The sequence below is a fragment of the Mycobacterium sp. NGS64 genome (assembly GCF_059812245.1).
The window spans coordinates 390456-447314 of the sequence record NZ_JCALCI010000001.1 but is presented as its reverse complement, the minus strand read 5'-3'; the positions used below and the strand labels follow the sequence as shown (position 1 = coordinate 447314).

The following is a 56859-nucleotide window of genomic DNA, read 5'->3' as shown; positions in this document are numbered from 1 at the left end:
GTGAGGATCGCCAGATCGACGCCGAAGGTGAGCCCGTTGATCAGGCAGAAGCCGAGAAACGTGGGCGCAACGAGCGATCCGAGCCCGAACGGAAGCCGATTGACGACCGCCTCGCACCACTGGTGGAATCGGTCCACCCAGCGCGACTGAGCGACCCGCGACCCGGTTTGCACACCGGTACCGTGGCATGTCCAGGTATCCGGCACGTGATCATTTGGCCAACGCCGGGCAGAGCGTTGAGATGACCTCTCAACGCTCTGCCGCGAGAGCTAGTGCTGGCCAAGCGCTTCCGCCGCGCGCCGGCGCGGCCGGTGCTTTATCGGGACCAGCATGGGGACCTCGCGACGGTACTGGCGATAGTCGCTGCCCAGCGCCGCGACGAGGCCGCGCTCTTCGACGTGCACGGCGATCAGGATGTATCCCGTCATCGCGATCGAGAAGAGCAGATGCCCGGCCGTCATCGTGGGGGCCGCCCAGAACGAGATGAGGAAGCCCAGCATGAGCGGGTGGCGCACCAGCCGATAGAACAAATGAGTGCGGAAATGCAGCTCGGTGTAAGGCTTTTGGCGCCACGCCAAATACACCTGCCGCAGCCCGAACAGGTCGAAGTGGTTGATCATGAACGTCGCGCCCAGCGCGATCACCCAACCCAGCCAGAACAATCCCCACAGCAGCACGCGCGCCGCCGGCTGCCGCACGTCCCAAACGACCGCCGGCATCGTCCGCCACTGCCAATAGAGCAGCAGCAGCACGGCGCTCGACAGCACCACGTAGGTGCTGCGCTCTATCGACGGCGGCACGAACCGGGTCCACCACGCCTTGAACGCCGGGCGCGCCATGACGCTGTGCTGGATTCCGAACGCCCCGACCAGCAACACGTTGACCACGATGGCCTCAACGATGGGCGACGGCAGCCCGTGATCGACGGTGCGCGGCACCCACAGATTGGCCACGAACGCAACGAGATACAGAAAGGCGACGAGGAACAGCAGGTACGCCGCCGCGCCGTAAGCAAGAGTCAAGTAACGCTTCATGGCCCAAGTGTCGACCGCGCAGGCACTTTGGCATATAGCCCATTTGCCTCAACTTCGCGCGACGGGCGCTAGTCAATTCTGACTAGTGTTGGCCTTTCGGCGCCGCGACGATTGTGCGGCCAGCCGCACACTGGCTGCCGAGCGTGCGGTCAGCCGCACACTCGGCGCCAGGGCTAGCGGCGCTTGACCGACTTCGGCGGCTTGGCGCCGCGCCCCTGCTGGCGCGCGGCCGCACGACGCTCGCGGCGGCTGCCGCCGCCGGGCACACCGGCCGGCGCCTTCTGGGCGCCACCGCCGTTGCGCTGCACCTGCGCCGAGCCGTCCTCGGACGGGCCGGAATACGTGAGCGCGGGCGCCTCGTCGTCAATGCCCTTGGCGCGCAACACGCTTGGGGCCTCCTCGCGGGGCGCGGCGGGCGCTTCGCCCTGGTCATCGGGCTGCCCGCCGGCGCCCGTCCCCAGTTCCGCCAGGCCCTCGGGCGTCGGCTGCGGGGCGACCTGCGGGGCCGGCACCGCTTCGACGGTGACATTGAACAGGAAGCCGACCGACTCCTCCTTCATGCCGTCGAGCATGGCCATGAACATGTCGTAGCCCTCGCGCTGGTACTCCACCAGCGGATCGCGCTGCGCCATCGCCCGCAGCCCGATCCCCTCCTTGAGGTAGTCCATCTCGTAGAGGTGCTCGCGCCACTTGCGGTCGATGACGTTGAGCAACACGTTGCGTTCCAGCTGACGCATCGCGCCCTCGCCGGCGATCTCCTCGAGCTCGGCTTCCCTTGCGGCGTAAGCCCTTTCGGCGTCCTTGATCAGCGCGTCGAGTAGCTCGTCGCGGGTGAGGTCGTCGCGGTCGGAGTCGGCGTCGGGGTGGGTCAGCGTCTCGTGCGCAATGCCGACCGGGTACAGCGTCTTCAGCGCCGTCCACAGCGCGTCCAGGTCCCAGTCCTCGGCGTAGCCTTCGGCGGTCGCGCCGTCGACGTAGGCGGTGATGACGTCGCGGACCATGTCCAGCGCCTGGTCCTTGAGGTTCTCGCCCTCGAGGATGCGGCGGCGCTCGGCGTAGACCACCTTGCGCTGCTGGTTCATCACCTCGTCGTACTTGAGGACGTTCTTGCGGACCTCGAAGTTCTGCTGCTCGACCTGGGTCTGGGCGCTCTTGATAGCGCGGGTCACCATCTTGTTCTCGATCGGCACGTCGTCGGGCAGGTTCAGCCGGTTGAGCATCGCCTCCAGCGCGGCGCCGTTGAAGCGGCGCATCAGCTCGTCGCTCAGCGACAGGTAGAAGCGCGACTCCCCCGGGTCGCCCTGCCGCCCTGACCGGCCGCGCAGCTGGTTGTCGATGCGCCGCGACTCGTGGCGCTCGGTGCCCAGCACGTACAGGCCGCCGGCTTCGATCACCTCCTCGGCCTCCGCGCTGGCCTCCTCCTTGACGATCGGCAGCTCCTCGTGCCAGGCAGCCTCGTACTCGTCGGGCGTCTCGACGGGGTCGAGGCCGCGGGCCCGCAGCCGCTGGTCGGTGAGGAAGTCGACGTTGCCGCCCAGCACGATGTCGGTGCCGCGGCCGGCCATGTTGGTGGCGACGGTGATGCCGCCGCGGCGGCCCGCCACGGCGATGATGCCCGCCTCCTGCTCGTGGTACTTGGCGTTGAGCACGTTGTGCGGGATGCGGCGCTTCTGGAACTGCCGCGACAGGTACTCCGAGCGCTCGACGCTGGTGGTGCCGATCAGGACCGGCTGACCCTTCTCGTAGCGCTCCTCGACGTCGTCGACCACCGCGATGTACTTGGCTTCCTCGGTCTTGTAGATGAGGTCGGAGCAGTCGGTGCGGATCATCGGCTTGTTGGTCGGGATGGAGACCACGCCCAGCTTGTAGATCTCGTGCAGCTCGGCCGCCTCGGTCTGGGCGGTACCGGTCATGCCGGCGAGCTTGTCGTAGAGGCGGAAGTAGTTCTGCAGCGTGATGGTGGCCAGCGTCTGGTTCTCGGCCTTGATCTCGACGTGCTCCTTGGCCTCGATGGCCTGGTGCATGCCCTCGTTGTAGCGGCGGCCGATCAGCACGCGGCCGGTGAACTCGTCGACGATGAGCACCTCGCCGTCGCGCACGATGTAGTCCTTGTCGCGGTTGAACAGCTCCTTGGCCTTCAGCGCGTTGTTGAGGTAGCTGACCAGCGGCGAGTTGGCCGCCTCGTAGAGGTTGTCGATGCCGAGCTGGTCCTCGACGAACTCGACGCCCTTCTCGTGCACGCCGACGGTCCGTTTGCGCAGGTCTACCTCGTAGTGGACGTCCTTTTGCATCAGCGGCGCGATGCGGGCGAACTCGGTGTACCAGTTGGAGGCGCCGTCGGCCGGGCCGGAGATGATCAGCGGGGTGCGGGCCTCGTCGATGAGGATGGAGTCCACCTCGTCGACGATGGCGAAGTTGTGCCCGCGCTGCACCAGGTCGTCGAGCGAATGCGCCATGTTGTCGCGCAGGTAGTCGAAGCCGAACTCGTTGTTGGTGCCGTAGGTGATGTCGGCGTTGTAGGCCACCCGCCGCTCGTCGGGCGTCATCTGCGCCAGGATCACGCCGACGTCCAGGCCGAGGAAGCGGTGCACGCGTCCCATCCACTCGCTGTCGCGTTTGGCCAGGTAGTCGTTGACCGTGACGACGTGCACGCCCTTGCCGGCCAGCGCGTTGAGGTAGGCGGGCAACACGCAGGTCAGGGTCTTGCCTTCGCCGGTCTTCATCTCGGCGACGTTGCCCAGGTGCAGCGCGGCCGCGCCCATCACCTGCACGTCGAAGGGGCGCTGGTCCAGTACCCGCCATGCCGCCTCGCGGGCCACGGCGAACGCCTCGGGCAGCAGGTCGTCCAGCGTTTCGGGGTTTTTCTCGTCGTTGAGGCGCTGCCGGAACTCGTCGGTCTTGGCCCTTAGCTCGGCGTCGGTGAGCTTCTCGACGTCGTCGGACAACGTGTTGACATAGTCGGCCACCCGCTTGAGGCGCTTGACCATGCGACCTTCACCAAGGCGCAGCAACTTCGACAGCACAGCTATATCCCCTGTGGGTTGGAGTCTTCCTCTTTTTGCGAGGCGGCATCCATCCTAGGTGAAGAGGCAGTTAAGGCCCTCAAACGTCGCTGAACGTCAGGCCAGCCGGATCAGCCCGTAGTCGTAGGCGTGCCGGCGGTACACGACGGACGGCCGTTCGGTCTCCTTGTCGTAGAACAAGAAGAAGTTGTGCCCGACCAGCTCCATCTCGTAGAGCGCCTCGTCGACCGTCATGGGCGTGGCCTGGTGTTCTTTGGTGCGGACCACCCGGCCCGGCTCGTGGTCTTGCCGCTCGCCGTGCTCGACCCCCGCGCCGTCGTGTTGGTGCGGCTCGACGGGTTCGGAGTTGAAGGCCTTCGCGGGAAGCGGCGCCACCGCGGTGGCGGCGGCCAGCGACACCGGCGTCTTGTCGCCGTAGTGCACCTTGCGGCGGTCCTTGGCGCGGCGCAGCCGGTTCTCCAGCTTGTCGACCGCGGACTCGAAGGCGGCATAGAAGCTGTCGGCGCAGGCCTCCGCGCGGCTGACCGGGCCGCGCCCGCGCGCGGTGATTTCGACGCGCTGACAGGACTTGCGCTGACGGCGGTTGGGCGCGTGTTTGAGCTCGACGTCGAAGAGATAGATGGACCGATCGAATCGTTCGAGGCGGGCGAGTTTTTGCGAGACGTAGAAGCGGTAATGTTCGGGGATTTCGACGTTGCGGCCCTTGAACACGACTTCGGCGTTGAGGGTCGGCTCGGCCGGCTCGCTGCTTTCTGCCGGCGGTTGGTCGAGAGTCTGACCGGAATCCACGGTAAGCCTTGTCATACGTGTCAACTCGTTTCCTTTTCCACGTCGCACGCGGTGCGTGCCGGCTTCCTACATGACGCGCCGACGGGGGGTTGGGGGCGGTTTCCTCAGGTCACCGCCGCAGGCTGCCCGCCGATGCAAGGTGTCGGATTCTCACCCCCTCCACGTGTGGCGTATCAACCCGGAAATCGACGTCTGCGTTGCGCCGGGTCAAAGATGTTCCTGAAGGTTGTTCTCGACGTTAGCTCGTGTTCGCCTTGGGATGCCACCAATTCCGGGCAGCTGTTGCGAGTTCTTCACATGCGCTTGGCGGGCACACAGCTTTAGGCGGCCGCGATCGCCAGCACCGCGGCCACGCGGATCCCGGCGGCGCGCAGCGTCCGCACCGACTCGCGGGCCGTCGCCCCGGTGGTGACGACGTCGTCGACGACGATGACCTCGGGCGTGTCGGGGCGCGCCGGCCGCCCGCGCAGCACCACCCGGCCGGCGATGTTGCGCTCGCGGGCCGACGTGCCGAGGCCGACGGAGTCGCGGGCCAGGGCCTTCATCCGCAGCGCCGGCGCGACGGCGATGTCGGGGTGCCCGGCCACCGCGGCCCGCGCCAGCCGGGTGACGGGGTCGCCGCCGCGCGCCCGCGCCGCCGAACGCCTCGTCGGCGCGGGCACGATCGTCAGCGGCGTCTCGACCATCCCCCAGGTCAACAGCCGGTGGATCCCGACGGCCAGCGCCCGGGCCAACGGGCTGACCAGGTCGCCGCGCCCGTTCTCCTTCAGCGCGAGGATCGCCGCGCGGCGGGCGCCGGCGTACCGACCCAGCGCGAACACCGGCGCCTCGGGTTCGATGCGGGGGTTGACGACGTGCGGCTCGTCGGCCCTGACGTCAAGTTCCGCCGCGCAGGCCTCGCACCAGCGGGTCGACGGCGCCCCGCAGCCGCCGCATTCCAGCGGCAGGATCAGATCGAACACGGAGTCAGTGTGGCGCGCACGGCCGACAACTACTACTGGCGGGCGCTCACGACGGCGCGATTGGTGCGGCTTCGACGAAACGCCGACGCGTCGGCTTCAACACGAAGACGGCCAGCGCCGCGGTTCCCAGATCGAGCGCAATCGCACACCCGAACACCGGAATCCAGCTCCCGGCGTGCTGATGCAGCAGGGCCGCAAGCGGACCACCGAAGACCGAACCGATCCCGAACGAGATGTAGAGCCAGCCATAGTTCGCTGTCGCATAACGGGCCCCGAACGTATCGGTCAAGGTGGATGGGAACAGCGAGAAGATCTCACCCCACCCGAAGAACACCAAACCCGATAGGAGGACGAACAGCGTGGCGTCGTGTCGCGTGAGCAACCAGAGCGTCATGGCAACAGCCTCAAGCGCGAAGGCGAACGCCATGGTGTTTTCCCGGCCCAGTCGGTCCGATACCCAACCGAAAAACGGCCGCGTCAGCCCGTTCGTGAAGCGGTCGATGGTCAAGGCCAACGGCAGCGCGGCGAGCCCCAACACCAGCACCTTGCTCACACCGAAGTCGGTCGCGAACGTCGCCATCTGTGACGTGACCATCAGGCCCGAAGTGGCCATCATCGTCATCATGAAGAACATCAGCCAGAAGAGCGGCCGCTTGAGCATCTGGGCGGGCCGGTAGTCGCGCCGAGCGGCGGACGGCCGGTCGCTCGGTACGTTCAGCCCGAGATCCGAAGGGGGCACCCGCAACCCCTGCGCGGCAACGAAACCGACGGCGGCGAACACGATGCCGAAGAGCCACAACGTCGACTCGACGCCACGCGCGGCCAGCGACGAGGCTATCGGAAAAGTCGTCAAAATCGCGCCCATCCCGTAGCCGGCCGCCACCACGCCGGCCGCGAATCCGCGTCGATCGGGAAACCACCGGACCATCAGCCCCACGACGCCGACATACACAATCCCCGTGCCGAGACCGCCGACGCCGCCATAGGTGAGATACAGCATCGACACGGTGTGCGCGTAAGAAGCCAGCACCCAGCTCGCGCCCGCCAGCAGCGTGCCGATCGAGATCAACCGGCGGGGCCCGAAACGGTCGACCAGCGCACCCTGGAACGGCGAGAAAAACGCCTGTAACAGCACCAGAATCGAGAACGTAACCTGCAATTCGGGCAAGGCAATCCCGAGCTTGGCGCCAAGTGGCTTAGTCATCAGCGTCCACACGTACTGGGGACTCGATATCGCCATCATGCACACCAGCCCGAGGCCGAGCTGAAGCCAGCGGGTCTGCGCGACGGTCGGCGCACTGGGTGCAGCCGTGCCGCCCATGGTGTCCGCGTGAACAATCAACGTGTTCCTCCGTTTCGATTGCGTCCCGGCTCGCCCGCCATTGAGCCACTCGCGCACCTACATTGCCCACACCAATCCGCACGGCGAAAAAACCGAAAAGCGGCTTCCTGCCGGAGATTTCAATTGAATCGAGTTATGCGACGCCAATGTGCGTCCCTGACAGTAATTTTCGCTTGTTACCCAGGTGTTACTGCCAGTAGCGGGCTTATCAACATCCACTCACAGAAAGCAACAGCCTGGGGTGCGGAATATGAACAGTATTGTCAGAGAACGACATACATTGATAAATCCTACATATGCCACGATAAGCCGTGTGTATCAGCCCTGCAGCTTAGCGGGTAACCAATTAACCTTTTCGTCGCTGCGGAGCCGCGCGAACAATCTCGGGTGTGAGCTGGCGTGGGGCTAGTCAGCACTGACACGTCGAGGCGCGCTTACGATCCGATCAGTACGGCGCTGGACGTCAGCGTCTTCCGAAACGATATGTGGCACAAGGCATGAGCCACGGCCGACGTCGCTAGCCCGGCAGCACGGGCAGCGCGCCGGGCACCGACAGCCCGGATATCTCCGACCAGCTCTGCTGGCTTTCGGGGGCCGACGCCGAATACTGCAGCACCCCTTCGGGGGCCGCGACGTAGACGGCCGACGGGTTGGCCGCGACCGTCGTGACCGGCATCTGCAGGCCGCGGGCCGGCGCATCGGAGTTCACCCCGTCGAGGTTGACGTAGGACACCGGGTGGCTGGCGTCGGTGCGGGTCACCACGATGTCATCGCCGGTCCGCCAGGACAGCGAGACCACCGAGTTGCCGAGGCCGAAACCCAGGCGCCGCGGGTAGGTCAGCGCGTACTGCCCGGCCTGGGTCTGCTCCACACCGGCGAGGATCACCTGGCCGTTGATCACCATCGCGGCGCGCGTGCTGTCGCGGGACAGCTGCAGGTCGGTGATCGGCCCGGGGAAGGTGGAGGCCACCACCGCGGAATCCACCGGGATGCGCGCGGGCTGCCCCGACGCCGGTTCCTGAATCGCCCGCAGCACGTTGTTGTTGTCGACCACCACCCACACGGCGTCGTCCAGCGACCAGCTGGGCCGCGTCAGGCTGTGCCCGTCGGCGGCCTGGACCGCCTCGCCGCCGAGGTCGCCGATCCACAGCGATGCCGCCTGGTCCGGGGCGCCGCGGCGCAGTGTCACCACCGACGCCACCTGCCGGCCGCTGCGCGACAGCGCGGCGCCGGTCTGGTCCCCCACCCGCCCGAACGCCCCGGGCACGGTGTTGGCGTGTTGCCCGTCCAGCCCGACCAGCGACCCGTTGACCAGGGCGTGCAACCCGGCGCCCGCGCCGTCGGCCACGCCCGGGTCGGTGGCGGCGACGTCGGAGGTGGTCCACCCGTCGGCGAACCGGTCGTCCAGCGGCGCGCCGTCGGCGTTGATTACGTACGGGCCCCGGATATCGGCCCGGGCCAGCGTCCAGATGATCTGTGCCGCAAGCAATTGCCGGCTGTGCGGGTCGGTGGTGGACAACTTCTCCAGGTCGATGCGGGCGCCGCCGTAGCCCTTGCCGATGCCGTTCTTGCCGCCGTCGGCCCGGGTCACCGGGCCGCGCAGCCGCAGCGGCGGGGCCAGCAGGTTGCGCACGGTGTGGGCCATCTCGGGCCGCGGCCCGGCCAGCATCTTGGACACCAGCTCGGTGGCCAACTGGTCGTGGTCGGACACCGCGACGTAGCGGGGATCGGGTACCACGGTCTTGCCGGTCGGGTCGGCGAAGTACAGCGTGTTGCGTTTGTAGGTGGACTGGAACTGCTGCCAGTCCAGGAAGACACCGTTGGGCAGCCGGTCGATGCGCCAGCCCCCCGACGTCTTGACCAGCTCGATCGGCCCCGGGTCGGGCAGCACGCCCTCGGCGGTTTCGAACACGCCCACGTCGGACAGCGAGCCCAGGATGTCGGCGCGCATGGTCGCCGAAACCCGTTCGGCGCCACGGGTTTCCACGAACACCACGTGGTCGATCAGCAGGGCGCTACCGGCGTCGTCCCACGCGTTGGACGCCGACTGGGTGAGAAATTGCCGGGCCGCCAGGTGCCGGTTCGCGGGATCGGCTGTGGCCTTGAGGAATTCGCGCAGCAACACGTCGGGGTCCATGCCCGGGGTCGGCTTGGGCAGGTTGGACGGCGCCGGCCGCTCGACCGTGCCGATGGCCTGCGGGGCCGACGAGCTGGGCACCCCGGCACAGCCGGCGAGGACGAACGCGAGCGACAAGAGCGCGAGCAGCCGTCGCATCAGACGCTCCGCTCGGCGTGCTCGCGTGGGCGCTGCGGGTCGGGGCGCGGCGGCGCGGGCGGCTCGGGGATCGGCTTCAGGGGCAGCGGGCTGGTGGTGACCTTGTGACCGCGAATCAGGGGCAGCGTCAGCCGGAAGCACGCCCCCTGCCCGGGCTCGCCCCACGCCTCCAGCCGGCCCTGGTGCAGCCGCGCGTCCTCGACGCTGATCGCCAGGCCCAGCCCGGTGCCGCCGGACCGACGCACCCGCGACGGGTCCGAGCGCCAGAACCGGCTGAACACCAGCTTCTCCTCGCCGGGCCGCAAACCCACCCCGTAGTCGCGGACGGTGACGGCGACGGTGTCCTCGTCGACGCCCATCCGGATCTGCACCGGCTTGCGCTCGGCGTGGTCGATGGCGTTGGCGATCAGGTTGCGCAGGATCCGCTCCACCCGGCGCGGGTCGACCTCGGCGATCACCTCCTCGTCGGGCAGGTCGACGAGGAGCTCGATGCCGGCGTCCTCGGCCAGGTGTCCGACGTTGCCCAGCGCGCTTTGCACGGTGGTGCGCAGGTCCACCGCCTCGACGGACAGCTCGGCCACGCCGGCGTCGTGCCGGGAGATCTCAAGCAGGTCGTTGAGCAGCGTCTCGAACCGGTCCAGCTCGTTGACCATCAGCTCGGTGGACCGGGCCAGGGTGGGGTCGAGGTCGGCGCTGTGGTCGTAGATCAGGTCGGCGGCCATCCGCACGGTGGTCAGCGGGGTGCGAAGTTCGTGGCTGACGTCGGAGGTGAACCGGCGCTGCAGGTTGCCGAACTCCTCGAGCTGGGTGATCTGGCGGGACAGACTCTCGGCCATGTCGTTGAACGACACGGCCAGCCGCGCCATGTCGTCCTCGCCACGCACCGGCATCCGTTCGGACAGGTGTCCCTCGGCGAACCGCTCGGCGATCCGCGACGCCGACCGGACCGGCACCACCACCTGGCGGGACACCAGCAGCGCGATCCCGGCGAGCAGCACCAGCAGCACCGCGCCGCCGGTGATCATCGTGCCGCGCACCAGCTGGATGGTTGCCTGCTCGTTCTTCAGCGGAAAGATCAGGTACAGCTCGAGGTTGGCCACCTGCGACGACGTCGGTGTGCCGATGACCAGCGCCGGCCCGGAGAACCCGTCGGTGTGCACGGTGGCGTACTGATACGCCGCCTGCCCGGCCTTGACGAAGCCGCGCAATGCGTTGGGCACCTGGTCGACGGGTCCGGCCGTGGTGGCGGCGCGCGGACCGTCGCCGGGCACCATCAGCACCGCGTCGAACGCGCCGGCCAGTCCGGCGCCCGAGGCGGGGTCGGTCTTGGACGTCAGCGTGTTGCGGGCCAGCTGCAGGCTCGAGTCCAGCGAGCGGGTCTCCTCGCCGTTGACGATGCCGGCGACGGTGGTGCGCGCCCGCTCGATCTGCTCCATGGCGGCCCGGACCTTCACGTCCAGCACCCGGTTGGTCACCTGGCTGGTCAACACGAAGCCGAGCGCAAGGATGACGGCGAGCGACAGGCCCAGGGTCAGCGCGACGACCCGCAATTGCAGCGATCGGCGCCAGGCAGCGCCCACGGCCCGACTCACCGCACCCATGCCCCGCGTCATAGGGCCGGAGCGCCCCCAGCGACTTCTAGTGCGTTGCCGCGACCCCCAGATCAACGACCCTCCAAGATCACGGAGGTCCGGCCTTGTATCCCACTCCTCGAACGGTCAACACCACGGTCGGGTTCTCCGGGTCTTTCTCGACCTTGGCCCGCAGACGCTGGACGTGCACGTTCACCAGGCGGGTGTCCGCCGGGTGCCGATAGCCCCACACCTGTTCGAGCAGCACATCACGAGTAAACACCTGGCGCGGTTTGCGTGCCAGCGCGACCAACAGGTCGAACTCCAGCGGTGTGAGGGAGATCTGCTCGCCGTTGCGGGTGACCTTGTGCGCCGGCACGTCGATGTCGACGTCGGCGATGGAAAGCATCTCGGCGGGCTCGTCGTCGTTGCGCCGCAGCCGCGCGCGCACCCGGGCGACCAGCTCCTTGGGCTTGAACGGCTTCATGATGTAGTCGTCGGCACCCGACTCCAGGCCGAGCACCACGTCCACGGTGTCGGTCTTGGCGGTCAGCATCACGATGGGCACGCCGGAGTCGGCGCGCAACACCCGGCACACGTCGATGCCGTTCATGCCCGGCAGCATCAGGTCCAGCAGCACCAGATCCGGGCGCAACTCGCGCACCGCGGTCAGCGCCTGAGTGCCGTCGCCGATGACCGCGGTGTCGAAGCCCTCCCCACGCAACACGATGGTGAGCATCTCGGCCAGCGAAGCGTCGTCGTCGACGACCAAAATCCTTTGCCTCATGGAGTCCATGGTGTCACCAGATCGGGACAAATTCGGCGCACCACACGGGCGTTTCTTATTCGATACGGCCAAATCGTGACAATTTTGTGCTAGCCGGCGGTCAAAGAGGCCGCCAACCGCCCCGGATCGACGTCGGCGTCGACGACCAGCCACCGCCCGCCCCAGCCCGCCGCGGCGAGCTCGGCGTAGACCGCGCCGGTGCGCTGCTGCAGCCCGTCGTCGCGTTCATAACTGTCCCGCGCGCGGCCCGGCTCGTGCTCGGCGCGGTGCCGGGCCCGCCGCGCGGCGAGTTCGGCGGGCACCGCGAGCAGCACCTGCCAGTCGGTCGCGGGCAGCCCCAACCGCTCGTATTCGAGCCGGTGCACCCACGCCGCCGCCTCCCCGGCCGCGTCCTGGTGCAGGCGCGCCGCGCTGTAGGCCGCGTTGGAGGCGACGTAGCGATCCAGGATCACCACGTCATGGTCGCGGCCCAGCGCCGCGATCTGCCCGATCGCCCCGGCGCGGTCGAGCGCGAACAGCGTGGCCATCGCGTACACCGACGACGCCAGGTCGCCGTGCCCGCCGTGCAACGCTTCGGCCGCGATGTCGGCGGTCACCGACTGCCCGTAACGCGGGAACGCCAGCGTGGCAACCGACTTCCCGGCGGCTTCGAAGGCCTTACGCAGGCCGTCGGATAGCGTCCGCTTGCCGGAACCGTCGACCCCTTCGATCGCGATCAGCACGGCGCGAGCCTATCGGGCTCGCCCGAGATCAGTAGCGGTAGTGGTCGGCCTTGTAGGGGCCGTCGACGTCGACGCCGATGTACTCGGCCTGCTCCTTGGTCAGCTTGGTCAGCTGGCCGCCGAGCGCCTCGACGTGGATGCGCGCCACCTTCTCGTCGAGGTGCTTGGGCAGCCGGTACACCTCGTTGTCGTACTCGTCGTTCTTGGTCCACAGCTCGATCTGCGCGATCACCTGGTTCGAGAAGCTGTTGCTCATCACGAACGACGGGTGCCCGGTGGCGTTGCCCAGGTTCAGCAGCCGGCCCTCGGAGAGCAGGATGATCGACTTGCCGCTGTCCGGGAACGTCCACACGTCGACCTGCGGGCGGATGTTCACCTTGGTGGCGCCGGACTTCTCCAGCTGGGCGACCTGGATCTCGTTGTCGAAGTGCCCGATGTTGCCCAGCACGGCGTGGTCCTTCATCGCCTTCATGTGCTCGAGCGTGATGATGTCCTTGTTGCCGGTGGCGGTGATGACGATGTCGGCCTCGCCGATCGCGTCCTCGACCGTCTTGACGTCGTAGCCCTCCATCAGCGCCTGCAGCGCGTTGATCGGGTCGATCTCGGTGACGACGACGCGTGCGCCCTGGCCCTTGACCGACTCCGCGCAGCCCTTGCCGACGTCGCCGTAGCCGCAGATCAGCACCTTCTTGCCGCCGATCAGCACGTCGGTGCCGCGGTTGATGCCGTCGATCAGGGAGTGCCGGCAGCCGTACTTGTTGTCGAACTTGGACTTGGTGACCGAGTCGTTGACGTTGATCGCCGGGAACGCCAGGTCACCGGCCGCGGCGAACTGGTACAGCCGCAGCACGCCGGTAGTGGTCTCCTCGGTGACTCCCTTGACCGACTCGGAGATCTTCGTCCACTTGTCCTTGTCGGTCTCGAAGCGGTTGCGCAGCAGCTCCAGGAAGACCTTCCACTCGGTGGGGTCGTCGTCCTCGGCGGGCGGCACCACGCCGGCCTTCTCGTACTGCGCGCCGCGCAGCACCAGCATGGTGGCGTCGCCGCCGTCGTCGAGGATCATGTTGGCGGGCTCGTCGGGCCAGGTCAGCATCTGCTCGGCCGCCCACCAGTACTCCTCCAGCGTCTCACCCTTCCAGGCGAACACCGGGACGCCCTTGGGCTCCTCCGGGGTGCCGTACGGGCCGACGACCACCGCGGCGGCGGCGTGGTCCTGGGTGGAGAAGATGTTGCACGACGCCCACCGCACCTGCGCGCCGAGCGAGACGAGGGTCTCGATGAGCACGGCTGTCTGCACGGTCATGTGCAGCGAGCCCGAGATCCGCGCCCCCTTGAGCGGTTGCACGTCGGCGTACTCCCGACGCAGCGACATCAGGCCCGGCATCTCCTGCTCGGAGAGCTCGATGTCACGGCGGCCGTAGTCGGCCAACGACAGGTCGGCGACCTTGAAATCGATGCCGTTGCGGACGTCGGCGGTCAGGGAGCTTTCGGTCGTCGTCATAGCGTGGTCTTCCTTCTTCGACGTTTGGGGGGCTCGCTCGAGCCAAGCGGTACTTAGCTTAGGTATGTTCTTCCGCCACTGTAGCCGCGACCCCATGGCGCTCGGCGAACGGCGTCATCAGGCGGGCCAGGTCCGCCGCCACGTCGTGATCGGCCTCCGGCGGCATGGACACATAGCTCAGCGCCAGCCGCACGATGGCGCGGGCCAGCACCCCGGCGTCCTCGTCGCTGGTCGCCACCCAGCTCTGGGTCAGCGCCGTGGTCAGCCGCGCCGAAGCCCGGTTGATGATGGGCCCGCTGTCGGTGGTGATGATCTGCAGCAGGTCGGGCTTGGCGACGCCGGTCAGCAACGAGATCACCAGCGGGTCGGCGGCCGACTCCGCGAAGAAGGAGCGAAAACCCTGCAGGAACGCCTCGTGGATGTGGCCGACGTTGGCGTCGATCGCGGACCCGACCGCGTCGACCAGCCGATCCGCCAGGCGCAGGGCGTACCCCTGCGCCAGCCCCTGGCGCGAGCCGAACTCGTTGTAAATGGTCTGCCGGCTGATGCCCGCGGCGCGGGCCACGTCGGACAGCGTGATCGCCGACCAGTCCCGGGCCAGCAGCAGGTCGCGCATCGCGTCGAGCACCGAGTCGCGCAACAGGACGCGTGACGCCTCGGCATAGGGCATCCGCTTCACAGGCGCGACAGTAGTAGTCGAGGCGTTCACGGTCTCGCCACTTCCACCATTTCGAAGTCGGACTTCGCGGCGCCGCAATCCGGGCAGCTCCAGTCTTCGGGGATGTCGTCCCAGCGGGTGCCGGGCGCGATGCCGTCCTCCGGCCAGCCCAGCGCCTCGTCGTACTCGAAGCCGCACTGGATGCAGCGGAACAGCTTGTAGTCGCTCATGCCGTAGCTCCTTTCCAATTGTCCGTCTCCTCCTCATCGCTTCGTCCCCCGCAAGCGGGAGGTGCCCCCACTGCATCGTCGCCGGACGTGCTCTCGAAGTCCGCCTTCTCGCGCACCGCGCAATCGGGGCAGCACCAGTCGTCGGGGATGTCGCTGAAGGGCGTGCCTGCGGGAAAGCCTTCCCGCGGAGCGCCTTTGGCCTCGTCATAACGGTAGCCGCAACCCGGGCAGCGGTAGGCGATCATGCCGCCACCTCGTAGGAGGAGAGCAGCTTTTCGCGCAGCCGCGGCTGGACGTTGACCCGGGTGATGTCACCGTCGTAGTGCGCCAGCACGCGGTGGTCCATCACCCGGCGCCACAGCGGCGGGAAGTAGGTCAGCGAGATCATCGACGCGTACCCGCTCGGCAGGTTGGGCGAGCCCTCCAGGCTGCGCAGCGTCTGGTAGCGGCGGGTCGGGTTGGCGTGGTGATCGCTGTGCCGCTGCAGGTGATACAGGAACAGGTTGGTCACCACGTGATCGGAGTTCCAGCTGTGCACCGGGGCGCACCGCTCGTAGCGACCGTTGGGGCCCTTCTGCCGCAGCAGCCCGTAGTGCTCGAGGTAGTTGACCGCCTCGAGCAGGCTGAACCCGAAGACCGCCTGGACGACCACGAACGGGATCAGGCCCGGGCCGAAGATCGCGATCAGCGCGCCCCACAGCACCACCGACATCAGCCATGCGTTGAGCACGTCGTTGGACAGGTAGGTCCGGGGGTCCCACGGGCTCTTGCCGAGCCGGCGCAGCCGCTGCGCCTCCAGCCCCAGCGCCGAGCGCAGGCTGCCGAAAACGCTGCGCGGCAAGAACTCCCAGAAGGTCTCGCCGAAGCGCGCCGACGCCGGGTCCTCCGGGGTCGAGACGCGCACGTGGTGGCCGCGGTTGTGCTCGATGTAGAAGTGGCCGTAGCAGGACTGCGCCAGGGTGACCTTGGACAGCCAGCGCTCCAGGGAGTCCTTCTTGTGCCCCATCTCGTGGGCCGTGTTGATCCCCACCCCGCCGAGGACCCCGACCGACAGCGCCACGCCCAGCTTGCCGGCCCAGCCCAATCCCCCGTCAAAGCCGAGCCAGCCCAGGTTCGACGCGGTGAACAGGTAGGCGCCCAGGACCACGCTGAGGTACTGGAACGGGATGTAGACGTAGGTGCAGTAGCGGTAGTACTTGTCGTTCTCCAGCCGTTCCATCACCTCGTCGGGCGGGTTCTGCCCGTCGGGCCCGAACCGCAGGTCGAGGATCGGCAGCAGCACGTAGAGCAGGATCGGCCCGATCCACAGCGGCACCTGCGCGGCGGCGTGCCAGCCGAGCCGGTTGAGCGCCCAGATAATCGGCAGCATCACGAACAGCGCCGTCGGGGCGATCAGCCCCATCAGCCACAGGTGGCGCTTCTTGTCCCGCCAGACCGGCGCTTCCTCGGGCCGCAATGCGGTCATATGCCAAACCTCCTTGACGTCACGGACCTTCGCCGGGCCTGTAAATCTGCAGACAAAGTGCGGGTAAAGACCTGCGGAATTACAGGCTCGGCGAACCGGGTCGCATCTCGATTTGGACAATACGACAGTTTGCGTCTTGTGTCTAGACACAAGACGCTGTTTTGTAAACCGGTGGGATCAGCCGGCCGGGCCCGCCTCCGCCGGGGCCACCGAGGCGAGCTCCCCGGATTGCCGCCGCCCCTGAACGGAGTGCCGGTACCCGTAGCCGGCGTAGATCGCGGTGCCCACGACCAGCCAGACGCCGAACCGCACCCAGGTCAGGGCGCTGAGGTTCAGCATCAGCCACGCGCAGGCGACGATCGACGCGATGGGCAGCAGCGGCACCCACGGCGCCCGGAAGCCCCGCTCCAGGTCCGGACGGGTGCGCCGCAGGACCATGACGCCCGCCGACACCAGGACGAACGCGAACAGCGTGCCGACGTTGACCATCTCCTCGAGCTTGGCGATCGGGAACACCGAGGCCGTCGCCGCGATCACGACGGCGACCAGCACGGTGATCCGGACCGGGGTCCCGCGCGCGCCGGTCTTGGCCAGCGACCGCGGCAGCAGCCCGTCGCGCGCCATCGCGAACAGCACCCGGCACTGCCCGAGCACCAGCACCATCACCACCGTGGTCAACCCGGCCAGCGCCCCGACGGCGATGACCTTGCTGGCCCAGTCGATCCCGTTGGCCGCGAAGGCCGTCGCAAGGTTGGCCGGCTTGTGGCCGGGCGCGGTCTTGAGCTGGGTGTAGGAGACCATGCCGGACAGCACCACCGACACCGCGACATACAGGACGGTCACGATCGCCAGCGAGGCCAGGATGCCCCTGGGCACGTCGCGCTGGGGCTTCTTGGTTTCCTCGGCCATGGTGGCCACGATGTCGAACCCGATGAACGCGAAGAACACGATCGAGGCCCCCGCCAGCACGCCGTAGAGGCCGTAGTGGCTGCTGTGCGCCCCGGTCAGCAGCGACAGCACGGACTGGTTGATGCCCGACGACTCGTGCCCGGCTTCCGGCTTCGGGATGAACGGCGAGTAGTTGGAACCCTTGATGTAGAAGACCCCGACCAGCACGACGAAAATCACCACCGACACCTTGATGCCGGTGATCACGGCGGAGAATCGGGACGACAGTTTGGTGCCCAGGCCGACCAGGGTGGCGACCACCGCGACGATCAGCAGCGCGCCCCAGTCGAGGTTGACCGATCCGAGTTGAACTGTGCCGCCGGCGAATCCGAATACGTTCCCCAGGTAGCTCGACCAGCCCTTGGACACCACGGCGGCCCCGATCGCCAACTCCAGCACCAGGTTCCAGCCGATGATCCAGGCCAGGAACTCACCGAAGGTGGCATAGGAGAAGGTGTAGGCGCTGCCCGCCACCGGCAGGGTCGAGGCGAATTCGGCGTAGCACAGGGCCGCCAGCGCGCAGGTGACCGCGGCGATCACGAACGAGATCCAGATGGCCGGTCCGGTGATGTCGCCGGTGGTCGACGCGGTGACCGTGAAGATGCCGGCGCCGATCACCACCGCGACGCCGAACACGACCAGGTCCCACCAGGTCAACTCCTTGCGCAGCCGGGTGTCCGGCTCGTCGGTGTCGGCGATCGATTGCTCGACCGATTTCGTGCGCCATCGATTTGCCATTCGTCCGCCTTCTGGGCTTGCTGGGGCCCTTGGACCGCACAGTACTGGGTAGTCTGCTCCGCATAGCGGAGAGCGGGGGAAACATGCGAGACCATGCCGTGGTCATCGGGGGAAGCATCGCCGGGCTGTGCGCCGCGCGGGTGCTGTCGGACTTCTACGCGCGGGTCAGCGTGTACGAGCGCGACGAGTTGCCGAGTGCGCCGGCGAACCGCGCGACGGTCCCCCAGGACCGGCACCTGCACATGCTGATGGCGCGGGGCGCGGCGGAGTTCGAGGACCTGTTCCCCGGCCTGCTCGACGACATGGTCGACGCGGGCGTGCCCATCCTGGAGAACCGGCCGGATTGCATTCACCTGGGCGCCGCGGGCCACGTCCTGGGGACGGGGCACACGCTGCGCGACGAGTTCACCGCCTACGTGCCCAGCCGCCCGCACCTGGAGTGGCAGGTGCGCCGGCGCGTGGCGGACATCGAGAACGTCGAGATCATCCGCCGCTCGGTCGCCGAGCCCCGGTTCGACCGCGCGCACCAGCGCGTGACCGGCGTGCTGCTCGACCCGCAGGGGGATGCGGAGCCGGAGTTCGTGCCGGCCGATCTCGTCGTCGACGCCGCCGGCCGGGGCACCCGCCTGCCGGTGTGGTTGGAGCAGTGGGGATTCCAGCGCCCGGTCGAGGCCACCATCGACATCGGCATCAACTACGCGACCCAGCAGTTCCGCATGCCGGAGGGCCTGATCGCCGAGAAGGTGGTGGTGGCCGGGGCGTCCCACGACGAGTCGCTGGGGCTGGGCATGCTGCACTACGAGGACCGGGTCTGGGTGCTGACCACGTTCGGGGTGGCGGGCGCCAAGCCGCCCGCGACGTTCCCGGAGATGCTGGCGCTGGCCGGCAAGCTGCTGCCCGCACACTTCAATTCCGCTCTGGCGCAGGCCGAACCCGTCGGCGAGCCGGCGTATCACGCGTTTCCGGCGAGCCGGTGGCGCCGCTACCACAGGCTGGACCGCTTCCCGGACGGCATCGTCCCGCTCGGTGACGCCGTCGCGAGCTTCAACCCGACCTTCGGGCAGGGCATGACGATGACGGTGCTGCAGGCCGGTCATCTGCGCCGGGCGCTGCAATCGAATGACCTTGCCCGCGAACTGAATCGGGCCACCGCCCGGACGACCTACCCGGTATGGATGATGAACGCGATCGGCGACATCACCTTCCACCACGCCCGGCCCAAGGGGCGGGTGCCGTGGTGGTGGCGGCCGTCCGGCGCGCTGTTCGACCAGTTCCTCGGGGCGGCCGAGACGGATCCCGTTCTGGCCGAATGGTTTTTGCGCCGGTTCTCGCTGCTGGACAGCCTGTACATGGTCCCGCCGCCGCGGATCGTGGGCCGCGCCATGGCGCACAACATGCGACTGTGGCTGCGCGAGCGCCGGGAAGCCCGGCAGCGCCCGCTCACAGCCCTACGGTCGCCCTGAACAGTTTGGAGGGCTCCCGCGCGACGAGGCGGATCGGTCCGTCGTCGGCCGCCACCCAGGCCGCCATTCCGCGCTCCAGCGTGAGCGATCCGGACTTGGCGTGCACCGTCGTGCAGCCATCGGTGCTCAACAGGATCTGCGGACCCTCGTGGGCACAGCCCGCGTCGACCTCGTGGCCGAGGTACTCGCCGTCGAGGGCCAGCAGCGCGACGGCGAACTCGTCGGTCGGCGTCTGGTAAATCTCGCCGAACCCCTCGCGGCGGATGGGCGGGCGCAGCTGCGCCTCGGTGGTGGGCGTGAAGTCCAGCACCCGCAACAGCTCGGGCACGTCGACGTGCTTGGGGGTGAGCCCGCCGCGTAACACGTTGTCGGAGTTGGCCATCACCTCGACGGCGAAGCCGCGCAGATAGGTGTGCAGGTTGCCGGCCGACACGAAGATGGCCTCTCCGGGGGCCAGGGTGATGCGGTTGAGCAACAGCGCCGCCAGCACGCCGGCGTCACCGGGATAGCGTTCGCCCAGCTCCAGCACCGTCTTGGCCTCGGCCGCGAATTGCGTTGCCCCGGAACTGACGTACTGGATCGCGCCGTCCAGCACGGCGGGCACCAGCACGTCGATGTCGGGCTGCGGAGCGGTGATCCAGGTGGTGAACAGCGCGCGCAGGCCGTCGGCGTCGGACTGGTCGTTCAGCAGGTCGATGTAGGGGTCGAGGTCGGAGACGTTCAGCGCGCGCAGCAGCTCGACGGTCCGCGACGCCTGGCGAAACCCCGCCAACGCCTCGAACGACTGCAGCGCCACCAACAACTCCGGTTTGTGGGAGGTGTCGCGGTAGTTGCGGACCGGCGAGTTGACCGGGATGCCCAGGCGCTCCTCGCGCAGGTACCCCTCGACCGCCTGCTCGGCGCTCGGGTGGGCCTGCAGCGACAGCGGCTCGTCGGCGGCGAGCACCTTCACCAAGAACGGCAACACATCGCCGAACCGGGCGCGCGACCCCGGGCCGAGCTGTCCCTCGGGGTCGGCGACGACGGCCTCGAGCAACGACACCTCGCCCTTGTCGGTCTCCAGCCAGGCCGGGTCGCCGGGATGGGCCCCGAACCACAGCTCGGCCTCCGGATGCGCCGCCGGAACGGTCCGCCCGGTGAATTCCGCCAGGGCGGTGCGCGATCCCCAGGCGTACGTCCTCAAGGCCCCGCGAAGCAGTTCCACTTGTCTATTTATCCCCGCACCAGTCGCATGTAAACCGCGGCCATCTCCAGCCGAACGGCCAATATTGCCAGTTGCTGCTCGGCGCTGACGGCGCCCCCCAACGCCGGCGCAACCGTGGAGCCGGCCGAGCCGCCGGGCCCGTCCGGCACGTCCTCGGCGGCCAGCAAGTAGACGTTTTCCAGGCCGGCGGTCCGCGCGGCCACCACGGTCTGCTCGTCGCGCAGCGTCAGGGCCAGCACGCGAAGCCGGTCCGGCCGGGGCCCGTCGATCTCCTCGTCGTGGAAGAGGTCCTCGACCGAGGACGCGACGCCCCCGGAGCCATCAGTCGCCGTCCGCAGCGCCACCACCGCGTCGGCCAGCCCGGTGGCGGCGACGACCTCGTGGGCGAGCCGCAGCAGCACCGAACTGCCGTGCCGGGCCAGCGCCAGCGTTGCGGCGCAGTCGCCGGCCAGCACCGCCCGGCGACCGACCAGCCGCTCGGCGATGTGCTTGGCCGGGTTGGTGAACAGCTCGCGGCCGGCGCTGTTGCGCAGCGCCTCGGCGTCCAACGCGTCGGCCAGCGGCCCCAGCTCGACACCGGGTCGCGGGTCGACGGCTTGCAGCACGGCCAGGCCGGCGGCCAGGTACCGGCACAGGCCGAACTCGGCGGGTACCCGGACCCGCGGCTCGAGCACCGCGACCCGCCCCGCCGTCGAGTCGCGCAGCGGACCCTCGTAGGGCGCCGCGACGACGACGCGCGAGCCCCGGCGCACCCCGGTCGCGGCGGCGCTCACCAGCGCGGGATCGCCGGGGTCGTCGCCGGCGACGATCAGCACGTCCAGCGGGCCGACCCACGGCGGCGCCTCGCCGACGACCGTGATCGGCTGGGAGGCCGCCCCGCCCAGCGTCGCGGCCAGCAGCGCCCCGGCGGTCTCGGCGGTCCCGCGGCCGGCCACCCAGATCACGCTGCGCGCGCGGTCGTCGGTCCGCAGCGCGTCCAGCGCACCCTCGTCGGCCGCGGCGCCGATCGCGCGCACCTGCGCGCCGGCCGACGACGCCGCCCGCAGCAGGCCCTGCCGGTCGGCTTCCAGCAGGCCGTCGGTGTCTTCCAGGTCGATCGCCCGGGTGGTGCTCACGGGGCGGCCTCTTGGGCCGCGATCTGGGTGCTGATTGCGGCGACCAGCGCGTCGACGTCGTCGACGGTGCGGCCCTCCACGTTGAGCCGCAACAGCGGCTCGGTGTTGGAGCTGCGCAGGTTGAACCAGCTGCCGTCGCCCAAATCGACCGTCACCCCGTCCAGATGATCGATGGACTGAATCCGGGTGCCGAACGACTTCAGCACCGCGTCCACACAATACGACGCGTCGGCGACCTTGAAGTTGATCTCGCCGGAAGATTCGTAGCGCTGGTAGTCGGCGGTCAGCTCCGAGAGCGGCCGGTCCTGTTCGCCGAGGGCGGCCAGCACGTAGAGCGCCGCCAGCATCCCGGAGTCGGCGCCCCAGAAGTCGCGGAAGTAGTAGTGCGCGGAGTGCTCACCGCCGAAGATCGCGCCGGTGTCGGCCATCAGCGCCTTGATGTAGGAGTGGCCGACGCGCGAGCGCAGCGGTGTGCCGCCGCGTTCGGTGACCAGTTCGGGCACCGCGCGCGAGGTGATCACGTTGTGGATGATCGTGGCGCCGATCTCGCGGCCCAGCTCGCGCGCGGCCACCAGGCTGGTCACCGTCGACGGCGCAACCATGTGGCCGCGTTCGTCGACCACGAAGCACCGGTCGGCGTCGCCGTCGAAGGCGAGCCCGATATCGGCCCCGCTGTCGCGCACGAACTTCTGCAGGTCCACCAGGTTGGCGGGGTCCAGCGGGTTGGCCTCGTGATTGGGGAACGAGCCGTCGAGTTCGAAGTACAACGGCAACACGGTGATCGAGTCGATCGCGCCGAGCACCGCCGGGGCGGTGTGCCCGGCCATGCCGTTGCCGGCGTCCACGGCCACCCGCAGCGGGCGCAGCCCGGAGGTGTTCACCAGCGAACGCAGGAACGTCCCGTAGTCGGCGAGCACGTCCTGATCGGTGGCGGTGCCGGCTCGCCCGTCGTACGCCGGGACGCCGGCGATCAGTTCGTCGCTGATGACGGCCAGCCCGGTGTCGGCGCCCACCGGTTTGGCGCCGGCCCGGCACAGCTTGACGCCGTTGTAGGCCGCCGGGTTGTGGCTCGCGGTGAACATCGCGCCCGGGCAGTCGAGCAGCCCCGAGGCGAAATAGAGCTGGTCGGTGGACGCCAGGCCGATCCGCACCACGTCCAGTCCCTGGCTTTGCACCCCGTCCGCGAACGCGGCGGCCAGCGCCGGCGAACTGTCCCGCATGTCGTGGCCGATCGCCACCCGCGAAGCACCCTCGCCGCCCATCAGCCTGGCGAACGCCGCACCCAGGTCGGTGACGAGCGACTCGTCGAGCTCCTCGCCGACCAGCCCGCGCACGTCGTACGCCTTGACGACACGGTGAACGGTCGCGGCGGACCGGGACATGCGAGACTCCTGACGCTCCTGACTGTGGACTCTTGGCGCCAGCCTATCGGCCCGAGGAAAAGCTGTGGCGCGTTAGACCTGGGTGGACCGGCCTAGTCCCGGCTTAGTCCGAGGGGTCGGGCAACACCCGCAGATGCCCGCGGCGCCGACCGGAACGATGCTCGGGAGGCGCGAGCAGCCCGCTGCTCGGCGCGGTGGCATGGGCCCCGGCGTGCTGGATGTGGGGATCGGCAAACCCGTTGACCGGCGTGGCCCCGTAGGGCACGGCCGCGTCGCCCGGGCGGCCCTCACGCACCGCGTCGGCCAGGGCGACCAGGTCGTCCTCGTCGGGATGGACGGGCTCGGCAAGCAGCGGTCCGGCATGGCGCACCAGCTCCCAACCGCGGGGCGCGGTGATCCGGCCGGCATGGCCGACGCACAGGTCCCAGGAGTGCGGTTCCCGCGCGGTGGCCAACGGGCCCACCACTGCCGTCGAGTCCGAGTAGACGAACGTCAAGGTCGCCACGGCATAGTGCGGACACCCGGGCCGGCAACAGCGACGGGGAACGTTCACGACCGAAAGGCTATCGTGCGCAAACGCCACGGAAGCGCCGGACACGCGCATCCGCCGGACCCGCGATTCCCAACCGTTACCATCGGCCCGATGAGTGATTCCCGCGGCTCCCCGCAAAGCGATCGGTCGCGGCGTCGTTCGGCTTCCTACCGTGCGACGCGCCGGGGCCGGGACATGCGCGGCCCGTTGCTGCCGCCGACGGTGCCGGGGTGGCGCAGCCGGGCCGAGCGGTTCGACATGGCGGTGCTGGAGGCCTACGAACCGATCGAGCGGCGCTGGCAAGACCGGGTGTCGGAGCTCGACGTGGCGGTCGACGAAATCCCGCGCATCGCGGCCAAGGACCCGGACAGCGTGCAGTGGCCGCCCGAGGTGATCGCCGACGGGCCGATCGCGCTCGCCCGCCTGATCCCGGCCGGCGTCGACGTCCGCGGCAACTCCACGCGGGCACGAATTGTCTTGTTCCGCAAGCCGATTGAGAGACGTGCCAAGGACACGGAAGAACTTGGCGAGTTGCTGCACGAAATCCTGGTGGCCCAGGTCGCCATCTACTTGGACGTCGAGCCCTCGGTCATCGACCCCACGATCGACGACGAATGAGGTTGCGCGGGCGTCAGATGATGCCGCGCTTGAGGCGGCGGCGCTCGCGCTCCGAGAGGCCGCCCCAGATGCCGAAGCGCTCGTCATGGGCCAGGGCGTACTCGAGGCACTCGTGGCGCACCTCGCAGCCGAGGCAGATCTTCTTGGCCTCGCGGGTCGAGCCGCCCTTCTCCGGGAAGAAGGCCTCGGGATCGGTCTGCGCGCACAGCGCGCGGTCCTGCCACTGATCCGGCGTCGGCAGCGGCTCGGGCTCGGGCTCGAAAGCGACTGGGGCATCGGGAACCACAGTCAGATGCGGGCGGACGGATGCCGCCGGCAACGAGCCGATGGTGTTGTGCGGTGTGCTTGTCATGACTCCCCGAAGGTGCTCATAAGACATGCTTCGTCCGCCTCCTCAGGTTTGATTTGAGAGAGTGAGTGAGTTCCCACTGTTCTGATGTACAGACAATTCGAACATGTGATCGAATCTCGGTCTGCGACACCGGAATCGGCTGGCCAACCGGGAAATGACACTGATGTGATTAGACACTTGTTAACCTGCCCGGTCAAGCGTAATGGCGAATTTCCATATCATCTCGTGACCAAATTCCGGCGTTTCCGTTGTCTTGCGCGTTTCGGCGTGTCGATCACAGTCCCGACACGGGCAGTACTGTCGAGCCCTGTGAAGGTCAAGTGAAGGTCACCGTTCTGGTCGGTGGGGTTGGCGGCGCCCGGTTCCTGCTGGGTGTTCAACAGCTGCTCGGGCTGGGTCAGTTTTCGCAACAGGGCCAAGACGCCGACGAACACGAACTGACCGCTGTCGTCAACATCGGCGACGATGCGTGGATCCACGGGGTGCGCGTCTGTCCGGATTTGGACACCTGCATGTACACCTTAGGTGGAGGTGTCGACCCAGAGCGAGGGTGGGGTCATCGCGACGAAACCTGGCACGCCAAAGAGGAATTGGCGCGCTACGGCGTGCAGCCGGACTGGTTCGGACTCGGCGACCGCGACCTGGGCACCCATCTGGTGCGCACCCAGATGCTGAACGCGGGCTACCCGCTGTCGCAGATCACCACCGCGCTGTGCGACCGCTGGCAACCGGGCGCGCGGTTGCTGCCGGCGAGCGACGACCGCTGCGAGACGCACGTCGTCATCACCGATCCCGCCGACGACAGCCGCCGCGCCATTCACTTCCAGGAGTGGTGGGTGCGCTATCGGGCCCAGGTGCCCACGCACAGCTTCGCGTTCGTCGGCGCCGAAAAGGCCAGCGCCACAGCGGAAGCGGTGGCGGCCATCGGCGAAGCCGACGTGATCCTGCTGGCGCCGTCCAACCCTGTCGTCAGCGTCGGAGCCATCCTGGCGGTCCCCGGCATTCGCGGGGCGCTGCGCGCGGCCAAGGCCCCGGTCGTCGGCTACTCCCCGATCATCGGCGGAAAGCCGTTGCGCGGCATGGCCGATGCGTGTCTCTCGGTGATCGGGGTCGAATCCACCGCGGAGGCCGTCGGCCGGCATTTCGGGGCGCGGCGGGCCACCGGGATCCTGGATTGCTGGCTGATCCACGAGGGCGACGAGGCCGACATCGAGGGGGTGGCGGTGCGAGCGGTGCCGCTCATCATGCGCGACCCCAAGGCGACGGCCGAGATGGTCGCCGCGGGGCTGGAGCTCGCGGGCGTGACGGCGTGACCGAGCCCGTGACCGAGCACGGCACCGGCTCGGCGATCGAGATCATTCCCGTCACCGGGCTCCCCGAGTTCCGGCCCGGCGACGACCTCGCCGCCGCCGTCGCCGCGGCCGCCCCCTGGCTGCGCGACGGCGACGTCGTGGTGGTGACCAGCAAGGTGGTGTCCAAGTGCGAGGGCCGGCTGGTGCCGGCCCCGCGGGACGCCGCGGAACGCGACCGGCTGCGCCGCAAGCTGGTCGACGACGAGGCGGTGCGCGTGCTGGCGCGCAAGGGCCAGACGCTCATCACCGAAAACCGGCTCGGCCTCGTCCAGGCGGCCGCCGGGGTGGACGGCTCCAACGTCGACCACGACGAGCTGGCGCTGCTGCCGGTCGACCCCGACGCCAGCGCCGCGGCGTTGCGCGCCGCCCTGCGCGAGCGGCTCAGCGTCGGCGTCGCCGTGGTCATCACCGACACGATGGGCCGCGCCTGGCGCAACGGTCAGACCGACGCGGCCATCGGCGCGGCGGGTCTTCGTGTGCTGCACAGCTATTCGGGGGCCGTCGACCGGCACGGCAACGAGCTGCTCGTCACCGAGATCGCCATCGCCGACGAGGTCGCGGCCGCCGCCGATCTGGTCAAGGGCAAGCTCACCGCGATGCCGGTGGCCGTGGTGCGCGGCCTGCCGGTGACCGACGATGGCTCCACCGCGCGGCAGCTGCTGCGGCCCGGCGAGGAGGACCTGTTCTGGCTCGGCACCGCCGAAGCCCTCGACCTGGGCCGCCGCCAGGCCCAGCTGCTGCGCCGGTCGGTGCGCCGGTTCAGCGCCGAGCCGGTGCCACCCGAGCTGATCGAGGCCGCCGTCGCCGAGGCGCTCACCGCGCCGGCCCCGCACCACACCCGGCCCGTCCGGTTCGTGTGGCTGCGCACCCCGGGCACCCGGACCCTGCTGCTGGACCGCATGAAGGACAAGTGGCGCGCGGACCTGGCCGGCGACGGCCGGCCCGCCGACTCGGTCGAGCGGCGGGTGGCGCGCGGCCAGATCCTCTACGACGCGCCGGAGGTCGTCATCCCGTTTCTGGTCCCCGAGGGCGCCCACGCCTACCCCGACGCCGCCCGCACCGCCGCCGAGCGCACCATGTTCACGGTCGCGGTCGGGGCGGCCGTGCAGGCGCTGCTGGTCGCGCTGGCGGTGCGGGGGGTCGGCAGCTGCTGGATCGGGTCGACGATCTTCGCCGCCGACCTGGTCCGCGCCGAGCTGGAGCTCCCGGCCGACTGGGAGCCGTTGGGCGCCATCGCGATCGGCTACGCCTCCGAGGCCGCCGGGGTACCGCCCGGGCCGCGCGCCGCGCCGGACCCCGGGGATTTGCTGCTCCGCAAGTAATACTGGGCCCATGCATTTCGCGGGCAAGCCGGCGGCGTCGGCCGACAAGGTCCGCGGCGGCTACTACACCCCCGCCCCCGTCGCGCGGTTCCTGGCCCGCTGGGTCCGCGAGGCCGGCCCGCGGATCGTCGAACCGTCCTGCGGCGACGGCGCGATCCTGCGCGAGCTGGCCGCGCTGGGCGCCCGGGTGCGCGGGGTGGAGCTCATCGCCGACGAGGCGGCCAAGGCGCGGCGGTTCGCGCCCGTCGACGCCGAGAGCCTATTCACCTGGCTGGCCGGTGTTGAGGCGAGCGCGTGGGACGGCGTCGCCGGCAACCCGCCCTACATCCGCTTCGGCAACTGGGCGTCCGACGAGCGCGACCCGGCACTGGAGCTGATGCGCCGGGAGGGGCTGCGGCCCAGCCGGCTGATCAACGCGTGGGTCCCGTTCGTCGTCGCCGCCACGGTCCTGGTGCGCGACGGGGGACGGGTGGGCCTGGTGCTGCCCGCCGAGCTGCTGCAGGTCGGCTACGCCGCGCAGCTGCGTGAGTTTCTGCTCGGCCGGTTTTCCGAGATCACGTTGGTGACGTTCGAGCGGTTGGTGTTCGACGGCGTCCTGCAGGAGGTCGTCTTGTTCTGCGGCGTTGCCGGGCCGGGCCCGGCGCGCATGCGCACGGTCCACCTCGCCGACGCCGCCGCGCTGGCGCACGCCGATCTCGACACCGACTGGGCGCCCGCGCTGCTGCACGAAAACGAGAAGTGGACCAAGTACTTCCTGGACCCCGCCGCGATCGAGCTGCTGCGAGCGCTCAAGGCGTCGTCGGCCATGACCCGGCTCGGGTCGCTCGCCGACGTGGACGTCGGGATCGTGACGGGCCGCAACAGCTTCTTCACCTTCACCGACGAGCGGGCCCGCGAACTGGCGCTGACGCCGCACTGCGTCCCGCTCGTCTCGCGTAGCGCGCAGTTGACCGGGCTGGTATACGACACCGATTGCCGCGCAAGCGATCTCGCCGCCGGACACCGGACCTGGCTGCTCGACGCGCCGCCCGAGCCGGCCGATGCCGCCCTGCTCGCGCACGTGCGGGCCGGCGAGGCCGCGGGCGTGCACCGCGGCTACAAGTGCTCGATCCGCACGCCCTGGTGGACCACCCCGTCGCTGTGGATGCCCGACCTTTTCCTGCTGCGCCAGATTCACCGGGCGCCACGGCTGACCGTCAACGCCGCGGCCGCGACGAGCACCGACACCGTGCACCGGGTCCGGCTCGCGCCCGGCGTCGACGCGACCACGCTGGCCGCGGCGTTTCACAACAGCGTGACGTTCGCGTTCGCCGAGATCGTGGGCCGCAGCTACGGTGGGGGCATCTTGGAGCTGGAACCGAGGGAAGCCGAGCAGCTGCCCATGCCCCCACCCGCGTATGCCGGAGCCGACCTCGCCTGCGACGTCGACCTGTTGTTGAAGGCGGGCGAGGTCGACAAGGCGCTCGACGTCGTCGACCGGCACGTGCTGATCGACGGGCTGGGCCTGTCCCCCGACATCGTGACACAGTGCCGCGCGGCCTGGGCCTCGCTGCGGGATCGACGAACCGGACGGGGATCGCGTTGAGCCTTCGCGAGTCGGCGATCTCGATCCTCGGCGACTGGCGCGCCCCCGATGCGGCGCAGGACTCGCTGCGGCACGCCGTGCTGGCCTTCGTGCACGCCCGCCCCGACGCCTGCCGCCGGGAGTGCGCGGCGGGCCACGTCACCGCGTCGGCGCTGGTGCTCGACCACACCGGCGCGCGGGTGCTGTTGACGTTGCATCCCCGCCTGGGCCGCTGGGTGCAACTCGGCGGGCACTGCGACGACGAGGACGCCGACGTCGTCGCCGCCGCGTTGCGCGAGGCGACCGAGGAATCGGGCGTCGACGGCCTGCGCATCGAGCCCGAACTGGCCGCCGTGCACGTGCACCCGGTCACCTGCTCGCTCGGCGTGCCCACCCGCCACCTCGATCTGCAATTCGTCGCCCACGCGCCGGCGGGCGCGCAGATCGCGATCAGCGACGAGTCCGACGACCTGCGGTGGTGGCCGGCCGACGCGCTGCCGGACGGGACGGATCACGCGCTGGCGTATTTGGTCTCGCGAGCGTCACGCTAGCGCGGCCGCCGGCGTCGAGCGCCACGCTGGCGTGACGCTCGGCGCAAGAGGGGCGCGCCCTCACACGTCCGACGAGTAGCGGATCCCGCCGTCGGGAATGGAGATCCCCGGCCACACCCGCGCGCCGCGCAGCAACTCGCAGCGCGCGCCGATGTCGGCGCCGTCGCCGATCACCCCGTCGCGGATCAGCGCACGCGGGCCGACGCGCACCCCGAAGCCCAGGATCGAGCGCTCGATCACGCTGCCCGCCTCCACCTTGACCCCGTCGAAGATCACCGCGCCGTCCAGCCGGACGCCGGCGCCGATCTCGGCGCCGCGCCCGACGACCGTGCCGCCGATCAGCACCGCGCCCGGGGACACCGCCGCGCCGTCGTGCACCAGCTGCTCGCCGCGGTGGCCGCGCAGGGCCGGCGACGGCGCGATCCCGCGGACCAGGTCGGCCGAGCCGCGCACGAAGTCCTCCGGGGTGCCCATGTCCCGCCAGTAGGTGGCGTCGACGTAGCCGCAGACCTTGACTCCCGCGTCGGACAGCAGGGCCGGGAACACCTCGCGTTCGACCGAGACCTCGCGGCCGCGCGGGATCCGATCGATGATGGCGCGCTTGAAGACGTATGTGCCGGCATTGATCTGGTCGGTCGGCGGGTCCTGCGTCTTTTCCAGGAAGGCGACGACGCGGTTGTGCTCGTCGGTGGTCACGCAGCCGAACGCCCGCGGATCGCCCACCCGCACCAGGTGCAGCGTGACGTCGGCCTCGTTGGTCTGGTGGAAGTCCAGCAGCTGGCCCAGGTCGGCGCCGGACAGCACGTCGCCGTTGAACACCATCACGGTGTCGTTGCGCAGGTGGTCGGCGACGTTGCCGATGCCGCCGCCCGTTCCCAGCGGCTGCTCCTCGGTGACGTACTCGAGCTGCAGGCCCAGCTTGGAGCCGTCGCCGAACTCCGCCTCGAAGACCTGGGCCCGATACGACGTGCTCAGGATGACGTGCTCGATGCCGGCCGCGGCGATCCGCGACAGCAGGTGGGTCAGAAACGGCAGCCCGGCGGTGGGCAGCATGGGCTTGGGCGCCGACAGCGTCAGCGGCCGCAGCCGGGTGCCCTTGCCGCCGACCAGCACCACCGCATCGACCTGAGATGTTCCCATTTCAGCGCCGCCCTTCCGCCACGTTCCGTCTACTCAGGCGCCGCGCGCTGCGCACCATCAGCCGCGACCGCACCACCAGCGAGACCCGCAGCGTCCAGCGCAGCGGCGCCCGCCACCATCCAGGATGACGGTCGGCGAGGAACATGTAGGTGCTTTTGTGATGTGCGGCCAGGTGCAGCCCCGGGTCGTGGCCGGTGGAGTGGCCCTTGTCGTGCAGCACTTCGGCCGTCGGCACGTAGACGTTCAGCCAGCCGGCCTTGCCCAGCCGGTCACCGAGGTCGACGTCCTCCATGTACATGAAGTAGCGCTCGTCGAACCCACCGACCTGGTCGAAGGCCGACCGTCGCACCAGCAGGCAGGATCCCGAGAGCCAGCCCACCGCCCGCTCGCTGGGCTCCAGCCGTTCCTGGCGATAGGCCGCCGTCCACGGGTTGCGCTTCCAAAACGGGCCGACGACCGCGTGCATGCTCCCGCGGATCAGGCTCGGCAGGTGCCGCGCCGATGGATACACCGAGCCGTCGGGGTCGCGGATGAGCGGCCCCAGCGCGCCGGCGTGCGGCCAGCGGGTGGCGGCGTCCAGCAGGGCGTCGATGCTGCCCGGGCCCCACTGCACGTCGGGGTTGGCCACGATCAACCAGTCCCCGTTCTCGTCGTCGTCCAGCCGCGCGACCGCGCGATTCACCGCGGTCCCGTATCCGAGGTTGGCGCCGGTGTCGATGAGCCGGACGTTCGGGTAGCGCTCGACGGCCTCCTGCGGGGCCCCGTCGGTGGAGCCGTTGTCGGCCAGCAGCACGCTGACCGGGCGCTCGGTGGCGATCGACAGGGAGGCCAAAAACCTCTCGAGGTGGGGGCCCGGTGAGTAGGTCACCGTCACGAGAGGCAGGACGTCAGTCACGCGTCGAGGGTAACGGTCGATCGCCGGCGGACGCGGCCAGCGCCGCGACAAGCGCAGGGCGCCAGGGCCTTAACGGTGTCAGGCCCGCCGCCGCGGACTCGCGGCTGCCCAGCGCGGAATAGCTCGGGCGCGGCGCCGGGCGGGGGAAGTCGTCGGTCTTGACGGGTCGCACCCGGTCCGGGTCAGCGCCGCATTCACTGAACACCGCGCGGGCCTGCTCGAAGCGCGACACCGCGCCCTCGTTGGCGGCGTGCAGGATGGGCCCGGGCACCCGCTCGTCCGCGACCTGCAGCAGCGCGACGGCCAGGTCGGCGACGTACGTCGGCGACCCGACCTGGTCGTCGACGACGTCCACCGGGCCGTCCCCGGCGGCCAGGCGGCGCATGACGGCGACGAAGTCCTTGCCGGTTCCGCCGGTGTAGAGCCAGGCGGTCCTCACCACGACCGCCTCCGGCAGCGCCGCCAGGACCTCCTCCTCACCGGCCAGCTTGGAGAGGGCGTACACGCCGCGCGCGTCGGTCTTGTCGCTGGGCTCATACGGGTGCGGGCCGTCCTCGGGGGGAGGGCCGGTGAACATGTAGTCGGTGGAGACGTGGATCAGCCGGGCTCCGACCTTCGCGCAGGCGCGCGCCAGGTGCCCCGGGCCGGTCGCGTTGACGGCGTAGGCCGCGGCCTCGTCGCTCTCCGCGCCGTCGACGTTCGTGTACGCGGCGCAGTTGACCACCACGTCGCCGGCCCGGATGATCCGTTCCGCCGCGGTGGGGTCGGTGATGTCCCATTGCGACGAGGTGAACGCCAGCACGTCGCGACCCCTGTCGGTGGCCAGCGCCGTCAGAGAAGTGCCCAATTGCCCGCCCCCGCCGCTGATCACAAGCCTTTCCGACATGTGTCGAGTCTGGCATGGCCCAGGCACGCCGCTTTCAGCTACCCGCGAAACGGCTGTGTCACAAGTAATCTGTTGTGATGCCTGTGCAACGTGTGGTTCGTGTGGTTGCCACTGTGCTGGCCGTCGCGGTCGTTTTCGGCACCGGAATCGCCTGGAGCAACGTCCGGTCCTTCGAGGACGGCATCTTCCACATGTCCGCCCCGTCGCTGGGCAAAGGCGGCGACGACGGCGCGATCGACATCCTGCTCGTCGGCCTGGACAGCCGCACGGACGCGCACGGCAACCCGCTGTCGGCCGAGGAGCTCGCGACGCTGCGGGCCGGCGACGAAGAGGCCACCAACACCGACACGATCATCCTGGTCCGGATACCGAACAACGGAAAGTCGGCGACCGCGATCTCGATCCCGCGCGACTCCTACGTCGCGGCCCCGGGCCTGGGCAAGACGAAGATCAACGGCGTCTACGGCCAGACCCGGGAGGCGAAGCGGGCCAGCCTGGTCAAGGCCGGCGCGTCGGCCGCCGAGGCCGAGGCGGCTGGCACCGAGGCCGGCCGCGAGGCCCTCATCAAGACGGTCGCCGACCTGACCGGGGTCACCGTCGACCACTACGCCGAGATCGGGTTGCTGGGCTTCGCGCTGATCACCGACGCGCTCGGCGGCGTCGAGGTCTGCCTCAAAGAGCCTGTTTACGAACCGCTTTCGGGCGCCGACTTCCCGGCCGGCCGGCAGAAGCTCGACGGCCCGCAGGCGCTCAGCTTCGTCCGCCAGCGCCACGACCTGCCGCGCGGCGACCTGGACCGGGTGGTGCGCCAGCAAGCAGTGATGGCCTCGTTGGCCCACCGGGTCATCTCAGGCAAGACGCTGTCCAGTCCTTCCACGCTGGGCCGGTTAGAGGCGGCCGTCCAGCGCTCGATGGTGATCTCCTCGGGATGGGACGTGATGGATTTCCTGCAGCAGCTGCAGAAGCTGGCCGGCGGCAAGGTTGCGTTCGCGACCATCCCGGTGCTCGACGGCGCCGGCTGGAGCGACGACGGCATGCAGAGCGTGGTGCGGGTGGACCCGCACCAGGTCGCCGACTGGGTGGGCAGCCTGCTGCAAGACCAGGCGCAGGGCAAGACCGAGGAACTGGCCTACACGCCGGCCAAGACCACCGTCGACGTGGTCAACGACACCGACATCAACGGCCTGGCCGCGGCGGTGTCGGATGTGTTGAGCACCAAGGGATTTGGTGCCGGCACCGTCGGCAACAACGACGCCGGCCACGTGAAGGGCAGCCAGGTGCGCGCCGCCAAGACCGACGACCTGGGCGCGCAGCAGGTCGGCAAGGAACTGGGCGGCTTGCCCGTCGTCGCCGACCCGGCGCTGCCGGCCGGCTCCGTCAAGGTGGTGCTCGCCAACGACTACACCGGTCCGGGCTCCGGCCTCTCCGGCGGCCCGAGCACCCAGGTGCTGCCCGCGCGGGCGTCCAACGCGGGCGCCACCGGCCCCAACACGCCGCCGCCGTCGCCGATCCTGACCGCCGGCTCCGACAAGCCCGAGTGCATCAACTGAGCACGCTCTCCGGCGCGATCCTGGATCCGATGCTGCGGGCCGACCCGGTCGGCCCGCGCATCACCTACTACGACGATGCGACCGGCGAGCGCATCGAGTTGTCCGGTGTGACGCTGGCCAACTGGGCGGCCAAGACCGGCAACCTGTTGCGCGACGAGCTGGGCGCCGGACCGGCCAGCCGGGTCGCGATCCTGCTGCCGGCGCACTGGCAGACGGCGGCGGTGCTGTTCGGGGTGTGGTGGATCGGCGCCGAGGCGGTGCTCGCATCGGGCGCCGCCGCCGATCTGGCGCTGTGCACCGCCGAGCGGCTGGACGAGGCGGACGCTTCGGTGGCCGGCGGTGAGGTCGCGGTGCTGTCGCTGGACCCGTTCGGCCGCCCTGCACCGGACCTGCCGATCGGGGTCACCGACTACGCGACCGCCGTCCGGGTGCACGGCGACCAGATCGTCCCCGAGCGCCACCCCGGCCCGGCGTTGGCCGGCCGATCGGTCGAAGAGGTCCTGGCCGATTGCGAAAGATCAGCCGCCGCAAGGGGATTGACGTCTGGTGACCGAATCCTGTCCACCGCCGCCTGGCCCGGTCCCGACGAACTGGTCGACGGGCTGCTGTCGATCCTGGCGGTCGGCGCGTCGCTGGTGCAGGTCGCCAACCCCGACCCCGCGGCGCAGCCGCGCCGGATCGAGACGGAAAAGGTCACCCGGGTCCTGTAGGCCGCCGATTCATATTGATATCGCAATATCCGCATCCGAGTGTTAACGTCGCCTCAAGCATTGACCGGCGCTGTGACGACAGGAAGGGTGAGGCAATGGCGGTCTACGGGCTCTTGGCAAAGGCGGCGGGGACGGTGGTCACCGGGCTGGTCGGCGTGACGGCCTACGAGGTGGTGCGCAAGGCCATGGCGAAGGCGCCGCTGCACGAGACCGCCGTGTCGGCGGCGGAGCTGGGCCTGCGCGGCACCCGCAAGGCCGAGGAGGCCGCCGAGTCGGCGCGCCTGAAGATCGCCGACGTCATGGCCGAGGCCCGCGAGCGCATCGGCGAGGAGGCGCCCACGCCGTCGGTCACCGACGCCCACGAGCACGATCACTGACCGGCCGACATGAGCCTGGCACTGGTCGTTGACGAGGCGCAGGCCAACGACCCTGCCCTGCAGGTGATTTCGGATGCGGCCGGGCGCATGCGGGTCGCGGTCGGGTGGGTGCGCGCCGACTCGCGGCGCGCCGTGGCGGTCGAGGAGGCCGTCGCCAAGGTTCCGGGGGTGCGCGCGGTGCACGCCTACCCGCGCACCGGCTCGGTGGTGGTCTGGTATTCGCCGCGGCGCGCCGACCGCGCCGCGATGCTGGACGCGATCGCCGGTGCAGCCCGCGTCGCCGCCGAGCTGATCCCGGCACGCGCGCCGCACTCGTCGGAGATCCGCAACACCGATGTGCTGCGCATGGTCATCGGCGGCGCGGCGCTGGGGTTGCTCGGCGTGCGCCGCTACGTGTTCGCGCGGCCACCGCTGCTGGGCCCGAGCGGGCGGCTGTTGGCCACCGGCGTCACCGTCTTCACCGGCTACCCCTTCCTGCGCGGCGCGCTGCGCTCGCTGCGCTCCGGCCGGGCCGGCACCGACGCGCTGGTCTCGGCGGCCACCGTGGCGAGCCTGGTGCTGCGGGAGAACGTGGTGGCCCTCACCGTGCTGTGGCTGCTCAACATCGGCGAGTACCTACAGGACCTCACGCTGCGCCGGACCCGCCGTGCCATCTCCGAGTTGCTGCGCGGCAACCAGGACACGGCGTGGATCCGCTTGCCGGACGGCGAGATTCAGGTGCCGATCGATTCCGTCGAAATCGGCGACGAGGTGGTGGTGCACGACCACGTCGCGATACCGGTGGACGGCGAGGTCATCGACGGCGAGGCGATCGTCGATCAGTCGGCGATCACCGGGGAGAACCTGCCCGTCAGCGTCATCGTCGGCGCCCGCGTGCACGCCGGCTCGGTCGTGGTGCGCGGGCGGCTGGTGGTGCGCGCCCACGCCGTCGGCAACCAGACCACCATCGGGCGCATCATCGCGCGGGTCGAAGAGGCGCAGCACGACCGGGCGCCGATCCAGACGGTCGGCGAAAACTTCTCCCGCCGTTTCGTTCCCACGTCGTTCATCGTCTCCGCCATCACCCTGGCCGTCACCGGGGACGTCCGCCGGGCGATGACCATGCTGCTGATCGCGTGCCCGTGCGCAGTGGGCCTGGCCACCCCGACCGCGATCAGCGCGGCGATCGGCAACGGGGCGCGCCGGGGCATCCTGATCAAGGGCGGCTCCCATCTGGAACAGGCGGGCCAGGTCGACGCGATCGTGTTCGACAAGACCGGCACGTTGACGGTAGGCCGCCCGGTGGTCACCAACATCGTTGCGATGCACAAAGATTGGGAACCCGAACAGGTGCTGGCCTATGCGGCCAGCTCGGAGATCCATTCGCGGCATCCGCTGGCCGAGGCGGTGATCCGCTCGACCGAGGAACGCCACATCAGCATCCCGCCGCACGAGGAGTGCGAGGTGCTCGTCGGCATGGGGATGCGGACCTGGGCCGACGGGCGGACCCTGCTGCTGGGCAGCCCGTCGCTGCTGCAGTCCGAAAAGGTCAGGGTGTCCAAGAAGGCCAAGGAGTGGGTCGAGCGGCTGCGGCGCCAGGCGGAGACGCCGTTGCTGCTCGCGGTGGACGGCACCCTGGTGGGGCTGATCAGCCTGCGCGACGAGGTGCGGCCGGAGGCGGCCGGGGTGCTGGCGAAGCTGCGCGCCAACGGGATTCGCCGCATCGTCATGCTCACCGGCGATCATCCCGAGATCGCCGAGGTGGTGGCCGCCGAGCTTGGGATCGACGAGTGGCGCGCCGAGGTGATGCCCGAGGACAAGCTCGAGGTGGTGCGCGAGTTGCAAGGCGACGGCTTCGTGGTGGGCATGGTCGGCGACGGCATCAACGACGCCCCGGCGCTGGCCGCCGCCGACATCGGGATCGCCATGGGCCTGGCCGGAACCGACGTCGCCGTCGAGACCGCCGACGTGGCGCTGGCCAACGACGACCTGCATCGCCTGCTCGACGTGCGCGACCTGGGCGCCCGTGCGGTCGACGTGATCCGCGAGAACTACGGCATGTCCATCGCCGTCAACGCCGCCGGGCTGATCATCGGCGCGGGCGGAGCGCTCTCCCCCGTGCTGGCCGCGATCCTGCACAACGCGTCGTCGGTTGCGGTGGTGGCCAACAGCTCCCGGCTGATCCGGTACCGCTTGGAGTGAATCAGCAGCCGCAGGTGTGGCCGCGCCAGGTCCGCACGCCCTGCCAAGCGGCGGCCCCGGCGACCCCGAGCCCCACCACCGGGTCGACCCACCACGCGCCCGACCACAGTCCCGTCAGCGCGAGCGTGATCAGCACCGCGGCGGCCTGGATGCCGCACAGGTAGTTCTGCGTGCCTTCGCCCTCGGTGGCCTGCGAACCGAGCCGCACCCCCAGCCGGTGGTTGGCCCGGCCGAGGATCGGCATCAGCACCAGGCCGAGGGCGGCCAGCGCGATGCCGATCACCGACATCTCGGCGTGGTGCCCCTCGGTCAGGTCCCGGAGGGATTCCGCGGCGATGTAGGGCGCGGTCAGCCAGAACGACACCGCCACACCGCGCCGGGCGCGCCGCTCGGCCGTCTCGGAAAACGCCCTCGCGCCGCTGAACCGCCAGATCACCATCGCGCTGGCCAGCGCCTCGGCCGCGCCGCCGAGTGCCCACCCGGTGAGCGCGATGGACCCGACCGCCAGGCCCTGCCACAAGCCGACCACGCCCTCGACGAGCACGACGACCATGCTGAGCCACGCCAACCGGCGCGCCCACCCGACGGCGGCGAGCCAGCCCGCATCTCCGCTCCCGGCGACCTGGCATTCGGCGGCGACGACGGGCGAAGTGGTCATTGCGCGAGGCTAGCGACGGATAGGCGATGCCGCGAACCGGCACGCACCGACGTAACACAACCGTGTCCGGGCCCTTACACACCACACCCGCGGGCGGTGGGCGGTAAAGACGCGTCGTTATTGTGGCTAACCAGTAGCGGGGAGAAGGGACGACATGGCGCGCACCGACAACGACACCTGGGACCTGGCGACCAGCGTGGGAGCCACCGCCACCATGGTGGCCGCGGGGCGGGCCCGCGCCACCCGCGACGGGCTGATCGACGACCCGTTCGCCGAGCCGCTGGTGCGCGCGGTCGGAGTCGACTTCATGACCCGATGGGCCGCCGGCGAATTGAGCACCGAGGACGTCGACGAGCCGGGCGCCCCATGGGGCATGCAGCGCATGACCGACATGATGGCCGCCCGCACCCGCCACATCGACGCGTTCCTCGCGGAGGCGCAAAGCGCGGGCATCCGCCAGGTGGTGATCCTGGCCTCCGGCCTGGACGCGCGCGCGTACCGGCTGCCGTGGGCGACGGGCACGACGCTGTTCGAGATCGACCAGCCGCAAGTCATCGAGTTCAAGACGGCGACGATCGCCGAACTCGGCGCAAAGCCGACCGCCGGGGCGCGGGCGGTGCCGATCGACCTGCGCCAGGACTGGCCGTCGGCGCTGCGGCAGGCCGGGTTCGACACCGCGCGCCCGGCCGCGTGGGTCGCCGAGGGCCTGCTCGGCTTCCTGCCGGGCGACGCCCAGGATCGGATGCTGGACCACATCACCGCGCTCAGCGCTGACGGCAGCCGGCTGATGGCCGAGGTCTTCTTCAACACGGGCGTCAGCGGGGACGCGCTCAATGCGGCGAGCGGGAAGTGGCGGGAGAACGGCCTCGATATCGCGCTGGGCGACCTGGGTTTCCCCGGCGAGCGCAGCGACGTGGCAACCTACCTGGTCGAGCGCGGCTGGCGGCCGTCCCGCACGCCGCTGAATCGGGTGTTGGCCGACGCGGGATTGCCGTTGCAACCCGAAGGCCCCGGCGCGCCCTTCGCACGCAACTACTACTGCACCGCGGTGCTGCACCGGGCAGCTTAGGGAAAGGCCGCACATGCCGAACAGCAAGCCCGCCAAGCCACTTGACGGGTTCCGGGTCCTCGACTTCACCCAGAACATCGCCGGGCCGCTGGCCGGACAGGTGCTGGCCGACCTGGGCGCCGAGGTGATCAAGGTCGAGGCCCCCGGCGGCGAGGCGGCCCGGCACATCACCGCGGTCCTGCCCGGCCGCCCGCCGCTGCCCACGCTGTTTCTGCCCCACAACCGGGGCAAGAAATCGGTGGCGGTCGACCTCACCGACGACGAGAGCAAGCGGCGGATTCTGCGGCTCGTCGACACCGCCGACGTTGTGCTGGAAGGCTTTCGGCCCGGGGTCATGGAGCGAATGGGGCTCGGGCCCGACGAGCTGCGGGCGCGCAACCCCAAGCTGATCTACGCGCGGCTGTCGGCCTACGGCGGCAACGGCCCGCAGGGCAACCGGCCCGGCGTCGACCTGATGGTCGCCGCCGAATCGGGCATGACGACCGGGATGCCCACCCCGACCGGCAAGCCGCAGATCATCCCCTTCCAGCTCGTCGACGCCGCCAGCGGTCACGTGCTGGCCCAGGCGGTGCTGGCCGCGCTCCTCAACCGTGAGCGCCACGGGGTGGCCGACGTCGTGCGAGTCGCGATGTACGACGTCGCGGTCAACCTGCAGGCCAGCCAGCTGACCATCCACCTCAACAAGCCGAGCGAGCCGAAGCCCGACGCGGAGCCGAAACCCAAGAAGCGCAAGGGAGTTGGCTTCGCCACCCAACCGTCCGACGCGTTCAAGGCCGCCGACGGCTACCTGGTGATCAGCGCGTACGTGCCCAAGCACTGGGCGAAGCTGTGCGAGATCATCGGCCGCCCCGACCTGCTGACGGACGAGCGGTTCATCGACCAGCGCGCCCGGGCGCTCAACTACCCGGAGCTCACCGAGGAACTCGAGTCGGCGCTGGCGGCCAAGACCGCGGCCGAATGGGTCGAGCTGCTGCAGGAAGGCGGCCTGATGGCCTGCCACGCCTACACCTGGAAGCAGGTGGTTGGCACCCCGCTGTTCGGCGAGAACGAGCTCGCCCTGCGGGTCGGCAGCGGCGAGGACGCGATCACCGTCGTTCGCATGCCGGCGCGCTATGCCAGCTTCGACGCCGCGTCGGCCGGTTGGGCCACCGAACCCCCACCCGCGCCCGGGCAACACAACGAGGAGTTCCTCACCGGTTAGAGTCCCGGGAGCCGCACCACCTGAATGAAGAACTCGTCGATCTGGCGAACCGCGGTGATGAACGCGTCGAGGTCGACCGGCTTGGTGACGTAGGCGTTGGCGTGCAGTTGGTAGCTGCGCAGGATGTCCTCCTCCGCCGAGGAGGTGGTGAGCACGACGACCGGGATGCGCGCCAGGTCCGGGTCGGACTTGACCTTTTCCAGCAGCTGTCGGCCGTCGTATTTCGGCAGGTTCAGGTCGAGGAGGATGAGGTCCGGTCGCGGCGCGTCGGCGTATGGACCGCGCCGGTAAAGGAAGTCCAGGCCCTCCTCCCCGTCGTGGGCGACGTGCAGGTTGTTCTTGAGCTTGTTGTGCTCGAACGCTTCTCGCGTGATCAGCTCGTCGCCCGGATCGTCCTCGACGAGCAGGATCTCGATCGCTCTACCGGCCGATGTCATCGTGGCCTCCTTCTTTCGTCGCGATGGGCAGGGTGAATTGCAGCCGCGTCCCGTCGGTGTAGGACGGGTCGAGCCAGATGGCGCCGCCGTGCTGCTCGACGATCTTCTTGCACAGCGCAAGGCCGACGCCGGTTCCGGAGTACACCTCCCGCCCGTGCAGCCGCTGGAAAATGACGAAGACCTTATCGGCGAATTCTTCCGCGATGCCAATGCCGTTGTCCGACACGGACAATAGCCACTCGTCGGTGCGCCGTTCGCAGTCGATGACGACGCGGGGCCGGCGGTCCTTGTGCCGGAACTTCACCGCGTTGCCGATCAGGTTCTGCCACAGCATGGTCAGCAGCGTGGGATCACCGATGATCCGCGGCAGCGGCTGCGGGGGCCGCACGATTTCGGCGTCCGCCTCCTCGACGGCGGCGGCGAGGTTGGTCAGGCCGGCGTCGAGCACCGTGTCGAGGTCGACCTCGGTTTGCATGGTGGCCAGGCGGCCCACCCGGGAGAAGGTGAGCAGGTCGTTGATCAGCACCTGCATGCGCTTGGCCCCGTCGACGGCGTAGCCGATGTATTCGATCCCGCGCTCGTCGAGCTGGTCACCGTAGCGCTTTTCGAGCAGCTGGCAGAACGAGGCGACCTTGCGCAGCGGTTCCTGCAGGTCGTGGGACGCGACGTAGGCGAACTGCTCGAGTTCGGCGTTCGAGCGCCGCAGTTCGAGGGCCTGCTCGTCCAAAAGCGCGCGGGCCGAACGGGATACCTCCAGTTCCTCGACGAGGCGCTCCCGCATGTTCTCCACGTCGATCGCCATGTTGCGAATGTCCTTGGGGCGCCGAGGCGCCGCGATGGTCTCGGCGAAGTCGCCCCGCGTGATCCGCCGGCAGGAAGCGGCCAACGCCGCCAGCGGGCGGGTGACCGCGTCCCGCATCAAAAGCCCCAGCGCGGCCGCCGTGCCGAAGAACAGCAGCACCATGGTGATGAGCACCCGGTCCCGCCAGGCGTTGGTGCGCTTGAGATCCTCGGCCGCCTGGTTGCGCGCCGCGGTAAGGTTCGCGTTCTGCCTGTCGAAAAGGGCACGCAGGTGGTCGAATTGGGCCTTGCCGCGTTCCGCCGCGGGCCGGCTCATGACGTTCCGGGCGTCGGGGGCCACGCTCGCGATCGCGGGCTCGGCGTAGTTGACGCGCCAGTTGGCGGCCGCCTGCTCGATCGCGTCCAGGTCGGCGAGCAGGTCCGGGCGCTCGGCCAACCGTCGCCGGATTTCCTCGGCCGCCTCGCGTTCGGCGTGCTGCCCGTCGTAGTACGGCGTGAGGAACTGGCGGTCGGCCGCGATCAGGTAGCCGCGCACGCCGGTTTCCTGGTCGCGCAGCGCCGACTGCAGCTGATAGGCCGCCACCCGCGACGGCTGGATTCCGTCGACCAGCGCGCGCAGCATGTCGTCGGAGCGCTGCAGCAGCACGGCCCCGACCACCGCCCCGGCGAGCACCATCACGCCCATGGTGGACAGGACCAGGAACTGCCAGCCGCGCACGGTCAGGTGCGCAAGGCGCGGCGCCCGCAGGGCGGGGCTCACGTCGTGGTCCGCTCGACGCGCACCACGGCGATGTCGTCGCTGAGCCCGCCGCGCGGGCGGGCGAGTTCCTCTGCGCCGTCGATGAGCGCGTCGACGAACGCCGGTCCGGGCAGCCGCGCATGCTTGCGGGCCAGCGCGAGCAGACCGTCCTCGCCCAGGCGCCGGTTACCTTCCCCGGAATATCCCTCGAAGAGCCCGTCGGTCAGCAGCAGCAGCCCCTGCCCCGGGGACAGGCGCAGCTCGTGCCGCGGCCAGCGGTCGCCACCCAGGCCCAGCGCCAGACCGCCCGGCGGCTCGACCCATTCGACGCCCTCGCCGTCTTGCAGCAGCATCCCCGGATGGCCGGCCCGGACGGCGGTGACGCCGGCGCCGTCGGGGTGGATCTCCAGGCTGAGCACCGTCGCGAAGATCCCGTTGCCGGTGCGTTCGGACTGCAGCACCCGCTCGAGCTTCGGCATCAGCTCGACGCCGTGCACCCCGGCGAAGGTGAGCGCGCGAAACGCGATGCGCAGGGCCGCCCCCAGCGCCGCCTCGTCCGGCCCGTGCCCGGCGACGTCGCCGATCAGGACGTGCACGACCCGATCGGGTGTCTGCACGACGTCGTAGAAGTCCCCGCACAACAGGGCATCCTCGCGGCTCGGCCGGTACCGGGCCACGATGTCGATGCCGGGCTCGTCGAGCAGCAGCGGCGACGGCAGCAGGCCCCGTTCCAGCAGCGCGTTCTCGCGGGCCCGGAGCCGGCTCGCGTGCAGGTCGGCGGCGATGAGCTCGGCCCGTTTGCGCTCGATCGCGTAGAGCAGCGCGCGCCGCAGCATCTCGGGCTCGACGCGCCCCTTGACGAGGTAGTCCTGCGCGCCCGCCGCAACCGCGGAGGCCCCGAAGTATTCGTCGTTCAACCCGGTCAGCACGACGATGGGGACCGCGGCGTCGCGCTGGGCGATGCGGTCCAGCGCGTCGATCCCGCTGGCGTCGGGCAAGTTCAGGTCCAGCAGCACGCAGTCGGGCCGCACCGATGCGAGCTCCTCTTCGGCCTGCGCGATCGACTGCGCCCACGTCAGCCGGATGTCTGCGACCGCTTCGGCGATCAGCTCCTCCACGAGCAGCGCGTCGGCGCGGTCGTCCTCGACCAACAGCAGCGAGAGTGGCTTGACTGAAGAGCGCATGCGCGTCAATTCCCGGTCAACCATGGAAACCCATGGGAAGCCATGTTAAGCAATTGGACGCTCCCGCGGCCGCGATAAGGCTTTCGCTTTTGCACGACGGTCGGAGTGGATGGCCGGTGCCTGTTTACCGACGCTGGGGCCGGACTTACCGGCCTATCTCGTTGCCGTCGGAGATCCTATTCGGTGCGCCGACGCCTTCGGAAACAGAGTCCCGCAGTCAGCGCAGCAGCGCCCGCGACATCACCACGCGCTGAATCTGGTTGGTGCCCTCGTAGATCTGGGTGATCTTGGCATCGCGCATCATCCGCTCGACGGGGAAGTCGGTGGTGTAGCCGGCGCCGCCGAACAACTGCACGGCGTCGGTGGTCACCTCCATCGCGACGTCGGAGGCGAAGCACTTGGACGCGGCCGAGATGAAGCCGAGGTCGGGTTCGCCGCGCTCGGCACGGGCGGCGGCCTGGTAGACCAGCAGCCGCGCGGCCTCGACCTTCATCGCCATGTCGGCCAGCATGAACTGCACGGCCTGGAAGCTGCTGATCGACTCCCCGAACTGCTTGCGGTCCTTGGTGTAGGCGATCGCGGCGTCCAGCGCGCCCTGCGCGATGCCCACGGCCTGGGCCCCGATGGTGGGACGGGTGTGGTCGAGCGTGGCCAGGGCGGTCTTGAAGCCGGTGCCCGGCTCACCGATGATCCGGTCGCCCGGGATGCGGCAGTTCTCGAAGTACAGCTCGGTGGTCGGTGAGCCCTTGATGCCGAGCTTCTTCTCCTTGGGGCCGACGGTGAAGCCCTCGTCGTCGATGTGCACGATGAACGCCGAGATGCCGTTGGCGCCCTTGTCGGGGTCGGTGACGGCCATCACCGTGTACCAGGTCGACTTGCCGCCGTTGGTGATCCAGGCCTTGGCGCCGTTGAGGATCCAGTCGTCGCCGTCGGCCTTGGCGCGGGTGCGCATCGACGCCGCGTCGCTGCCGGCCTCCCGCTCGGACAGCGCGTAGGACGCCAGCGCGCCACCCTCCGCGAGCGAGGGCAGCACCTGCTTCTTCAGCTCCTCCGAGCCGCGCAGGATCAGGCCCATGGTGCCCAGCTTGTTCACCGCCGGGATCAACGAGGCGGACGCGTCGACGCGGGCCACTTCCTCGATGACGATGCACGCCGCGACCGAGTCCGCGCCCTGCCCGCCGTACTCCTCCGGCACGTGCACCGCGTTGAACCCCGACGCGTTCAGCGCGTCGGCCGCCTCCTGCGGGAACCGCGCGTTCTCGTCCACGTCGGCCGCGTGCGGCGCGATCTCCTTCTCCGCCAGCGCGCGGATCGCCGCCCGCAGCTCCCGGTGTTCCTCGGGCAGTTGGAACAGATCGAACGACGGGTTTCCGGCCCATCCAGCCATGGTCGGCCTCCTTGCACTCGCTAAGCTACTCGCCGGTAACTTTACCGTGGCGCTGTTGCAGCGCCGAATCCTTGGCGCGCACCGTCTCGGCCAGCTCGTCGGCGAACGCGACGAGCCGCGCCCGCAGCGCCGCGTCGGACGACGCCAGGATGCGCACCGCGAGCAGGCCCGCGTTGCGGGCGCCGCCGATCGAGACCGTGGCGACCGGAACCCCGGCCGGCATCTGCACGATCGACAGCAGGGAGTCCAGGCCGTCGAGGCGGGCCAGCGGCACCGGCACCCCGATCACCGGCAGCGGCGTGGCGGAGGCGACCATTCCGGGCAGGTGCGCGGCGCCGCCGGCGCCGGCGATGATCACCTGCAGGCCGCGGTCGGCCGCCGTGCGCGCGTAGTCGAACATCACCTGCGGCGTGCGATGGGCCGAGACCACCCGGACCTCGGCCGGGACGTCGAACTCGGCCAGCGCCTCGGCGGCGTCGGCCATCACCGACCAGTCGCTGTCGCTGCCCATGATGACGCCGACCCGAGGAGCGTTAGCCATGTGGATCCCATCCGTCCGTCCACTGCCCGTGTGACAACCAGTGTGCCGCCAGGTCGGCGCGTTCACGCAGCTGGACCAGCCCCGCCGGGTCCGCGCCCAGGAAGTTGACGTGCCCGATCTTGCGGCCGGGCCGCTCCTGTTTGCCGTAGAGGTGAACCCGCGCGTCGGGCATCCGCGCGAACAGGTGGTGCAGCCGCTCGTCCATGCTCATCGCCGGGGTCTGCAGGGCGCCCAGCACGTTGGCCATCACGGTCACCGGCGCGATGGCGTCGGTGTCGCCGAGCGGGTAGTCCAGCACCGCGCGCAGGTGCTGCTCGAACTGGCTGGTGCGCGCCCCATCCATGGTCCAGTGCCCGGAGTTGTGCGGCCGCATCGCGAGCTCGTTGACCAGCAGCTCGCCGCTTGCGGTCTCGAACAGCTCGACCGCCAGCACGCCGACGACACCGAGTTCGGCGGCCAACCGCAAGGCCAGCCGCTGGGCCCCGGAGGCCACGCCGTCGTCCAGGTCCGGCGCGGGCGCGATCACCTGCACGCAGATCCCGTCCCGCTGCACCGTCTCGACCACCGGCCAGGCCGCGCCCTGCCCGAACGGGGAGCGCGCCACCAGGGCCGACAGCTCGCGGCGCAGGTTCACCTGCTCCTCGGCCATCACCGGCACCCCGTCCGCCAGGAAGCTGGCCGCGATTTCGCGGGCGTGCGAGGGGTCGCGGGCCATCCGCACCCCGCGTCCGTCGTAGCCGCCGCGGACGGCTTTGACGACGACGGGGCCGCCCACCCGCGCGGCAAAGGCCTCGAGCTCGTCGAGGTTGCCGATGCCGGCATACCGCGGCACCGGTGCGCCCAGCGCCTCCAACCGCCGCCGCATCACCAGCTTGTCCTGGGCATGCACCAGGGCGTGCGGCGGCGGCGCCACGTTGACGCCCTCGGCGACGAGCTTCTCCAGCAGCTCGGTCGGGACGTGCTCGTGGTCGAAGGTCAGCACGTCGGCCCCGGCCGCGACCCGGCGCAGGTCCTCGAGATCGGCGTGCGAGCCGATCATCACGTCGGCGCTGACCTGCGCGGCCGATTCGCCAGGGGCGGTCGCCAGCACCCGCAGCGTCTGCCCCAGCGCGATCGCGGATTGGTGGGTCATGCGGGCGAGCTGACCGCCGCCGACCATCGCCACGACGGGGGCGGCCTTCGGTGAGCGCTTGTTCGGCACGGCCATCATCGTGTCACGGCCCGCGGCGAAGCAGATTTTGCGTCGTTTTCGCGTCCGTCCGTACACTGACGTGTTGTGTCCTTCGCCGATGCCGTAATTTCGCGCCTGCCAGAGGCCGTTCAGCCTCATTTGCTGCGCCATCACGAGCTAATCAAATTCGCGATCGTCGGCGGCACCACGTTCGTCATCGACTCGGCGATTTTCTACACCCTCAAGCTGACGATCCTCGAACCCAAGCCGGTGACCGCCAAGGTGATCGCGGGCATCGTCGCGGTCATCGCCTCCTATGTCTTGAACCGGGAGTGGAGCTTCCGCGACCGCGGCGGCCGCGAGCGCCACCACGAGGCGTTCCTGTTCTTCGCCTTCAGCGGCGTGGGCGTGCTGCTTTCCATGGCGCCGCTGTGGTTTTCGCACTACGTGCTGCACCTTCGGGTGCCCGAGGTGTCGCTGACGCTGGAGAACATCACCGACTTCATCTCGGCCTACATCATCGGCAACCTGCTGCAGATGGCGTTCCGCTTCTGGGCGTTCCGACGCTGGGTGTTTCCCGACGAGTTCGCCCGCAACCCCGACAAGGCGATCGAATCCGCCCTTACCGCAGGCGGTTTCGCCGAGGTCCTGGAGGACGAGCTGGAGAAGAGCAACGTCACCCTGTTGCGGTCGTGGCGGAAAAAGGCGAGCCGGTTTTCTCAGCTCGGCGACTCCTCGGAACCGAGGGTGTCGAAGACTTCGTGATACAGCAGCGCGTGCACCTCGCGCAGCCGCGGAATGTTGTAGAACTCCAACGGATCTTGTGACGCCGACTCGATGATCAGCGTTCCGGTGCGAAACATGCGCTCGCTCAAGCGGTCCCGGAACTCCACGCTGTTGATGCGCGCCAGCGGGATGTCGATCCCGCTGCGCGTGAGCACGCCGTGGCGAAACATCACCCGGCGGTTGGTGACGACGAAATGCGTGGTCAGCCAGCCCAGCAGCGGCCACAGCGTGAGCCAGCCGACGATCACCAGCCAAATGCCCCAGATGACGCCGTAGATGATGTTCTTGGCGAGCTGCTCCCAGTGCGTCGAGTTGAGGTAGCCGGAGCCGAACGCGGCCAGCGCGGTCGCCAGCACCAGCACCACGACGGGCCAGATCAACCGCTTCCAGTGCGGGTGGCGGTGCAGGACGACCTGCTCGCCGGCGGCCAGGGCGTTGTCCGGATAGCTCACGTGAAAAAAGCTACCGCTGCTGGCGCAGATGCACGACGTCACCGGCGGAAACCACGGCGGTTTGGCCGCCGGCCTCCACACACAACCGGCCCTGGTCGTCGACGGCGGTCGCGGTGCCCACAACCTCCTTGTCGCCGGGCAGCACGGCGCGCACCGGGCGCCCGATGGTCAGGCTGCGCGCCCGGTAGTCGGCCGCCAACGCCCAGTCGGCGCCCCGCGCGGCCCGCCAGGCCACGATCCGCCTGCCCAGTTCGGTCAGCACCGCGCCGACCAGCCGGCCGCGGTCCGGCTCGGGCACGCCCAGGTCGAACAGCGATGTGGCGCCGGGCCCGTCGACCTCGTCGGGGGCCTGGGTCACGTTGAGCCCCAAGCCGATCACCACGACCGGGCGGGCCACCTCGGCGAGGATGCCGGCCAGCTTGCCCGGGGAGTCCGGCGGGCCGGCCAGCACGTCGTTGGGCCACTTGAGGCCCGCCTGCACCCCGGTGACGGCCAGCACCGCGTCGACGATCGCCACCCCGGTGGCCAGCGACAGCCAGCCCCAGCCCTCGGTGGGCACGTCGACGACGCTGACGCCCACCGACATGGTGATCTGGGCCCGCGGGCTGGCCGTCCAGCCGCGCCCGTGGCGCCCGCGCCCGGCCGTCTGGTGCTCGGCGATCAGCACCGCCCCGGCGACGTCGTCGCCCGCCGCCGCGCGCGCCAAGAGGTCGGCGTTGGTGGAGCCGGTCCGCTCCACGACGTCGAGCTGGCGCCAGCCCAGCCCGGTGCCGATCAGCTCGGCGCGCAGTGCGGCCTGATCCAGCGGTTGCCGAAGCGAATCGCGGTCCGTCACTCCACCCAGCCTAAGCACCGCGCCGGGGGCTGCCGATACCATCGAGTCCCATGACAAGCGCTACCGACCACACGGCCGAACCCGCCGCCGAGCACACCATCGATATCCACACCACCGCGGGCAAGCTGGCCGAGCTGCACAAGCGGCGGGAGGAGTCGCTGCACCCGGTCGGCGAAGAGGCCGTCGACAAGGTGCACGCCAAGGGCAAGCTGACCGCCCGCGAGCGCATCCTGGCCCTGCTCGACGAGGACTCGTTCGTCGAGCTCGACGCCCTGGCCCGCCACCGCAGCACCAACTTCGGCCTGGACAAGAACCGCCCGCTGGGCGACGGCGTGATCACCGGCTACGGCACCATCGACGGCCGCGACGTGTGCATCTTCAGCCAGGACGCCACGGTGTTCGGCGGCAGCCTCGGCGAGGTGTACGGCGAGAAGATCGTCAAGGTGCAGGAGCTGGCGATCAAGACCGGCCGCCCGCTCATCGGCATCAACGACGGCGCCGGCGCGCGCATCCAGGAAGGCGTCGTCTCGCTGGGCCTGTACAGCCGGATCTTCCGCAACAACATCATCGCGTCGGGGGTCATCCCGCAGATCTCGCTGATCATGGGCGCGGCCGCCGGCGGGCACGTCTACTCGCCCGCCCTGACCGACTTCGTGGTCATGGTCGACCAGACCAGCCAGATGTTCATCACCGGCCCCGACGTCATCAAGACGGTCACCGGTGAGGACGTCACCATGGAGGAGCTCGGCGGCGCCCACACCCACATGGCCAAGTCGGGCACGCTGCACTACGTCGCCTCCGGCGAGCAGGACGCCTTCGACTGGGTCCGCGACCTGCTGAGCTACCTGCCGCCGAACAACGCCACCGACCCGCCGCGGTACGCCGAGCCCGCCCCCGCGGGTCCAATCGAGGAGAACCTCACCGAGGAGGACCTCGAGCTGGACACGCTGATCCCGGACTCGCCCAACCAGCCCTACGACATGCACGAGGTGATCACCCGGATTCTCGACGACGACGAGTTCCTGGAGATCCAGGGCGGTTACGCGCAGAACATCGTCGTCGGGTTCGGCCGCATTGACGGCCGGCCGGTCGGGATCGTGGCCAACCAGCCGACCCAGTTCGCCGGCTGCCTGGACATCAATGCCTCGGAGAAGGCGGCCCGCTTCGTGCGGACCTGCGACTGCTTCAACATCCCGATCGTGATGCTGGTCGACGTCCCGGGCTTCCTGCCGGGCACCGGCCAGGAGTACAACGGCATCATCCGGCGCGGGGCCAAGCTGCTGTACGCCTATGGCGAGGCGACCGTACCCAAGATCACGGTCATCACCCGCAAGGCCTACGGCGGCGCCTACTGCGTCATGGGTTCCAAGGACATGGGCTGCGACGTCAACCTGGCCTGGCCGACGGCCCAGATCGCGGTGATGGGCGCCTCCGGCGCGGTCGGCTTCGTGTACCGCCAGCAGCTGGCCGAGGCCGCAAAGAAGGGCGAGGACGTGGACGCGCTGCGCCTGCAGCTGCAGCAGGAGTACGAGGACACGCTGGTCAACCCGTACGTCGCGGCCGAGCGCGGCTACGTCGACGCGGTGATCCCGCCGTCGTACACCCGTGGCTACATCGGCACGGCGCTGCGCCTGCTGGAACGCAAGATCAGCCACCTGCCGCCCAAGAAGCACGGGAACATTCCGCTATGACAGACGACGCTCACCACGAGCCGCACATCCAGGTGCTCAAGGGCAACCCGACCGACGCGGAGCTGGCGGCGCTGGTGGCCGTGCTCGGCGGCGTCGGCGCCGCCTCGCCCGAGCCCACCCAGCCGGAGAGCACCCGCTGGGGCTTGCCGGTCGACCGGCTGCGCTACGCGATGTCGAACTACCAGCGGCTGACCATGCAGCAGATGACACACATGAGGCATTGACCCGGCTGGTGCTGGGGTCGGCCTCGCCCGGCCGCCTCAAGGTGCTGCGCCAGGCCGGCCTCGGTCCGCTCGTCGTGGTGTCCGGCGTCGACGAGGACCTAGTCGCCGCGGGCCTGGCGCCCGACGCCCCGCCGGACCGGGTGGTCTGCGCGCTGGCCGCGGCCAAGGCCGACGACGTCGCCGGGCGGCTCGACGGCGCCACCGCGGCGGATTGCATTGTGCTGGGCTGTGATTCGATGCTGGCCATCGACGGCCGGCTGTGCGGCAAGCCGGGGTCGCCGGAGGCAGCGGTGAGCCAGTGGCGGCTGATGGGCGGCCGCTCGGGCCGGCTGCACACCGGGCACTGCCTGCTGCGGCTGCGCGACGGCGCGATCACCCACCGCGAGGTCCAATCCGCCTGCACCACAGTGCATTTCGCCGCGCCCGCCGAGGCGGATCTGCGGGCGTACGTAGCCGACGGAGAACCTTTGCGGGTGGCCGGCGGCTTCACCCTGGACGGGCTGGGCGGCTGGTTCGTCGACGGGATCGAGGGCGATCCGTCGAACGTGATCGGCGTGAGCCTGCCGCTGCTGCGTGAGCTGCTGGGCCGGGCCGGGCTGTCCGTGGCCTCGCTGTGGGAGAGCCGGCGGTAGGCTCGAAGTCGTGTCCTTACCCCCCGATCCGCACCCGTCCCTGACCGAGTACGCCCACCCCGAACGACTGGTCACCGCCGACTGGCTGTCCGCCAACATGGGCGCCCCCGGCCTGGCGATCGTCGAGTCCGACGAGGACGTCCTGCTCTACGACGTCGGCCACATCCCCGGCGCGGTCAAGATCGACTGGCACACCGACCTCAACGACCCGCGGGTCCGCGACTACATCAACGGCGAGCAGTTCGCCGAGCTGATGGACCGCAAGGGCATCGCCCGCGACGACACCGTGGTGATCTACGGCGACAAGAGCAACTGGTGGGCGGCGTACGCGCTGTGGGTCTTCACGCTGTTCGGCCACCCCGACGTGCGCCTGCTCAACGGCGGTCGCGACCTGTGGCTGGCCGAGCGCCGCGACACCACCCTGGACGTCCCGACCACGACGTCGAGCGGCTATCCCGTCGTGCAGCGCAACGACGCGCCCATTCGCGCGTACAAGGACGACGTGCTGGCCATCCTCGGTTCCGAGCCGCTGATCGATGTGCGCTCGCCGGACGAGTACACCGGCAAGCGCACCCACATGCCCGACTACCCCGAGGAGGGGGCGCTGCGGGCCGGGCACATCCCCACCGCCGTGTCGATCCCCTGGGGCAAGGCGGTCGACGAGAGCGGCCGCTTCCGCCCCCGCGCCGAGCTCGAGGAGCTCTACGGCTTCCTGCGGCCGGACGACAAGACCGTCGTCTACTGCCGCATCGGCGAGCGGTCCAGCCACACCTGGTTCGTGCTCACCCACCTGCTGGGCAAGCCCGGGGTCCGCAACTACGACGGATCGTGGACCGAGTGGGGCAACACCGTGCGGGTGCCGATCGTCGCGGGCGAGCAGCCGGGAGCCGTTCCGGTCTGATGAGCATGCCCGCCCCCCTGGCCGAGGTGGTGTCCGACTTCGCCGAAGTCCAGGGCCAGGACAAGCTGACTCTGCTGCTGGAGTTCGCCAACGACCTTCCCGCGCTGCCGGCCGACCTCGAGGAGGCGGCGATGGAGCCGGTGCCCGAGTGCCAGTCGCCGCTGTTCCTGCACGTCGACGCCAGCGACCGCAACCGGGTGCGGCTGCACTTCAGCGCGCCCGCCGAGGCGCCCACCACCCGGGGGTTCGCGTCGATCCTGGCCGCCGGTTTGGACGAGCAACCGGCCGCCGACATCCTCGCGGTGCCCGAGGACTTCTACACCGAGCTGGGCCTGGCCGCTCTGATCAGCCCGCTGCGGCTGCGCGGCATGTCGGCGATGCTGGCCCGCATCAAGCGGCGATTGCGCGAGACGGGCTGATCAGGAACGGATTTGGAGACCGGGTATCGGCCCCTACGGCGCGCCGCATAAACTTCCCCGGGACAAGACTTGTAAGAATTTCTCTTAGAGACGCATATGACGTCCAGCCGAACAGGAGGCGAAGTGGCTAGTCACGCCAGCTCGAGGATCTCCAAGGTGCTCGTCGCCAATCGCGGTGAGATCGCCGTCCGGGTGATCCGCGCGGCCCGCGACGCGGGCCTGCCCAGCGTGGCGGTGTATGCCGAGCCCGACGCCGACGCGCCGCACGTGCGGCTGGCCGACGAGGCGTTCGCCCTGGGGGGCCAGACGTCCGCGGAGTCCTACCTGGACTTCGGCAAGCTCCTCGACGCGGCGGAGAAGTCCGGCGCCAACGCCGTCCACCCCGGCTACGGCTTCCTCTCCGAGAACGCCGACTTCGCGCAGGCGGTCATCGACGCCGGGCTGATCTGGATCGGCCCCAGCCCCCAGTCCATCCGCGACCTCGGCGACAAGGTCACCGCCCGCCACATCGCCGCCCGCGCCCAGGCCCCGCTGGTGCCCGGCACCCCGGACCCGGTCAAGGACGCCGACGAGGTGGTGGCCTTCGCCAAGGAGTACGGCGTGCCGATCGCCATCAAGGCCGCCTTCGGCGGCGGCGGCCGCGGCATGAAGGTCGCCCGCACCCTCGAGGAGATCCCGCACCTGTACGAGTCGGCGGTGCGCGAGGCCGTCGCGGCGTTCGGCCGCGGCGAATGCTTCGTCGAGCGCTACCTGGACAAGCCCCGCCACGTCGAGGCGCAGGTGATCGCCGACCAGCACGGCAACGTGGTCGTCGCCGGCACCCGCGACTGCTCGCTGCAGCGCCGCTTCCAGAAGCTGGTCGAGGAGGCGCCGGCGCCGTTCTTGACCGACGCGCAGCGCAAGGAGATCCACGAGTCGGCCAAGCGGATCTGCAAGGAGGCGCACTACTACGGCGCCGGCACCGTCGAGTACCTGGTCGGCCAGGACGGCCTGATCTCCTTCCTGGAGGTGAACACCCGCCTGCAGGTCGAGCACCCCGTCACCGAGGAGACCGCGGGCATCGACCTGGTGTTGCAGCAGTTCAAGATCGCCAACGGCGAGAAGCTCGACATCACCGAGGACCCCACCCCGCGCGGGCACGCCATCGAGTTCCGGATCAACGGCGAGGACGCCGGGCGTGGCTTCCTGCCCGCCCCGGGGCCCGTCACCAAGTACGAGACGCCCAGCGGGCCGGGCGTCCGGCTGGACTCCGGCGTCGAGGCGGGATCGGTGATCGGCGGCCAGTTCGACTCGATGCTGGCCAAGCTGATCGTCTACGGCGCCACCCGCGAGGAGGCCCTGGCCCGCTCCCGCCGGGCCCTCGACGAGTTCCACGTCGAAGGCTTGGCGACCGTTATCCCGTTCCACCGCGCCGTGGTGAGAGACCCGGCGTTCATCGGCGACGAGAACGGCTTCTCGGTGCACACCCGCTGGATCGAGACCGAGTGGAACAACACCATCGAGCCGTTCACCGGCGGCGAGCCGATCGACGAAGAGGACGCCCGGCCCCGGCAGACGGTGGTCGTCGAGGTCGGCGGGCGCCGGCTCGAAGTCTCGCTCCCAGGCGACCTGGCCCTGGCCAACGGTTCGGCCGACCCGGCCGGGGTGATCCGCAAGAAGCCCAAGCCGCGCAAGCGCGGATCGCACGCGGGGGTGGCCGCCTCCGGCGACGCGGTGACGGCGCCCATGCAGGGCACCGTGGTCAAGGTCGCGGTCGAGGAGGGTCAGGAGGTCGCCGCCGGCGACCTGGTCGTAGTCCTCGAGGCGATGAAGATGGAAAACCCGGTCACCGCGCACAAGGACGGCACCATCACCGGGCTCGCCGTCGAGGCCGGCGCGGCCATCACCCAGGGCACGGTCCTCGCCGAGATCAAATAACACGAAGAAACTCAGAAGAAACGTCGATAGCGTTGTCCGACCCGCCCCGGCGCGGGTAGGGTCGGATCCAGGTTGAGTTCACAGCCGCCCGGATCACGTCAGGAAAGCGGGAAGGCTAACTCCCCGATCTCGAGCTTCACGGCCACCTGGCGTCGTCCGCAGCAACACCCTCCAAAATGACGGAGACACGCATGTCTGTGGCCCAATCTTGGCAACAAAGCCGAACCGCCCAATTCACCTCCCGCTGGAGCGCGCTGGGGGCGGTGATCACCGTCGACGGTGAGCTCGACGCCGCCAACGCCGATCAGCTCTCCATCTACGCGCAACGCAGCGTCAGGCGCGCCCGCCGGATCGTCGTCGACCTGCGCGGCCTGGAATTCATTGGTACCGCTGGCTTTTCGGCGCTGCACCGGATCAACGTCGCGTGCTCGGCCGCCCAGTTGCACTGGGCCATGGTGCCGAGCCCGGCCGTAGCGCGGTTATTGAGGATCTGCGACCCCGACGGCACCCTGCCGGTGACGACGCCGCAAGCCGAGCCGCTGCTGCGACCCACCAAGAGGGGGCGCGACGAGTCGCGGCCGCTACTTCAGTTGGTCCCGCAGCCGCGTTAGCGACTTGGCCAGCAGGCGTGACACGTGCATCTGTGAGATGCCGACCCGCTCGGCGATCTGCGTCTGCGTCATCGACTCGAAAAACCTGAGCACCAGCACCATTCGTTCCCGCTCGGGCAGCGCCTCGAGCAGCGGGCGCAACGCCTCGCGATCCTCGATGCGGTCGAGGCCGGCGTCCACGTCGCCCAACGTGTCGGCGATGGCGCGGGCGTCGTCGTCGTCGCTGCCGCCACCGGTGTCGATGGACAGCGTGTTGTAGGAGCTGCCCGCCACCAGGCCCTCGACCACCTCGTCGCGCTCCATGCCGAGTTCTACGGCGAGTTCGGACGCCGTCGGCGCCCGGCCGAGCCGCTGGGACAGATCGGCGGTGGCGGTGCCCAGCCGCAGGTGCAATTCCTTCAGGCGCCGCGGGACCTTGACCGACCAGCTGTTGTCGCGGAAGTGGCGGCGGACCTCGCCCATGATCGTGGGCACCGCGAACGAGACGAAGTCCGACCCGGTCTCGACGTCGAAGCGGACGACGGCGTTGACCAGGCCGACCCGCGCCACCTGGACCAGGTCGTCGCGCGGTTCGCCGCGGCCCTCGAACCGGCGGGCGATGTGGTCGGCCAGCGGCAGGCACCGCTCCACGATCTTGTCCCGCTGGCGCTGGAATTCCATCGAGTCGGGGGCGACGCCGGCCAACTCGCGGAACATGTCCGGGACGTCCGCATACTCGTTCGGCCGCGAAACCGAACCGCCGGCAGCTCGCGCTGTCACCTGCTAGAGGCCGCCCGTCGCGCGGTCAGCGTAATGCCGAAGACACTGCCGGTCTCGTCGGGTTCGCGACCGTCGTGGAAGGTCTGGACTTCGTCGGCCAGGGAGGTCAGGACGTGCCAGCTGAAGCTGCCGGGCGCCACAACGTCGTGGGTGTCGCACGCCGCGGAGGCCTCGACCACCAACTCGTCGTCGTGCGGGTCGACGACGACAACTAGCGTCGCGCCCGGCGTGGCCGACCGAATCAGGCGGGTGCACACCTCGTCCACCGCGAGCCGCAGGTCGGCGACCGCGTCGAAATCCAGGTCCTCAAAGGTGCCGATAGCACCGACCAGAGTACGCAGCATCGCCAGGTTCTCGAGGCGTGCAGCAACGTGCAGCTCGACGGCGCGGTGGCCGCGTTGACGCGTGTTCGCGCGAACTCCCGGATCGGTCATATGGTCTCCCGGCGGTGTCTGCTTGACATTACTATTGCCGCGCAGCCCGCCGTCGACCGTGGGTTCCAACCGATTAGTCACAATCGCCGCCGCTGGTCATGTCTATGGCAGTGGGCATCGATGTCGGTGTCGCTGACGCAACCCTTCCGGCACTCATCATGGTGTACAGCTGATACCCAATTGCGGCGGCGAATAACCCCGTCAAGCGGACCCTTAACACCGTCTACCCCGCGACCTACACTTATTGGCATGAAGCAGGCTCTGCTTCGTGCGGTTGTGCTTCTCGCGTCGTGGGCCGTCGGCCTGCTGGCGGCGGCCTGGGTCGTGCCCGGCGTTTCGGTGTCGGCGTCGGGGTTTATCGTCGCCGTCCTGGTGTTCTCGGTGGCGCAGGCAAGCCTGTCGCTGCTGATCGTGAAGTTGCCGCGGGCCTACGCGTCGCTACTGCTCGGTGGCGCCGGGCTGGTGCTGACCCTGGTCGCGTTGAGCTTGGCCGCGGCGTTCACCCACGGCCTGTCCATCCGCGGCGCCGCCTCCTGGCTCGCCGCGACGATCATCGTGTGGCTGGTGACCACGATCGGGGCGATTTCGCTGCCCGAGGTGCCGGTTCGCGACACGGCCGACTCGACGACCTGAAACGACCGAAGGAGGGGTGGATGAGCGACAGGCATCGCGATCCGACGGACCACTTCCGGACGACGCAACCGCACGCCGGTTTCTCGATGAAGGACAACCTGTACTGGCCCGGGTTCATCCTGTTCCTCGTCGCGGTGG

At 69.7% G+C, this 56859-nt stretch carries 56 protein-coding genes and 1 pseudogene (2 of these 57 running past the window's edge); 22 read left to right on the top strand and 35 right to left on the bottom strand.

Going from position 1 to position 56859, the window contains the following annotated elements; translation table 11 throughout:
* From AC5Y4S_RS02230 to AC5Y4S_RS02155, 16 genes and pseudogenes are all read right to left on the bottom strand, one after another.
* On the bottom strand, nt 1–173 hold the start of the coding sequence (locus tag AC5Y4S_RS02230; protein ID WP_500029436.1) for a GtrA family protein. The gene continues 301 nt to the left of window position 1, outside the view; the window shows 173 of its 474 coding nt (coding positions 1–173); the start codon lies at nt 171–173; its stop codon lies off the left edge, out of view.
* Nucleotides 174–269: 96 nt separating this feature from the next.
* The gene (gene mddA, locus AC5Y4S_RS02225) at nt 270–1034 is read right to left on the bottom strand and encodes a methanethiol S-methyltransferase (protein WP_500029435.1); all 765 of its coding nucleotides are present in this window, start codon (nt 1032–1034) and stop codon (nt 270–272) included.
* A 173-nt stretch (nt 1035–1207) separates the two neighbouring features.
* A complete protein-coding gene (gene secA, locus AC5Y4S_RS02220; protein ID WP_500029434.1) occupies nt 1208–4057 on the bottom strand; it encodes a preprotein translocase subunit SecA in 2850 nt (949 codons plus the stop codon).
* A 96-nt stretch (nt 4058–4153) separates the two neighbouring features.
* Complete coding sequence (gene hpf, locus AC5Y4S_RS02215) at nt 4154–4846, bottom strand: ribosome hibernation-promoting factor, HPF/YfiA family (RefSeq protein WP_500032059.1); 693 nt, start codon at nt 4844–4846, stop codon at nt 4154–4156.
* A gap of 320 nt (nt 4847–5166) precedes the next feature.
* On the bottom strand, nt 5167–5808 hold the full coding sequence (locus AC5Y4S_RS02210) for a ComF family protein (RefSeq protein ID WP_500029433.1): 642 nt from the start codon (nt 5806–5808) through the stop codon (nt 5167–5169).
* Nucleotides 5809–5854: 46 nt separating this feature from the next.
* A complete protein-coding gene (gene oxlT, locus AC5Y4S_RS02205) occupies nt 5855–7207 on the bottom strand; it encodes an oxalate/formate MFS antiporter (protein ID WP_500029432.1) in 1353 nt (450 codons plus the stop codon).
* Between the two features lie 460 nt (nt 7208–7667).
* Complete coding sequence (gene lpqB / locus AC5Y4S_RS02200; RefSeq protein ID WP_500029431.1) at nt 7668–9425, bottom strand: MtrAB system accessory lipoprotein LpqB; 1758 nt, start codon at nt 9423–9425, stop codon at nt 7668–7670.
* Entirely contained in the window at nt 9425–11092 is a 1668-nt protein-coding gene (gene mtrB / locus AC5Y4S_RS02195; RefSeq protein ID WP_500029430.1) for an MtrAB system histidine kinase MtrB, read from the bottom strand. The genes lpqB and mtrB overlap by 1 nt, the downstream gene beginning before the upstream one ends.
* Nucleotides 11093–11105: 13 nt before the next feature.
* Nucleotides 11106–11792 (bottom strand): two-component system response regulator MtrA, encoded by a 687-nt coding sequence (gene mtrA, locus AC5Y4S_RS02190; RefSeq protein WP_055576516.1) that lies wholly within the window; start codon nt 11790–11792, stop codon nt 11106–11108.
* An 80-nt stretch (nt 11793–11872) separates the two neighbouring features.
* Nucleotides 11873–12505, bottom strand: a complete 633-nt coding sequence (locus AC5Y4S_RS02185) for a dTMP kinase (RefSeq protein ID WP_500029429.1) — start codon at nt 12503–12505, stop codon at nt 11873–11875.
* Nucleotides 12506–12533: 28 nt separating this feature from the next.
* Nucleotides 12534–14006 carry an adenosylhomocysteinase gene (ahcY, locus tag AC5Y4S_RS02180; RefSeq protein WP_068181970.1) on the bottom strand — a complete coding sequence of 491 codons (1473 nt, stop codon included), beginning with the start codon at nt 14004–14006 and terminating at the stop codon, nt 12534–12536.
* A gap of 58 nt (nt 14007–14064) precedes the next feature.
* Complete coding sequence (alkX, locus tag AC5Y4S_RS02175; RefSeq protein ID WP_500032056.1) at nt 14065–14676, bottom strand: TetR family transcriptional regulator AlkX; 612 nt, start codon at nt 14674–14676, stop codon at nt 14065–14067.
* Between the two features lie 35 nt (nt 14677–14711).
* A complete protein-coding gene (gene rubB / locus AC5Y4S_RS02170; protein ID WP_066940784.1) occupies nt 14712–14894 on the bottom strand; it encodes a rubredoxin RubB in 183 nt (60 codons plus the stop codon).
* 74 nt (nt 14895–14968) lie between these two features.
* Nucleotides 14969–15139: pseudogene (locus AC5Y4S_RS02165) on the bottom strand (rubredoxin); the annotation flags it as partial.
* The gene (locus AC5Y4S_RS02160; RefSeq protein WP_500029428.1) at nt 15136–16359 is read right to left on the bottom strand and encodes an alkane 1-monooxygenase; all 1224 of its coding nucleotides are present in this window, start codon (nt 16357–16359) and stop codon (nt 15136–15138) included. The gene AC5Y4S_RS02160 and the pseudogene AC5Y4S_RS02165, both read right to left, overlap by 4 nt.
* Nucleotides 16360–16536: 177 nt before the next feature.
* On the bottom strand, nt 16537–18045 hold the full coding sequence (locus AC5Y4S_RS02155) for an amino acid permease (protein WP_500029427.1): 1509 nt from the start codon (nt 18043–18045) through the stop codon (nt 16537–16539).
* Nucleotides 18046–18143: 98 nt separating this feature from the next.
* Between AC5Y4S_RS02155 and AC5Y4S_RS02150 the strand changes: the two genes are divergently transcribed.
* Nucleotides 18144–19508, top strand: a complete 1365-nt coding sequence (locus AC5Y4S_RS02150; RefSeq protein ID WP_500032054.1) for an FAD-dependent oxidoreductase — start codon at nt 18144–18146, stop codon at nt 19506–19508.
* On the opposite strand, the gene manA is transcribed toward AC5Y4S_RS02150, so the two are convergent.
* The 4 genes from manA to AC5Y4S_RS02130 all read right to left on the bottom strand — a co-directional run bounded on the left by manA (nt 19486) and on the right by AC5Y4S_RS02130 (nt 23762).
* Entirely contained in the window at nt 19486–20712 is a 1227-nt protein-coding gene (gene manA, locus AC5Y4S_RS02145) for a mannose-6-phosphate isomerase, class I (RefSeq protein ID WP_500029426.1), read from the bottom strand. The genes AC5Y4S_RS02150 and manA overlap by 23 nt on opposite strands.
* An 8-nt stretch (nt 20713–20720) precedes the next feature.
* Nucleotides 20721–21827, bottom strand: a complete 1107-nt coding sequence (locus AC5Y4S_RS02140) for a TobH protein (protein WP_500029425.1) — start codon at nt 21825–21827, stop codon at nt 20721–20723.
* Nucleotides 21824–23209 (bottom strand): phosphomannomutase/phosphoglucomutase, encoded by a 1386-nt coding sequence (locus tag AC5Y4S_RS02135; protein WP_500029424.1) that lies wholly within the window; start codon nt 23207–23209, stop codon nt 21824–21826. Before AC5Y4S_RS02135 ends, AC5Y4S_RS02140 begins: the two co-directional genes overlap by 4 nt.
* Nucleotides 23210–23312: 103 nt before the next feature.
* The gene (locus AC5Y4S_RS02130; RefSeq protein WP_193791409.1) at nt 23313–23762 is read right to left on the bottom strand and encodes a DUF3499 domain-containing protein; all 450 of its coding nucleotides are present in this window, start codon (nt 23760–23762) and stop codon (nt 23313–23315) included.
* Between the two features lie 174 nt (nt 23763–23936).
* Between AC5Y4S_RS02130 and AC5Y4S_RS02125 the strand changes: the two genes are divergently transcribed.
* On the top strand, nt 23937–24359 hold the full coding sequence (locus tag AC5Y4S_RS02125) for a metallopeptidase family protein (RefSeq protein ID WP_500032052.1): 423 nt from the start codon (nt 23937–23939) through the stop codon (nt 24357–24359).
* A gap of 13 nt (nt 24360–24372) precedes the next feature.
* Here AC5Y4S_RS02125 and AC5Y4S_RS02120 read toward each other — a convergent pair whose 3' ends face one another.
* The gene (locus AC5Y4S_RS02120) at nt 24373–24711 is read right to left on the bottom strand and encodes a WhiB family transcriptional regulator (RefSeq protein WP_068100556.1); all 339 of its coding nucleotides are present in this window, start codon (nt 24709–24711) and stop codon (nt 24373–24375) included.
* A 320-nt stretch (nt 24712–25031) separates the two neighbouring features.
* Between AC5Y4S_RS02120 and cofD the strand changes: the two genes are divergently transcribed.
* From cofD to AC5Y4S_RS02100, 4 genes are read left to right on the top strand one after another with little or no spacing between them, the layout of a single operon-like run.
* Entirely contained in the window at nt 25032–26024 is a 993-nt protein-coding gene (gene cofD / locus AC5Y4S_RS02115; RefSeq protein ID WP_500029423.1) for a 2-phospho-L-lactate transferase, read from the top strand.
* Nucleotides 26021–27385, top strand: a complete 1365-nt coding sequence (locus tag AC5Y4S_RS02110) for a coenzyme F420-0:L-glutamate ligase (protein ID WP_500029422.1) — start codon at nt 26021–26023, stop codon at nt 27383–27385. Before cofD ends, AC5Y4S_RS02110 begins: the two co-directional genes overlap by 4 nt.
* Before the next feature lie 10 nt (nt 27386–27395).
* Nucleotides 27396–28970, top strand: a complete 1575-nt coding sequence (locus tag AC5Y4S_RS02105; RefSeq protein ID WP_500029421.1) for an Eco57I restriction-modification methylase domain-containing protein — start codon at nt 27396–27398, stop codon at nt 28968–28970.
* Complete coding sequence (locus AC5Y4S_RS02100) at nt 28967–29500, top strand: NUDIX hydrolase (RefSeq protein ID WP_500029420.1); 534 nt, start codon at nt 28967–28969, stop codon at nt 29498–29500. Before AC5Y4S_RS02105 ends, AC5Y4S_RS02100 begins: the two co-directional genes overlap by 4 nt.
* A 60-nt stretch (nt 29501–29560) precedes the next feature.
* On the opposite strand, the gene manB is transcribed toward AC5Y4S_RS02100, so the two are convergent.
* Genes manB through rfbD form a run of 3 tightly spaced genes read right to left on the bottom strand, consistent with a single transcriptional unit; the run spans nt 29561 to nt 32421 of the window.
* Nucleotides 29561–30640, bottom strand: a complete 1080-nt coding sequence (gene manB / locus AC5Y4S_RS02095; protein WP_500029419.1) for a mannose-1-phosphate guanylyltransferase — start codon at nt 30638–30640, stop codon at nt 29561–29563.
* 1 nt (nt 30641) lies between these two features.
* The gene (locus tag AC5Y4S_RS02090; RefSeq protein WP_500029418.1) at nt 30642–31535 is read right to left on the bottom strand and encodes a glycosyltransferase family 2 protein; all 894 of its coding nucleotides are present in this window, start codon (nt 31533–31535) and stop codon (nt 30642–30644) included.
* Nucleotides 31528–32421, bottom strand: coding sequence for a dTDP-4-dehydrorhamnose reductase (rfbD, locus tag AC5Y4S_RS02085; RefSeq protein WP_500029417.1), 894 nt, complete (start codon nt 32419–32421; stop codon nt 31528–31530). Before rfbD ends, AC5Y4S_RS02090 begins: the two co-directional genes overlap by 8 nt.
* A gap of 74 nt (nt 32422–32495) precedes the next feature.
* Here rfbD and AC5Y4S_RS02080 point away from each other — a divergent pair, with 74 nt between their 5' ends.
* The 4 genes from AC5Y4S_RS02080 to ctpC all read left to right on the top strand — a co-directional run bounded on the left by AC5Y4S_RS02080 (nt 32496) and on the right by ctpC (nt 37239).
* A complete protein-coding gene (locus tag AC5Y4S_RS02080; protein WP_500029416.1) occupies nt 32496–33971 on the top strand; it encodes an LCP family protein in 1476 nt (491 codons plus the stop codon).
* Nucleotides 33959–34681 carry a TIGR03089 family protein gene (locus AC5Y4S_RS02075; RefSeq protein WP_500029415.1) on the top strand — a complete coding sequence of 241 codons (723 nt, stop codon included), beginning with the start codon at nt 33959–33961 and terminating at the stop codon, nt 34679–34681. The genes AC5Y4S_RS02080 and AC5Y4S_RS02075 overlap by 13 nt, the downstream gene beginning before the upstream one ends.
* Nucleotides 34682–34776: 95 nt before the next feature.
* Nucleotides 34777–35058, top strand: coding sequence for a DUF1490 family protein (locus AC5Y4S_RS02070; protein ID WP_500029414.1), 282 nt, complete (start codon nt 34777–34779; stop codon nt 35056–35058).
* 9 nt (nt 35059–35067) lie between these two features.
* Nucleotides 35068–37239: a manganese-exporting P-type ATPase CtpC gene (gene ctpC, locus AC5Y4S_RS02065; protein WP_500029413.1), complete on the top strand. Its 2172-nt coding sequence runs from the start codon at nt 35068–35070 to the stop codon at nt 37237–37239.
* Between the two features lies 1 nt (nt 37240).
* On the opposite strand, the gene AC5Y4S_RS02060 is transcribed toward ctpC, so the two are convergent.
* Complete coding sequence (locus tag AC5Y4S_RS02060; RefSeq protein ID WP_500029412.1) at nt 37241–37897, bottom strand: cation diffusion facilitator family transporter; 657 nt, start codon at nt 37895–37897, stop codon at nt 37241–37243.
* A gap of 154 nt (nt 37898–38051) precedes the next feature.
* Here AC5Y4S_RS02060 and AC5Y4S_RS02055 point away from each other — a divergent pair, with 154 nt between their 5' ends.
* On the top strand, nt 38052–38966 hold the full coding sequence (locus AC5Y4S_RS02055) for a class I SAM-dependent methyltransferase (protein WP_500029411.1): 915 nt from the start codon (nt 38052–38054) through the stop codon (nt 38964–38966).
* Between the two features lie 13 nt (nt 38967–38979).
* Nucleotides 38980–40167: a CoA transferase gene (locus tag AC5Y4S_RS02050; RefSeq protein ID WP_500029410.1), complete on the top strand. Its 1188-nt coding sequence runs from the start codon at nt 38980–38982 to the stop codon at nt 40165–40167.
* Here the strand turns inward: AC5Y4S_RS02050 and AC5Y4S_RS02045 are convergent.
* From AC5Y4S_RS02045 to AC5Y4S_RS02020, 6 genes are all read right to left on the bottom strand, one after another.
* Nucleotides 40164–40604: a response regulator gene (locus AC5Y4S_RS02045; RefSeq protein WP_500029409.1), complete on the bottom strand. Its 441-nt coding sequence runs from the start codon at nt 40602–40604 to the stop codon at nt 40164–40166. The genes AC5Y4S_RS02050 and AC5Y4S_RS02045 overlap by 4 nt on opposite strands.
* Entirely contained in the window at nt 40588–42090 is a 1503-nt protein-coding gene (locus tag AC5Y4S_RS02040) for a sensor histidine kinase (protein WP_500032050.1), read from the bottom strand. Before AC5Y4S_RS02040 ends, AC5Y4S_RS02045 begins: the two co-directional genes overlap by 17 nt.
* Before the next feature lie 71 nt (nt 42091–42161).
* Nucleotides 42162–43328, bottom strand: a complete 1167-nt coding sequence (locus AC5Y4S_RS02035) for a PP2C family protein-serine/threonine phosphatase (RefSeq protein WP_500029408.1) — start codon at nt 43326–43328, stop codon at nt 42162–42164.
* A 217-nt stretch (nt 43329–43545) separates the two neighbouring features.
* Complete coding sequence (locus AC5Y4S_RS02030; RefSeq protein WP_500029407.1) at nt 43546–44715, bottom strand: acyl-CoA dehydrogenase; 1170 nt, start codon at nt 44713–44715, stop codon at nt 43546–43548.
* 25 nt (nt 44716–44740) lie between these two features.
* Nucleotides 44741–45256: a 5-(carboxyamino)imidazole ribonucleotide mutase gene (purE, locus tag AC5Y4S_RS02025; RefSeq protein WP_500029406.1), complete on the bottom strand. Its 516-nt coding sequence runs from the start codon at nt 45254–45256 to the stop codon at nt 44741–44743.
* A complete protein-coding gene (locus AC5Y4S_RS02020) occupies nt 45249–46466 on the bottom strand; it encodes a 5-(carboxyamino)imidazole ribonucleotide synthase (RefSeq protein WP_500029405.1) in 1218 nt (405 codons plus the stop codon). The genes purE and AC5Y4S_RS02020 overlap by 8 nt, the downstream gene beginning before the upstream one ends.
* Nucleotides 46467–46532: 66 nt before the next feature.
* Between AC5Y4S_RS02020 and AC5Y4S_RS02015 the strand changes: the two genes are divergently transcribed.
* A complete protein-coding gene (locus AC5Y4S_RS02015) occupies nt 46533–47192 on the top strand; it encodes a GtrA family protein (RefSeq protein ID WP_500029404.1) in 660 nt (219 codons plus the stop codon).
* Here AC5Y4S_RS02015 and AC5Y4S_RS02010 read toward each other — a convergent pair.
* The gene (locus tag AC5Y4S_RS02010) at nt 47147–47665 is read right to left on the bottom strand and encodes a PH domain-containing protein (protein WP_068136433.1); all 519 of its coding nucleotides are present in this window, start codon (nt 47663–47665) and stop codon (nt 47147–47149) included. The genes AC5Y4S_RS02015 and AC5Y4S_RS02010 overlap by 46 nt on opposite strands.
* Nucleotides 47666–47675: 10 nt before the next feature.
* A complete protein-coding gene (locus AC5Y4S_RS02005; RefSeq protein WP_500029403.1) occupies nt 47676–48500 on the bottom strand; it encodes a biotin--[acetyl-CoA-carboxylase] ligase in 825 nt (274 codons plus the stop codon).
* Nucleotides 48501–48550: 50 nt separating this feature from the next.
* Between AC5Y4S_RS02005 and AC5Y4S_RS02000 the strand changes: the two genes are divergently transcribed.
* The 7 genes from AC5Y4S_RS02000 to AC5Y4S_RS01970 all read left to right on the top strand — a co-directional run bounded on the left by AC5Y4S_RS02000 (nt 48551) and on the right by AC5Y4S_RS01970 (nt 54895).
* Nucleotides 48551–50191: an acyl-CoA carboxylase subunit beta gene (locus tag AC5Y4S_RS02000; protein WP_500029402.1), complete on the top strand. Its 1641-nt coding sequence runs from the start codon at nt 48551–48553 to the stop codon at nt 50189–50191.
* A complete protein-coding gene (locus tag AC5Y4S_RS01995) occupies nt 50188–50415 on the top strand; it encodes an acyl-CoA carboxylase subunit epsilon (RefSeq protein WP_068112508.1) in 228 nt (75 codons plus the stop codon). Before AC5Y4S_RS02000 ends, AC5Y4S_RS01995 begins: the two co-directional genes overlap by 4 nt.
* Nucleotides 50412–51047, top strand: coding sequence for a Maf family protein (locus tag AC5Y4S_RS01990; protein WP_500029401.1), 636 nt, complete (start codon nt 50412–50414; stop codon nt 51045–51047). Before AC5Y4S_RS01995 ends, AC5Y4S_RS01990 begins: the two co-directional genes overlap by 4 nt.
* Before the next feature lie 10 nt (nt 51048–51057).
* Complete coding sequence (locus tag AC5Y4S_RS01985; RefSeq protein ID WP_500029400.1) at nt 51058–51948, top strand: sulfurtransferase; 891 nt, start codon at nt 51058–51060, stop codon at nt 51946–51948.
* Nucleotides 51948–52367 carry a SufE family protein gene (locus AC5Y4S_RS01980; RefSeq protein WP_500029399.1) on the top strand — a complete coding sequence of 140 codons (420 nt, stop codon included), beginning with the start codon at nt 51948–51950 and terminating at the stop codon, nt 52365–52367. The genes AC5Y4S_RS01985 and AC5Y4S_RS01980 overlap by 1 nt, the downstream gene beginning before the upstream one ends.
* 123 nt (nt 52368–52490) lie before the next feature.
* Nucleotides 52491–54284 (top strand): acetyl/propionyl/methylcrotonyl-CoA carboxylase subunit alpha, encoded by a 1794-nt coding sequence (locus tag AC5Y4S_RS01975; protein ID WP_068186895.1) that lies wholly within the window; start codon nt 52491–52493, stop codon nt 54282–54284.
* A gap of 191 nt (nt 54285–54475) precedes the next feature.
* Nucleotides 54476–54895 carry an STAS domain-containing protein gene (locus tag AC5Y4S_RS01970; protein WP_500029398.1) on the top strand — a complete coding sequence of 140 codons (420 nt, stop codon included), beginning with the start codon at nt 54476–54478 and terminating at the stop codon, nt 54893–54895.
* On the opposite strand, the gene AC5Y4S_RS01965 is transcribed toward AC5Y4S_RS01970, so the two are convergent.
* Nucleotides 54866–55654, bottom strand: a complete 789-nt coding sequence (locus AC5Y4S_RS01965; protein WP_500029397.1) for an RNA polymerase sigma factor SigF — start codon at nt 55652–55654, stop codon at nt 54866–54868. The two genes, AC5Y4S_RS01970 and AC5Y4S_RS01965, sit on opposite strands and share 30 nt — an antisense overlap.
* The gene (locus AC5Y4S_RS01960; protein ID WP_068186899.1) at nt 55651–56088 is read right to left on the bottom strand and encodes an ATP-binding protein; all 438 of its coding nucleotides are present in this window, start codon (nt 56086–56088) and stop codon (nt 55651–55653) included. Before AC5Y4S_RS01960 ends, AC5Y4S_RS01965 begins: the two co-directional genes overlap by 4 nt.
* Nucleotides 56089–56337: 249 nt before the next feature.
* On the opposite strand from AC5Y4S_RS01960, the gene AC5Y4S_RS01955 reads away from it, so the two are divergent.
* Nucleotides 56338–56721, top strand: a complete 384-nt coding sequence (locus AC5Y4S_RS01955; protein ID WP_500029396.1) for a hypothetical protein — start codon at nt 56338–56340, stop codon at nt 56719–56721.
* Nucleotides 56722–56741: 20 nt separating this feature from the next.
* A protein-coding gene (usfY, locus tag AC5Y4S_RS01950; protein WP_500029395.1) for a protein UsfY crosses the window boundary here: on the top strand, nt 56742–56859 show its 5' portion. The gene runs 194 nt beyond the window's last position; only the first 118 of its 312 coding nucleotides appear in the window; it begins with the start codon at nt 56742–56744; its stop codon lies off the right edge, out of view.

Coding starts and splice junctions, on each gene's coding strand:
- AC5Y4S_RS02000 (WP_500029402.1), top strand. CDS start 48,551: ATGACAAGCGCTACCGACCACACGGCCGAACCCGCCGCCGAGCACACC.
- ahcY (WP_068181970.1), bottom strand. CDS start 14,006: ATGACGACGACCGAAAGCTCCCTGACCGCCGACGTCCGCAACGGCATC.
- AC5Y4S_RS02060 (WP_500029412.1), bottom strand. CDS start 37,897: ATGACCACTTCGCCCGTCGTCGCCGCCGAATGCCAGGTCGCCGGGAGC.
- AC5Y4S_RS02120 (WP_068100556.1), bottom strand. CDS start 24,711: ATGACAAGCACACCGCACAACACCATCGGCTCGTTGCCGGCGGCATCC.
- mddA (WP_500029435.1), bottom strand. CDS start 1,034: ATGAAGCGTTACTTGACTCTTGCTTACGGCGCGGCGGCGTACCTGCTG.
- rubB (WP_066940784.1), bottom strand. CDS start 14,894: ATGAGCGACTACAAGCTGTTCCGCTGCATCCAGTGCGGCTTCGAGTAC.
- AC5Y4S_RS01955 (WP_500029396.1), top strand. CDS start 56,338: ATGAAGCAGGCTCTGCTTCGTGCGGTTGTGCTTCTCGCGTCGTGGGCC.
- AC5Y4S_RS02155 (WP_500029427.1), bottom strand. CDS start 18,045: ATGGCAAATCGATGGCGCACGAAATCGGTCGAGCAATCGATCGCCGAC.
- ctpC (WP_500029413.1), top strand. CDS start 35,068: ATGAGCCTGGCACTGGTCGTTGACGAGGCGCAGGCCAACGACCCTGCC.
- AC5Y4S_RS02055 (WP_500029411.1), top strand. CDS start 38,052: ATGGCGCGCACCGACAACGACACCTGGGACCTGGCGACCAGCGTGGGA.
- manB (WP_500029419.1), bottom strand. CDS start 30,640: ATGGGAACATCTCAGGTCGATGCGGTGGTGCTGGTCGGCGGCAAGGGC.
- AC5Y4S_RS01995 (WP_068112508.1), top strand. CDS start 50,188: ATGACAGACGACGCTCACCACGAGCCGCACATCCAGGTGCTCAAGGGC.
- purE (WP_500029406.1), bottom strand. CDS start 45,256: ATGGCTAACGCTCCTCGGGTCGGCGTCATCATGGGCAGCGACAGCGAC.
- lpqB (WP_500029431.1), bottom strand. CDS start 9,425: ATGCGACGGCTGCTCGCGCTCTTGTCGCTCGCGTTCGTCCTCGCCGGC.
- AC5Y4S_RS02070 (WP_500029414.1), top strand. CDS start 34,777: ATGGCGGTCTACGGGCTCTTGGCAAAGGCGGCGGGGACGGTGGTCACC.
- AC5Y4S_RS02035 (WP_500029408.1), bottom strand. CDS start 43,328: ATGCGCTCTTCAGTCAAGCCACTCTCGCTGCTGTTGGTCGAGGACGAC.
- AC5Y4S_RS02030 (WP_500029407.1), bottom strand. CDS start 44,715: ATGGCTGGATGGGCCGGAAACCCGTCGTTCGATCTGTTCCAACTGCCC.
- AC5Y4S_RS02105 (WP_500029421.1), top strand. CDS start 27,396: ATGCATTTCGCGGGCAAGCCGGCGGCGTCGGCCGACAAGGTCCGCGGC.
- mtrA (WP_055576516.1), bottom strand. CDS start 11,792: ATGGACTCCATGAGGCAAAGGATTTTGGTCGTCGACGACGACGCTTCG.
- AC5Y4S_RS01970 (WP_500029398.1), top strand. CDS start 54,476: ATGTCTGTGGCCCAATCTTGGCAACAAAGCCGAACCGCCCAATTCACC.
- AC5Y4S_RS02160 (WP_500029428.1), bottom strand. CDS start 16,359: ATGACCGCATTGCGGCCCGAGGAAGCGCCGGTCTGGCGGGACAAGAAG.
- AC5Y4S_RS02135 (WP_500029424.1), bottom strand. CDS start 23,209: ATGTCCCGGTCCGCCGCGACCGTTCACCGTGTCGTCAAGGCGTACGAC.
- alkX (WP_500032056.1), bottom strand. CDS start 14,676: ATGCCCTATGCCGAGGCGTCACGCGTCCTGTTGCGCGACTCGGTGCTC.
- AC5Y4S_RS02020 (WP_500029405.1), bottom strand. CDS start 46,466: ATGATGGCCGTGCCGAACAAGCGCTCACCGAAGGCCGCCCCCGTCGTG.
- AC5Y4S_RS02125 (WP_500032052.1), top strand. CDS start 23,937: ATGCGCGGCCCGTTGCTGCCGCCGACGGTGCCGGGGTGGCGCAGCCGG.
- rfbD (WP_500029417.1), bottom strand. CDS start 32,421: ATGTCGGAAAGGCTTGTGATCAGCGGCGGGGGCGGGCAATTGGGCACT.
- AC5Y4S_RS01960 (WP_068186899.1), bottom strand. CDS start 56,088: ATGACCGATCCGGGAGTTCGCGCGAACACGCGTCAACGCGGCCACCGC.
- AC5Y4S_RS02040 (WP_500032050.1), bottom strand. CDS start 42,090: ATGGGCGTGATGGTGCTCGCCGGGGCGGTGGTCGGGGCCGTGCTGCTG.
- AC5Y4S_RS01980 (WP_500029399.1), top strand. CDS start 51,948: ATGAGCATGCCCGCCCCCCTGGCCGAGGTGGTGTCCGACTTCGCCGAA.
- AC5Y4S_RS02050 (WP_500029410.1), top strand. CDS start 38,980: ATGCCGAACAGCAAGCCCGCCAAGCCACTTGACGGGTTCCGGGTCCTC.
- AC5Y4S_RS02045 (WP_500029409.1), bottom strand. CDS start 40,604: ATGACATCGGCCGGTAGAGCGATCGAGATCCTGCTCGTCGAGGACGAT.